40 protein-coding genes and 1 pseudogene are annotated in these 54,204 nt (G+C 44.0%); 24 read left to right on the plus strand and 17 right to left on the minus strand.

What is annotated here, in order from left to right; all coding sequences use genetic code 11:
• Positions 1-75 precede the first annotated feature (75 nt).
• The 3 genes and pseudogenes from NG792_RS19090 to NG792_RS19100 all read left to right on the plus strand — a co-directional run.
• Positions 76-276: pseudogene (locus NG792_RS19090) on the plus strand (zinc ribbon domain-containing protein); the annotation flags it as partial.
• 113 nt (positions 277-389) lie between these two features.
• Positions 390-806 carry a XisH family protein gene (locus tag NG792_RS19095; RefSeq protein WP_261236428.1) on the plus strand — a complete coding sequence of 139 codons (417 nt, stop codon included), beginning with the start codon at positions 390-392 and terminating at the stop codon, positions 804-806.
• A complete protein-coding gene (locus NG792_RS19100) occupies positions 794-1,129 on the plus strand; it encodes a XisI protein (RefSeq protein WP_261236429.1) in 336 nt (111 codons plus the stop codon). Before NG792_RS19095 ends, NG792_RS19100 begins: the two co-directional genes overlap by 13 nt.
• 310 nt (positions 1,130-1,439) lie before the next feature.
• On the opposite strand, the gene NG792_RS19105 is transcribed toward NG792_RS19100, so the two are convergent.
• Positions 1,440-1,727 (minus strand): hypothetical protein, encoded by a 288-nt coding sequence (locus tag NG792_RS19105; protein ID WP_261236430.1) that lies wholly within the window; start codon positions 1,725-1,727, stop codon positions 1,440-1,442.
• 850 nt (positions 1,728-2,577) lie between these two features.
• Here NG792_RS19105 and NG792_RS19110 point away from each other — a divergent pair.
• From NG792_RS19110 to NG792_RS19140, 7 genes are all read left to right on the plus strand, one after another.
• On the plus strand, positions 2,578-2,739 hold the full coding sequence (locus NG792_RS19110) for a hypothetical protein (RefSeq protein WP_261236431.1): 162 nt from the start codon (positions 2,578-2,580) through the stop codon (positions 2,737-2,739).
• Between the two features lie 252 nt (positions 2,740-2,991).
• Positions 2,992-7,026 carry a plasmid replication protein, CyRepA1 family gene (locus tag NG792_RS19115; protein ID WP_261236432.1) on the plus strand — a complete coding sequence of 1,345 codons (4,035 nt, stop codon included), beginning with the start codon at positions 2,992-2,994 and terminating at the stop codon, positions 7,024-7,026.
• 1,053 nt (positions 7,027-8,079) lie between these two features.
• On the plus strand, positions 8,080-8,931 hold the full coding sequence (locus NG792_RS19120; protein ID WP_261236433.1) for a CHAT domain-containing protein: 852 nt from the start codon (positions 8,080-8,082) through the stop codon (positions 8,929-8,931).
• A gap of 79 nt (positions 8,932-9,010) precedes the next feature.
• On the plus strand, positions 9,011-9,508 hold the full coding sequence (locus tag NG792_RS19125; protein ID WP_261236434.1) for a helix-turn-helix domain-containing protein: 498 nt from the start codon (positions 9,011-9,013) through the stop codon (positions 9,506-9,508).
• Positions 9,509-9,632: 124 nt separating this feature from the next.
• Positions 9,633-10,259 (plus strand): transposase, encoded by a 627-nt coding sequence (locus tag NG792_RS19130; RefSeq protein WP_261236435.1) that lies wholly within the window; start codon positions 9,633-9,635, stop codon positions 10,257-10,259.
• A 76-nt stretch (positions 10,260-10,335) separates the two neighbouring features.
• Complete coding sequence (locus NG792_RS19135) at positions 10,336-10,512, plus strand: hypothetical protein (RefSeq protein ID WP_261236436.1); 177 nt, start codon at positions 10,336-10,338, stop codon at positions 10,510-10,512.
• A 168-nt stretch (positions 10,513-10,680) separates the two neighbouring features.
• Positions 10,681-14,370 (plus strand): WD40 repeat domain-containing protein, encoded by a 3,690-nt coding sequence (locus tag NG792_RS19140; protein WP_261236437.1) that lies wholly within the window; start codon positions 10,681-10,683, stop codon positions 14,368-14,370.
• A gap of 187 nt (positions 14,371-14,557) precedes the next feature.
• On the opposite strand, the gene NG792_RS19145 is transcribed toward NG792_RS19140, so the two are convergent.
• On the minus strand, positions 14,558-15,235 hold the full coding sequence (locus NG792_RS19145; RefSeq protein WP_261236438.1) for a hypothetical protein: 678 nt from the start codon (positions 15,233-15,235) through the stop codon (positions 14,558-14,560).
• A 642-nt stretch (positions 15,236-15,877) separates the two neighbouring features.
• Here NG792_RS19145 and NG792_RS19150 point away from each other — a divergent pair.
• From NG792_RS19150 to NG792_RS19180, 7 genes are all read left to right on the plus strand, one after another.
• Positions 15,878-17,299: a lipase/acyltransferase domain-containing protein gene (locus NG792_RS19150; protein ID WP_261236439.1), complete on the plus strand. Its 1,422-nt coding sequence runs from the start codon at positions 15,878-15,880 to the stop codon at positions 17,297-17,299.
• Between the two features lie 47 nt (positions 17,300-17,346).
• Positions 17,347-19,104 (plus strand): hypothetical protein, encoded by a 1,758-nt coding sequence (locus NG792_RS19155; protein WP_261236440.1) that lies wholly within the window; start codon positions 17,347-17,349, stop codon positions 19,102-19,104.
• Positions 19,105-19,262: 158 nt separating this feature from the next.
• Positions 19,263-21,470 carry a caspase family protein gene (locus NG792_RS19160; RefSeq protein WP_261236441.1) on the plus strand — a complete coding sequence of 736 codons (2,208 nt, stop codon included), beginning with the start codon at positions 19,263-19,265 and terminating at the stop codon, positions 21,468-21,470.
• A 36-nt stretch (positions 21,471-21,506) separates the two neighbouring features.
• Positions 21,507-22,784: a glycosyltransferase gene (locus NG792_RS19165; RefSeq protein WP_261236442.1), complete on the plus strand. Its 1,278-nt coding sequence runs from the start codon at positions 21,507-21,509 to the stop codon at positions 22,782-22,784.
• A gap of 297 nt (positions 22,785-23,081) precedes the next feature.
• The gene (locus NG792_RS19170) at positions 23,082-29,471 is read left to right on the plus strand and encodes an AAA family ATPase (protein ID WP_261236443.1); all 6,390 of its coding nucleotides are present in this window, start codon (positions 23,082-23,084) and stop codon (positions 29,469-29,471) included.
• Positions 29,468-30,919: a hybrid sensor histidine kinase/response regulator gene (locus NG792_RS19175; RefSeq protein ID WP_261236444.1), complete on the plus strand. Its 1,452-nt coding sequence runs from the start codon at positions 29,468-29,470 to the stop codon at positions 30,917-30,919. Before NG792_RS19170 ends, NG792_RS19175 begins: the two co-directional genes overlap by 4 nt.
• Before the next feature lie 188 nt (positions 30,920-31,107).
• Complete coding sequence (locus NG792_RS19180) at positions 31,108-31,740, plus strand: response regulator (RefSeq protein WP_263012784.1); 633 nt, start codon at positions 31,108-31,110, stop codon at positions 31,738-31,740.
• Between the two features lie 384 nt (positions 31,741-32,124).
• Here the strand turns inward: NG792_RS19180 and NG792_RS19185 are convergent, their stop codons facing one another.
• Together NG792_RS19185 and NG792_RS19190 are read right to left on the minus strand one after the other, a co-directional pair.
• Entirely contained in the window at positions 32,125-33,492 is a 1,368-nt protein-coding gene (locus NG792_RS19185; protein WP_261236445.1) for a WD40 repeat domain-containing protein, read from the minus strand.
• 60 nt (positions 33,493-33,552) lie between these two features.
• Positions 33,553-34,062 carry a ferric reductase-like transmembrane domain-containing protein gene (locus tag NG792_RS19190; RefSeq protein WP_261236446.1) on the minus strand — a complete coding sequence of 170 codons (510 nt, stop codon included), beginning with the start codon at positions 34,060-34,062 and terminating at the stop codon, positions 33,553-33,555.
• Positions 34,063-34,761: 699 nt separating this feature from the next.
• Here NG792_RS19190 and NG792_RS19195 point away from each other — a divergent pair.
• Positions 34,762-35,010, plus strand: coding sequence for a hypothetical protein (locus NG792_RS19195; protein ID WP_261236448.1), 249 nt, complete (start codon positions 34,762-34,764; stop codon positions 35,008-35,010).
• Positions 35,011-35,924: 914 nt separating this feature from the next.
• On the opposite strand, the gene NG792_RS19200 is transcribed toward NG792_RS19195, so the two are convergent.
• A complete protein-coding gene (locus NG792_RS19200; protein WP_261236449.1) occupies positions 35,925-36,380 on the minus strand; it encodes a hypothetical protein in 456 nt (151 codons plus the stop codon).
• A 330-nt stretch (positions 36,381-36,710) separates the two neighbouring features.
• Between NG792_RS19200 and NG792_RS19205 the strand changes: the two genes are divergently transcribed.
• On the plus strand, positions 36,711-37,667 hold the full coding sequence (locus tag NG792_RS19205; RefSeq protein ID WP_261236450.1) for a tyrosine-type recombinase/integrase: 957 nt from the start codon (positions 36,711-36,713) through the stop codon (positions 37,665-37,667).
• Between the two features lie 137 nt (positions 37,668-37,804).
• A complete protein-coding gene (locus tag NG792_RS19210) occupies positions 37,805-38,770 on the plus strand; it encodes a hypothetical protein (protein ID WP_261236451.1) in 966 nt (321 codons plus the stop codon).
• Between the two features lie 66 nt (positions 38,771-38,836).
• On the opposite strand, the gene NG792_RS19215 is transcribed toward NG792_RS19210, so the two are convergent.
• The 4 genes from NG792_RS19215 to NG792_RS19230 form a co-directional block, all read right to left on the minus strand.
• Positions 38,837-39,961 (minus strand): hypothetical protein, encoded by a 1,125-nt coding sequence (locus tag NG792_RS19215; protein WP_261236452.1) that lies wholly within the window; start codon positions 39,959-39,961, stop codon positions 38,837-38,839.
• A 227-nt stretch (positions 39,962-40,188) separates the two neighbouring features.
• On the minus strand, positions 40,189-40,578 hold the full coding sequence (locus NG792_RS19220; protein WP_261236453.1) for a type II toxin-antitoxin system VapC family toxin: 390 nt from the start codon (positions 40,576-40,578) through the stop codon (positions 40,189-40,191).
• Positions 40,568-40,801, minus strand: a complete 234-nt coding sequence (locus NG792_RS19225) for a hypothetical protein (RefSeq protein ID WP_261236454.1) — start codon at positions 40,799-40,801, stop codon at positions 40,568-40,570. Before NG792_RS19225 ends, NG792_RS19220 begins: the two co-directional genes overlap by 11 nt.
• Before the next feature lie 712 nt (positions 40,802-41,513).
• Positions 41,514-41,867 carry a helix-turn-helix domain-containing protein gene (locus NG792_RS19230; protein ID WP_261236455.1) on the minus strand — a complete coding sequence of 118 codons (354 nt, stop codon included), beginning with the start codon at positions 41,865-41,867 and terminating at the stop codon, positions 41,514-41,516.
• 516 nt (positions 41,868-42,383) lie between these two features.
• Here NG792_RS19230 and NG792_RS19235 point away from each other — a divergent pair.
• The 3 genes from NG792_RS19235 (at position 42,384) to NG792_RS19245 (ending at position 45,617) form a co-directional block, all read left to right on the plus strand.
• The gene (locus NG792_RS19235) at positions 42,384-43,310 is read left to right on the plus strand and encodes a hypothetical protein (protein WP_261236456.1); all 927 of its coding nucleotides are present in this window, start codon (positions 42,384-42,386) and stop codon (positions 43,308-43,310) included.
• Positions 43,311-44,145: 835 nt separating this feature from the next.
• Positions 44,146-44,298, plus strand: a complete 153-nt coding sequence (locus NG792_RS19240; RefSeq protein WP_261236457.1) for a hypothetical protein — start codon at positions 44,146-44,148, stop codon at positions 44,296-44,298.
• 305 nt (positions 44,299-44,603) lie between these two features.
• Entirely contained in the window at positions 44,604-45,617 is a 1,014-nt protein-coding gene (locus tag NG792_RS19245) for a hypothetical protein (RefSeq protein WP_261236458.1), read from the plus strand.
• Positions 45,618-45,920: 303 nt separating this feature from the next.
• Here the strand turns inward: NG792_RS19245 and NG792_RS19250 are convergent, their stop codons facing one another.
• Positions 45,921-46,127, minus strand: coding sequence for a hypothetical protein (locus tag NG792_RS19250; protein WP_261236459.1), 207 nt, complete (start codon positions 46,125-46,127; stop codon positions 45,921-45,923).
• Between the two features lie 342 nt (positions 46,128-46,469).
• Entirely contained in the window at positions 46,470-47,552 is a 1,083-nt protein-coding gene (locus NG792_RS19255) for an IS630 family transposase (RefSeq protein ID WP_261236460.1), read from the minus strand.
• Between the two features lie 266 nt (positions 47,553-47,818).
• On the opposite strand from NG792_RS19255, the gene NG792_RS19260 reads away from it, so the two are divergent.
• Positions 47,819-48,304, plus strand: coding sequence for a hypothetical protein (locus NG792_RS19260; protein WP_261236461.1), 486 nt, complete (start codon positions 47,819-47,821; stop codon positions 48,302-48,304).
• A 647-nt stretch (positions 48,305-48,951) separates the two neighbouring features.
• On the opposite strand, the gene NG792_RS19265 is transcribed toward NG792_RS19260, so the two are convergent.
• The 6 genes from NG792_RS19265 to NG792_RS19290 form a co-directional block, all read right to left on the minus strand.
• Positions 48,952-49,185: a phage terminase large subunit family protein gene (locus NG792_RS19265; RefSeq protein WP_261236462.1), complete on the minus strand. Its 234-nt coding sequence runs from the start codon at positions 49,183-49,185 to the stop codon at positions 48,952-48,954.
• Between the two features lie 242 nt (positions 49,186-49,427).
• Entirely contained in the window at positions 49,428-50,069 is a 642-nt protein-coding gene (locus tag NG792_RS19270) for a DUF2589 domain-containing protein (protein ID WP_261236463.1), read from the minus strand.
• Positions 50,070-50,123: 54 nt separating this feature from the next.
• Positions 50,124-50,927, minus strand: a complete 804-nt coding sequence (locus NG792_RS19275; protein WP_261236464.1) for a hypothetical protein — start codon at positions 50,925-50,927, stop codon at positions 50,124-50,126.
• Positions 50,928-51,341: 414 nt separating this feature from the next.
• Positions 51,342-52,310, minus strand: a complete 969-nt coding sequence (locus NG792_RS19280; protein WP_261236465.1) for a DUF2589 domain-containing protein — start codon at positions 52,308-52,310, stop codon at positions 51,342-51,344.
• Positions 52,311-52,543: 233 nt separating this feature from the next.
• A complete protein-coding gene (locus tag NG792_RS19285; protein WP_261236466.1) occupies positions 52,544-53,659 on the minus strand; it encodes a patatin-like phospholipase family protein in 1,116 nt (371 codons plus the stop codon).
• Between the two features lie 179 nt (positions 53,660-53,838).
• The coding region (locus NG792_RS19290) for a hypothetical protein (RefSeq protein WP_261236467.1) at positions 53,839-54,204 on the minus strand (366 nt) is incomplete at its 5' end.

Below are 54,204 nucleotides of genomic sequence, written 5' to 3' on the forward strand. Positions count from 1 at the left end.
GGAGCCGTGTGAAGGGAAACTTTCACGCACGGTTCTGAAGACGAGTCGGGTGGGCGACTGCCCGGCTTAGTTTAATCCGATAGATTTTATCCATCCAGTCAACTCTGTTCTAATTGTAACCATCGAGAAAAAATGCCCCTAAACCAACGGACTTTTGAATGTCAGAACTGTGGTCTGAAGATTGATAGAGACTTGAATGCCAGCATAACGTTAGAAAAATCGCCGAGTTCCGACGATTACACTTGTGGACGGGGTGCTGCCGACAGTCCCGGATGAAGCAAGAAATAAACCTCAATATCCGGCTATGTCCGGGTTTGTGTAAGTTTTATAGAGCAGGTTTAGGATAATGGATAATCTATAATTTAGGGTCCATTCAATTCATACCCAACATGGCTAGAGATGTTTTTCATCAGCAGGTTAAAAATGCTTTGATTAAAGAGGGATGGAATATTACTCATGACCCCTTAACGATTCGGATTAGTGAAGCCGTAAAATTACAAATTGATTTGGCGGCAGAAATTGCGTTCGCAGCAGAACGGGGGGCGGATAAAATTGCTGTGGAAATCAAAAGCTTTATCGGTGATTCTGATATTAGTAGTTTTCACACCGCATTAGGACAATATCTTAATTATTGTCAAGCTCTCGAAGAACAAGAACCCGACCGATTGGTGTATTTAGCTATTCCCGTTGACACCTATTATGATTTTTTTCAACTTCCTTTCATCCAAAGAACCTTAAAACGTTATCAGGTTAAATTGGTGGTTTATGACCCTAAATTAGAGGAGATTCAGTCATGGATAAATTAGTACAATATCGACAAATTGTCAAGCAACTTTTGCAGGAACACGCCCAGCTTTCTGGAAAGGGGGACGCGGTAAAAACCCAGCTTATTTTTGATAATGAAAATGACCATTATCAGTTAAACTATGTAGGTTGGGATGGAGATAAACGGATATTTGGTCCGGTGATGCACTTTGATATTGAAGCGGGTAAAATTTGGATTCAGTATAACGGGACTGAAGACTCGGTGGCTGAACAATTAGTTAAAATGGGAGTACCCAACTCTGATATTGTCATTGGGTTTCACTCCCCCTTTAAACGGCAATTCACTGAATACTCAGTCGGATAATTATGCATTCCAAACATCTATGCAAAAACAGATGAACCCATGAGCTTCCGGCGTGGCAGGTGTATCGCAATCTCGAACAAGGTTGGCAGTGCCTCGCTCCGAACTGGAATAGATAACTTACACAAATGGCAGGATCTGACCGATTCACCGGCCCATCGCGGCTAACCGACTTACAACGGGTAAAGCGGGTAAGGGTCAAATAGTCTAATTGGGTTAACTCGGACTGACTCACGAAAATTTCTTTTAAATTCTGAAGGTTCATCGCCCACCCCCAGCTACTAAATACATGAGCAGCGGCCAGAGTTTGGGACTACCCGAGGAACTCTACCCATTGATCTAGGGTGAGGATATTCTCTCCTTGCTGATTGAGCAGCGCCCCTAGGAGGGATTGGGGGTCGGGGTTGATTCGGGCTAGGGCGAAGGCATATTTTAGGCTGCAATCTTCCTTGCCAAAGGGCTGGAGGCTGGCGTCGATTGCTTGACTGGTGATGGCGCAAAGCATTACTGTATCTCGGAAGCTCAGCTTTACGCCATTGCCCAAAATTGACTCGAACGCGGACGCTGCAAGGGGGGCGTAGTAGCCGATGGGTTTCGGCACTGATAAAATGGTCGTTAGTTTTCACTGAGGAGTGAAAACTAACGTAGCTGCGCGACTTTCGACGGGAGCGCAGCGATTGTTTTTGGGTATCAAACTCTTGTCTTTTAGTTTCGTGCATACTAAATTTAGTTTAGGCATAACAGGGGTCCAAGAGGTTTTTTTAACTTTTGTATCATTTTTAGTTGCAAGGGCTTAGATATGGCTATAAGTTTAAGGAAAGACAGAAAAAAAATATGAGTGACTAAATAAATGAGAAAGAACCCTGGGGGCAGACCGTCTTTGTATGATCGACCAAAGACTCGGACGACTATTTCTATTTCTATTGAAGGGTTAGAAGGCTTGGATGTGCTTGCTAACTCGCTAGATCTTAGCCGCTCAGAGCTCGTGGAGAGAATCGGTAGGGGTGAGTTAACCATTGTCTCACCCTCGGAGTCTGCACAAATAAAAAGCACTTGCCCTCCTCCTTAGCGGGGCGATCGCCAACCGCAAGCGAATCCTCGCTGCAATAGACGCAATCTCCGCCAAACTGCCAACCCTAAAGCACCCCACCGCTATTGAGCGCAATCAAGCCGAAGCCTCTGAACTCCGGCAGAGGCTAGACAAAATTGATGCTGAGGTGGGGGTAATGGAGTCTCTCTGTGCCAAATTTTCTTCCCAGGAGGAATGAAGACTCGACTTCCTCTCCCGACCCCACAAGGTTTCTGGCTTAGTTGATAAGTAACTCCAAAACGGTACTAATAAATGAATTAAATTGATGATAGCTTTAAACCCTGTAATTTTTACAGGACAAAGGTTCAAAAAGTTAAATTTCTATTTATTAGTCCTTTAAAGGGTCAGAAAGTTTAATTTCATGACCCAAAGTTTTCCCAAAAAATTTCCGGTTGTTCAACAAAAAAAAGAAGAGCTGTCCCCAAAATCTAATGCTCGTCTGGTAAACGAGCAAGGAAGCAGCCCCTCAACCCAATTTTTCTTTAAATTAAGTAAATTAAGTTTAACACAGGTTGAGGCATAGATAAAGGGGACAGCTCCAAAAAAGGAGCAGTCCAGTGTCTACCCTTGAGAAACGCCCACTCGTCCAGTGGCGGCATCTCCGTAGATGTCGCCAATGCCAAAGTCCCGTTTTCCGCGAAAAATTTACCCGTTTTCTTGCCCAGTTTCAGAGCTGCCGGTGTCAAAGGTGGCAATGGATCGGGCAAGTAAAACTCTCCCCGCCGTCGCCTCCGCTTCAGCCCACCTTAGACCGAGTAGGTGGAGGGGATGAGCTATGAGCACAGTCTACCCCTCGACTCTCTCCACTATCCGGCACTGGGCGATCGCAGATTGGCAAGCCTCCGGCATCGACCCCGTGATGATTGCCGCCAATCTCCAAATCTATGAAGGCATAGCAGCACTAGACCGCGTGCTCTATAGCCCAAAACTTCGCCGCACCCAATCCGGCGGCAACCCCGTCGCCCCCCCAGAACAGAAGCCTTACCGTTTCCTAGAAGATGGCATCTGGCGCTGCAAAAATCTGGCTCCCTCCTCCGGCTGGGAACAGGAGAGCTTATGGAGTCAAGTCAAACCCCTCCACCCCCGGCCATCCTGGAAAAAATTAGAGGATAATTCCTGGGTGGTCGTCCCTGGGAAATTCAACAAATACGAGTCCCCCAAGCACGAATCCTATGGGGTCTATTACTTCGATGTCCCCGGGGAAATTGCCGCTCAAGTCAGCGCTCGTTGTGGCGTTCCCTATCCAGGGGGGAATTTTTGGCAGTGGGTTCAAGAAAACATTTCTATCCCGTTAATCCTGGCGGAAGGGGCCAAGAAAGATGCCGCCTGTCTTTCCCGAGGTCACGCCGCGATTGGGTTGGGTGGGGTCTGGATGTTCCGGGACCCCAGCAATAAAGATAAACTGCACCCTGACCTTTTGGCCATCGGGCTGAAGGGGCGCAGGATTCATATTGGGTTTGACTTTGACCCCAAACTCACGACTCAAATAGCCGTTGGAAAAGCCTCGAACACCCTGGCTTATCTGCTCAGAAAGGAAGGGGCGCTCGTTGACTTCATCCGCATCCCTTCCCCCGACGGTGAAAAATGCGGTCTTGATGATTACTTTGTCCAGACTGGGGATGATGACCTAGAAGGGTGCAAATTCTCTAGTGAGTCCCTCTATCCTTACAATCCCTGGGAGTTCACCTACGAGCCAGACATCCTAGTAAATCGCCGCTATCTGGGCGATATCGAAGGACTTCCCTATTCAGGATTGAGAATCGTGAAGGCGACCACCGGCACCGGGAAAACGGACCACATCCGGGATCAGATGGTCCCCCTAATTGAACAGGGGTCACGGTGTCTGATTATCACCAACCGCAAATCCACCGGACGGGAGTTAGCTGCTCGCTTTGGGGTGCAATATATTGATGACGGCGAGGGGGTTAGAGATTCAGTCTATGGTTTCGCCTGCTGTGTTGAATCGGTAAAGCCCTTTGGTAAAGCCTCACCCCAGGTTACCCGGGTTCGCCAAACTGAACTGGGGCCTGAAAAACTGCCGTCTGAGTGGTTAGATGGGATTGTGATTCTTGACGAGTTTGACCAAACCTTGCAACAGATGTTAGGAGGGTCAACTTGTCGAGGAGATCGCGGTTGGATTATCACCACGTTTAAAAGCCTCATCCAAGATGTCTTAGTCCGGTCCAATGGGTTAGTAGTAGCCATAAGCGCCGACATCAGCAATTTAGATGTTGAGTTTTTGATGGCGATCGCCCGAGAAGCCTGTGACGACGAAGATGCGTTGCAATGCCCCATCAAGCCATTTGTGGTGGTCAATGAGTTCCAGCATGAGCATAAATACAATGCTTACCTTTACAACGGACCCGCCGACATCTACAACAAAGCAGTTGAAATCCTGAAATCTAAGCCCCAGGATAAGTGCCTCTGGTTCAGCGTAGAGGGGGCGCAAACTAAATCAAAATGGGGAACGAAGACGATTGAGCGGATGCTTAAGGAGGAGTTTCCTGGCATCCGCATCAAACGGTTTGACCAGCAAATTCTGGGGACTGACAACTCTGATGCAGACATCGAACACATTAATGAGTTAGCGCGTGACTGTGATGTGATGCTCAGTTCCACCTCAATCAGCAGCGCGGTTAGCTTACATGAGACTGAGCGATGGATTGCTGTTTGCGACATTTCCGCTGGACTCAACAGCGTCCGAGAATATCGGCAGCGACTTGACCGGGTGCGTGCGAGGGTAGACCGGCATTTGTTTATCCCCAAAATTGCGAAACCCATCGCCAATGGGTCGAGTGACTACCGGAAGATTAGAGCGGGCAAAAACCGACAAGTTTCGGCATTGATGAGAATTCTTCAGGAGGTAGATTTCAATATTGATAAAGCCCATGACCCGGTATGCTTCCGCACTTGGACCAAACAAGTAGCCCGCTTTAACCGGGATTGTTATCGCTACCGAGAGGCGGCTATCTCCTTGTTTGAATCGGAGGGGGTGCGGGTCATTCCGGTTGATTCCCTGGATAAAGAGGGGGCCAAAGCTATCTCCAACTCGGCGAAGATGGCTCGGGATAAAAATTGGGCGGACCACTGCATACAACGGGCTGATGCTTTGGAAATCGAGCCGGAAACGTTCAGGGAGTTGGATAAAAAGGCTCAGAAAACGGAGGCCGAGCAGCACCAGTGTGAGCGCTACCGCATCGCGCAAGACTTTGGCGGGATTGAGGAATTGACCCCCTCCCTAATTAAAAAGCATGATGAGGGCCGTCACAAACAATGGCGCTTGAATTTCTATCTCCTGTTCGCGAAGTTTGCTGAGTCTCAGGATAAGCGCGATTTGGACCATCTGCTGTCTCGCCCACTCCTTCATCTGCCGGATATTAAATGCCGTTCGGTGAAGGCGAGGATGTTGGAATTTCTGGGGGTGAAGCGGTTGCTAGACCCGGACAAGGAGTTTACTGCGGATTCGCCGGAGGTGCAAGGGATTGTGACTCTGGCGCGATCGGGTCGCCAGTCGATTAAGGATTGTTTGGGAGTCAAGATTAATTCCGGTGTGAGTGCGATGCAAACTTGTCAGCAGCTTCTGGGTTTGATGGACCTCAAGTTGACAAGTTCGCGTCGCCGCACTCCTGAAGGGGTCAAACGCTTCTACCGTTTTGTTCCTCCCCAGGATGAGCGCTGGACTGTTTTTGATCTTTGGGTTGACGGCGAGGTGTTGAAGTCTTCGGATTCTCCGGGGAGTGATCTAGCCGGTGGAACACGACCGGCGAGTGATGCTCCAGCCGGTGTAGATTCATTCTCAAGTGATCCAGCCCCGGATGAGCTAACCCCTGGTGAAGGGTGGAGCGGATCAGTCCCCCCTATAAATAGACCTATTTATGCAGGGGGTGGATCAGTGGGGGAGGATCAGTCCCTCATAAAAGAAGGGGAGGACACGGACTTTCCCGCTGGTGAAAAAACCGAGGAGGGTACACAGGATTCCTTCGCTGGTGAGCAACCCGATGCAGGTCAGGCGATCGCCTCCGATGTAGAAAACCTCGATGCACCCACTCTACCCGAGAGTGATCCAACCCCTGGTCAAGTGTGGGGCCGATCCACCCCGCCTATAAATAGATCTATTTATAGGTGGGGTGGATCAGTAGGGGGTGGATCAGTAGGGGGTGGATCAGTAGGGGGTGGATCAGGAAGCAGAGATCAGTCCCCCCGAAAAGAACGGGAGGGCATCAATTCCCCCGCCGGTGAACAAACCGAGGAGGGCAGAGCGATCGCCTCCGATGGAGAAAACCCCATCAATTCCCTCGCCGGTGAACGACCCAAGAAGGACATCGACTCATCCAGCGATTCCCCCGAAGGTGAACAACCCGAGGATGACATCAACTCCACCGCTAATTCCCCCGCCGGTGACCGAACCGATGCGGGTACTCTACCCCCTCGGTTTGTAACCGGCGATCGCATTCGCGGCATCTATCACACTGCTTATGGTGGCACGGAGCAGAGGGAGGGGATTGTGGCAGTTGACCCGCTGGATCGGCTTTATGTAACCTTTGATAAAAAGGCTAAATTTGATGCGACTCCACGGGTTCTTCTGGATTCTTTGCAGGATGTTCGCCCACTCCCTGACCCGGTGGTGACAAGGGAAACGACTGAGCTTATCGGGCAACTAATCCAACAGGGGACAGGCTTAGAAGCAATCCGGGAGTTAATTGTTGGCCGGTATGGTGTCTCGGATCGGCGGTTGATGTCTACGTCGCAATTGAGAGATTTGTGCGCTCGGCTTCTATCCCTTCTAGCCAAACGAACAAAACTGGACTAACTCCATCAAAAACCTAGAGGGCACTGTGGTCCTGACTGAAATTGATTCCCCGACACCGATGCGATCGCCGTTAGGAGTCATGTAAAAATAACCTGACTAATTTTTACTTGGAGGCATTATCCAGATAGGATTCCAGATAAAATTTACACAACTTATTTTTACACGATGCCTTGGCAGATAGGGGACTGGGTGCAGATAGCTTCAGAACCGCCCCCGGATTTGGCCGGAATAAGCGGCAATGCTGGGTACGCAGGAAAGGAGACTTGGGCCTCACCTTAGTTCGGTTGGATGAACTGGAGGAGGCTATTCCATCAAAATTTGAGCCAGTTCCCAGCGAAGAGTACCCCGGGGTTGAGGTCAAAATTAGTTAGTGGCAGTGCATTTAGTCCACATTCCGCATAAGCCTAAATACTTATCGGGAATGTCTACGCAAGTTTTTTTGGTGAAGTGATTATTTTTTAAAAATCGCTAAAAACCTTTCCCTCCATGATTCTCAACTGTTTTATGTAGAAGGTTTTCTATAACTTTCTCCATTGGAGCAAGCATTCAAAAAATGCGGTTTTTATTGAGAATATTCTCAATAAGCCCAAAAACTCCGGTTAAGGACCATTGTTCCCATAAATTTTCTATAAAATCGCTGGAACCCTTTATGGACAAAGGTTTTTAAAAATAAAAACTTAGCAATTAAACCTGCGGAATGTGGGTCTTAACCACAAATTACACAGATTTTACAGCCCCAATCTTTGTGAAAGTCCCTGAAATCTGTGGTTAATTTTTGGCCCCAGCCTTTTCCGAAGTCTTGCCTACCAATCATTGTGCGTGACACCTAGCCAAAAGTACAGGTTTTTCCCCATCCAGGGTCAGGTGAGGGCTGATCTTTCGGATAGGTTAGAAACTAACCGATTGGTTAGCCCTGTCTTGGGGTTGATCTGCGTACAGTGGGTGTAAGGAAAACCGCAGGGCCCACTTTTTTATCCCCTTTTTGGTGACTTTTCCCGTTGCCCAAATTCCAACAACCTATAAGTGAGGCGAAATTAAGCAGGGGCTTCAACCATGAAAACGATTCTGATTTTATCGGTTAATCCACCAGGGACAACCAGACTGAGACTTGATCGCGAAGTTAGAGAAATTCAAGCCACCTTGAAGCGGTCCAAATACCGCGACTGCTTTCAAATCGTCAGTGAAGGGGCCGTCCGAGTCGATGACTTGCGACGTACTTTATTAGAGTATCAACCGGCGATCGTTCACTTTTCCGGGCATGGAGTGGGAACCGAGGGACTGGTTTTAGAAAACGAATCCGGACAAACCCAGTTAGTGAGTAGCAAATCCTTAGCTTATCTGTTTAAACTCTTTCAAACCAAAATCGAGTGTGTTTTACTGAATGCTTGTTATAGCGAAATCCAAGCCGAAGTGATTCACCAATATATTGATTATCTAATAGGCATGAATCAACCCATTGGCGATGAAGCCGCCATCAAATTTGCCACTGGATTTTATGATGCTTTAGGGGCAGGGGAACCTTATGAACGCTGTTTTGAAATCGGTTGTGCCTCCATCGCTTTAGAAGGAATGGACGAAGCCGATACCCCCAAACTGAAAGCCAGACCCCGCCCCTATGCTTTTTCTGGGATAAAAGAGCTTGAAGAATCAGGAAAAATTGCACCCGCGCCCCCTCCGGTTCAACCCATCACCCAAACGGAAACAACAACAATTACTGATAATCGCCGAATTAAAATTGGCAAGGGTAATTTTACAGAGATAAAAGAGGGTAACTATACGGAAAAAATAGCAGGAAATTATAATATTTATAACAACAATTACAGCTCAGGCAACCCACAATCCAATCTTGCCGATGCTGCGACAGAACTGCAAAAATTGCTAGTGCAGATGTGCAAAAGAAGATAATCAGCTATAATGAGATGAAGAGGCAGAGGGACCCCTATCAGGGCCCTCGCCTCACGCTTCTATCTGGACGTAATCAATCATGCCTACTCCAAAAGCTAAAGTCTGTACAGTATCGGACAGGCAGCATCAGTTACTAGAACAAATATCGCGCAAGGCAACTAATCCCCATCGGTTAGTAGAAAGGGCCAAGTTAGTCTTGTGGGCCGCTGATGGAATCAATAATACCGAAATCTCCAATCGGTTGGAAATGAACCGGAATCAAGTGCGGATGTGGCGCGCACGATGGGCTGATGCCTCAGCTACTCTAGCGGAAGCCGAAACCTCCGCAACTAGCGATAAAAAATTAATTCAACTGATTGTAGATATTTTAAGTGATCAACCTCGTTCCGGTAAGCCCGCCACATTTACGGTAGATAATATTGTCCAAATTGTGGCAGTGGCCTGTGAACATCCCTCACAAAGTCAGCGGCCAATCAATGAATGGACTCACCAAGAATTGGCATCCGAAGTCGTTAAAAGAGGAATAGTCAAAGAAATTTCCCGCTATAGTGTGGGTCGTTTTTTAAAAGGAGGCTGATCTTCAACCTCACCGCTCTCGATACTGGCTAAATACAGCCCCTAAAGATAGGGAAGCATTTCAAAAACAGGTAAAAAATATTTGTGAATTACACAATAACGCATCAGAATTAGCCGAAAACGGTGTGCATTTGATTAGCACCGATGAAATGACGGGGATTCAAGCATTAGAAAGAGCTTACCCGACTCAATCCATGATTCCTGGAGAAGTAAAACGGATAGAGTTTGAATACATCCGACATGGAACTCTAAGTTTAATAGCCAATTGGGATATCCATAAGGGGCAAGTTATAGAACCCTCTATTGGTCCAACTCGTACTGAAATAGATTTTGCCAACCATATCACTAAAACAATTGATACGGATCCCAAAGCCGGGTGGATTTTTATGGTTGACCAACTGAATACTCATATGAGTGAATCTCTAGTTAAGTTAGTAGCCTCTCGTTGTCAGATAGATATCGACCTGGGTGTTAAAGGGAAAAAAGGAATTTTGAAATCGATGAAAACTCGTTCAGCTTTTTTAAGCGACCCAACCCATCGCATTCGTTTTGTGTATTTGCCCAAACACACCTCCTGGTTAAACCAGATTGAATGTTGGTTCAGTATCTTGACCCGTCGCCTTTTAAAACGAGGTGAATTCACTTCTATCTATGACCTATCTGAACAAATCTTTAAGTTTATCGATTACTTCAACCGAACGAGCGCCAAACCATTTTTATGGAAATTTCAAGGGTTCAAGGAGCTTGATTAGACTGGCTACTTATTTTTACACATCTGCACTAGACTATCTGGGGCAATCTTATTCAACAGAAACAACCCTAGGAAAAATGCAAATAGCAGCCGAAGCGGTTAAGCGGATGGAAAATAACCCCAGATTATCAGAGCAAATTAGGAGTGCGATCGCCCAGAGTGGCATCCAGGAGTTTCAGCAACGTCTTAAGCATCCAGCTGCCCATTTTGTCATCGGTGCTTTAGAAGATTGGCAGAAAACACAAAACATTTAAGCCAGTCATGTCAACTCATGCTGTTTAAGACAGAGAATCGATATTACATCCCCCTAAAACAGTTGGTAAAAACCAGATAGGGGATCAGAACCGACTTTAGGGACGGCGTTCTATTGCATCCGTTCCTTGAACTTAAAAATAAAAATAATTTAAAGGGTGGCATCAATCATGGAAAATAATACGGACAACCGAGAAGTTGATATAAAAACTGGAAATTATATTGAGCTAACGGAGGGAAACTATACGGAAGCAGTCGCAAGAGATTATATCCAAGGAGATTATTTAGTACATGGGAATATCCTCACCTTCAACCATACGGAAATTCTCCAATACTCCAGCGAGACTATCAAAAATCGGGAGTTTATCAAAACCTCACCCTACAAAGGGTTAAAGAAATTCGACTGTGAAGATAAAGACCTATTTTTTGGCCGAGACCAATTTTTAACCAGCTTAGTCAATGAACTCGAACAAAGTAACCTAATTTTACTCCTGGGAGCAAGTGGGAGTGGGAAATCCTCCTTAGTAAGAGCGGGTTTGATGCCTTGGTTAGGCCAGAAATGGGGTTCACAGTTTGTCAAAATCATCTTTACGCCGGACCGGGACCCTTTTGAGTCATTTTATGCTAGTTTACTCAGTAAATACAAACAAGCTGATGCCCAAATTGCCCGAGAAGCGAAAGCCGATACTCTGCATCGAGTGATTACCCAACTCAAACAATCGGATGAGTATTGGTTAATTGCGATCGACCAATTTGAGGAACTCTTTACCACGACTCAGAGTGATAAACAAGAAATATTTATCAACAGCTTAATCCACTTAAATAAAACAAAAAATAACTCTGTAAAAATCATCGGGACCATGCGGGCAGATTTTCTGGACAAACTGAGTCCGCACCCCAAATTGGTGAAAATTATCGATAAAAGTCGCCCCATGATTGCGGAAATGCAGCCTGATGAATTGCGGTTGGCGATCGAACAGCCAGCCGCTCATCATGGAGTCCTTATCAACCCCGAATTAGTCCAGGAAATTCTCAAAGATATTCAGGGACAAGCAGGTTATCTACCCTTATTGCAATACACCCTGAACCTCCTCTGGGAAACCGAACTTAAACAGAATTTAATTCAAGAACGCACCCTCAATCTCGACACCTATCGCCAGTTAGGAAGGGTTCAAGGAGCCTTACAACAGCACGTCAATACCCTCTATGAGACTCTATCTCCCGAAGAAAAACAAGCCACTCAAAGAATCTTTCTAAAATTGGTAGACATTGGGGAAGATGCAGCATCCGGCGGCGAATGGAAACCCGTCCGCAGAAGAGCCTCCAAATCCATTTTTACGAGTGAGCTAGAGCAACAGGTTCTCCTTAAACTCATTAATGAAAGTTTATTAGTTAGTGATTTTTCTCCCGAAACGAAAGAATCAACAATAGATATTACCCATGAAATTTTGTTGACTTCATGGCCTCAATTGAATGGCTGGATTAAGGAAAATAGAGAGGCCATTTCTATCCGCAACCGCCTCAACCACGACATGAACCTCTGGAAACGCAAAAAATCCGAGGATGAATTGTGGAGTGGATCTAAGTTAGAGCAGGTGTTAGAACTGCGAATAAACCCGAACTTTAATCAAGTTTTGGGCGGGTTTAGCCCAGAGGAAAATGAATTTATTGAAAGGAGTGTGACACGGCGCGATGGACAACGGCGCAAAACTATATTTGCACTCTCTACATTTTCTCTTTTTGCATTTTTAATAGCAGGATTTGCAGGGTTACAGTGGCACAATGCACAGTTAAATGAAATTAAAGCTCTTAGTTCATCCAGTCAATCTCTTTTAAGATCAAACCAAGAATTTGAAAGTATCTTAGAAAATTTAAGAGCATTAAAAAAAATGAGGAGTGTTTCCCCACTTTTAAGATTTTATCGACATCAAGAAAAAGAAAATATTCAAAATAAATTAGAAGAAATTCTCCAAGAAATAATGACTAAAGTCACAGAATACAACCGCCTAGAAAAACATATAGACGAAGTTTTAGATGTAAATTTCAGTCCTGATGGCAATATCATTGCTAGTGCAAGTAAGGACAAAACTGTTAAGTTATGGAATTTGTTTGGAACAGAAATTAATACCCTGATAGGACATAAATCTCAGGTAAATCAAGTACAATTTAATCCTACTGGAAACCGAATTGCAACCGCCAGTCAAGATGGAACTGTTAAAATTTGGACAAGAAAAGGTGAATACATCACTACCCTTAAGGAAACTAAAAAAAATCTTGAAAGTATAGTGAGTGTAAGATTTGCCCCTAATGGCCAAACAATTGCAACTGGTGATGTTGGTGGAAATGTAAAGCTGTGGACTTTAGAAGGTAAATTAATAAATTCTTTTAAGGGACATGAACTGCCTATATTAAACTTGAGTGTTAGTCCCGATGGTAAGTTTCTTGCCACAGCTAGCAAGGATAAAACAGTCAAACTTTGGAATCATAATGGGAAGCTACTACACACTTTGAAGGGATATCATACAGATTGGATTTGGAGTGTAGCTTTTAGCCCAGATAGTCAAACAGTTGCTACAGCTAGTAGGGATGAAACAGTTAATCTTTGGACAGTTGATGGGAAATGGTTAAAAACATTAAGAGGTCATTCTAATTCAATTAATAGCGTTAATTTTAGTCGAAATGGTGATAAAATTGTTACTGCCGGTAGTGATAAAACCATTATAATTTGGAACAAAGATGGTGAACAAATACATAGCTTTTTGAGTGGACATAAAGATTGGATATGGAAGGCTACTTTTAGCCCAAATGAAAACATGATTGCTACGGGCAGTAAGGATGGAACTGTAAAAATATGGAAATTAAATAATATACCAATAAAACAAGCTCATTTTCAGGAAATTTATAGCATTAAGTTTAATCTAAATGAAAGAGAAAAATTAGCTACGGCTAGTCATGATGGAACTGTTAAACTTTGGAATGGTTCAGGTAATTTAATTAAGGTGTTAAGGCATCAAAGTTTAAATTCTGCATTTACTTCCGTTGACTTTAGTCCGGATGAAAAACTAATAGCTGCTGCTACTAATGATGGTCATGTAATAATTTGGGATAGCAAAGGGAGTAATAAAGTTCAACATATTTTTTATAAACCTGAACAACAGTGGATTTGGCAGGTGAGTTTTAGTCCGGATAGTAAGAGTATTGCTACTGCTGGTGAAGATGGTACAATTATACTGTGGAAACTAGATAATAAGCAAAAACAAATTATTAACGCACATCAGGATGAAAAAAATGCAGGAGTCAATAGCGTTGTCTTTAGCCCTAATGGGGAAATTATTGCATCCAGTAGTTGGGGTAAACTAGCCAAAATTTGGACAATTGAAGGGGAACTTATCACCTGCCTTGAAGGGCATAATGATGCTATTCATAGCATTACTTTTAGTCCCGATGGTAAAATAATTGCAACTGCTAGCCACGATAAAACCGTCAAACTTTGGACAAATGAAGGTAAGCTAATTAGAACTATTAAGGCACATGATGCTGGTGTCTTTCGAGTTAGGTTTAGCCCAGATGGTCAAACAATTGCTACTGCTAGTTTAGATAAAAGTGTTAAACTCTGGAGCCTTGATGGTAAGAAACTAAAAACCTATAATGGACATGATAATGATGTTTTAAGTCTTGATTTTAACCCAGACGGCCATAGCTTAGCTTCCGGTGACAAAGGAGGAAAATTAATTTTGTGGAATTTGACCAGCAATCTACTTGTAGATGCTTGCGATTGGGTAAATGGTTACCTAACTAATAATCCTAACGTTAGTGAGGGCGATCGCGGCATTTGTGATAATGTTAAAACTTACGAATAATTAATTAAAATACTTTAAGATTTTGTAGTTAGTACAAACTTTAAAATTGGTTGAAAAATATTTTTCAACCACTTTTAAAGTGCAAGCATAAATTATTTTTCATGTTTGAAATAAAGTATAAATAATACAATTGTACTTTATTTGAAACTTTCTAATTAATTTAGACTTGCACTAGGGTTTTATCTACTTAAAATGGTACGTCATATCCAGCAAACTCATTTAAGTAAGCGAGAATAGACGTATTTTGTTCATCTCGAGAAATGTAATTTTCAAGAAGTAGCCGGGTCGTATTAACTTCACCTCGTAGATGACCAGCGGCAAGAATTCCAGATTTAGTAACAGCTATTCCTTCTATTGGCTGATTTATAAATTCATCGAGCGATTTTCCTTGTTCAATCAGCAGTGTGTTAATACGATTCCACCGGAGTTGCATAGCTTCCCGAATAGCTATTTCTTGGACATTATTCTTGTTTCCTAAAAATTCTTCTTTTGAGTTCACTCCTCCTTTTCCTGTCCATTCACCATGCCAGTAGTTCTTATCAATACCTGATTGACCGTAGTAAACGTCAGAGGTGTAATATCCTAGGTCGATAAGCAGAGCTTCTCCAAATTGATACTTGCCAATAAATCCCCATTGATTATTAGTGTTGCTGTAAGTGGGATTTCCTGCTCCTGTTTCCCTTTTTGCAAGAGCGCTCAAGAAATCATCATAAGTTCCTGCATTTTGAGCGTACAAGTTTGCCCAATCAATATAATCACTATGATTACCTATGCCGAGCGCATAACTATGTTTAGGGAGTGTTAAATCTGCTGTAATTATACTAGCAGAAACTACTAAACCCACACTTGAGAGGTATTGAGTCATCTTGCAAAACGATTTCAGTTCTTTGAGGAGTATCATAGCAATTTGTTAGTCCACAAAAATTAGCTGGGTCTATAGTAGGTCTCAAATTAGTGTGGTAGGGATCCTTCATCTGTCATCCCCTTGTCAAGAGGAAACCCAGAAAGATTCTGTACCTCCCCGAAATGAGAACCGCTATATACCCAGCTTAATTAAGATGCGCTAAAAAAGTAACTGACTTTTAGTTTAGTATTTATCCTATCAAATATCTAGGTAAAAAACTAACTAGAAGAGCGGGTGAAAACCTGTACTTTTGGCTAGGTATCAGATATTGCACATAGTTATAAACTGATAATATGTCGCTGGTTGCGATGACTAACTAAAGGCTATTAGCCCTGTCAAGGTGATTGCAACGCGCTCAAAATCCTTGAAAATCCAATAGGTTGTCTTAGGTTGCTCCATCGAAGGATCCATTTAATTCGGCTTGAATTCTCAAATATCAAAAATTATTGAGAATAGATGGGGATAAAAACACAAAAACTCCTTAGATAACATCTTTACGGGATTACTAAAGGCTATCTCCCAGATATGTAAGTTTCTCCAACAAGAGAGGTAAAGTAACCGTAGCTACAGGCTGGGAACCAACACAAAAATACTCATAGGACTATGTCACCGATCGATTTCAAAGATATGATTGTGCTGCTACCGGGGATTACGGGCAGTGTGTTGCAAAAAAATGGCCGGGATGTCTGGGCAATTTCTGGACAATCGTTCTGGAATGCGGTCAAATCCCCAGAATCTCTGGTCCTGGAACAGGATGACTTGGAGGATGGAATTATTGCCACCTCGGTTATGCAGGAGTTCTATCTGGTTCCGGGATTGGCAAAAGTGATTGACGGATACACGAAGTTACGAGAACTGCTTCTCAGTGGCAAATTCCGAATTTATCCCCAGTCTCCCGAGAACCCCGATTTAGTTAACTATTACGAATTCCCTTACGATTGGCGGCGCGATAACCGGATTTCGGCCCGGAAGTTGAAGCAGTTTATTGATGAAAAACTGCACAAGTGGCGGCAAGAATCGGGCTATGAAGATGCCCAAGTGATTCTGCTGGCCCATAGTATGGGGGGTTTAGTCAGTCGGTACTATCTGGAAGTTTTGGGGGGATGGCGAGATTGCAAGGCATTGTTTACCTTTGGCACTCCCTATCGAGGGTCGGTGAGTGCGATTCTCTCCCTTTTAGACGGATATAAAAAAGCCTTTGTAAACTTTACTGAAGCCTTGCGCTCTTTTACTTCCGTTTATCAATTATTACCCATTTATCCTATGCTGCAAACTGCCAACGGTTGTTGTCGGTTGGCGGAAGTGGATGCTCTGCCGAAGTTGGATTTAGCACGGGTTATTGCAGCCCGAGCTTTTCATGAAGAAATTCGCATCGCAGCGGAAGCGAATCGTCAAGATAAAGATTGGCAAACTCACGGATATGTCCTCGTTCCTTTTGTGGGAACGGGTCAGGTCACCTATCAGTCTGCCACCCTCATGAATGGCAAAATTGAGGTTAGCAATACCGTCCCCTCAACGATTCCTGATTATTTAGGAAATGGCGACGATACGGTGCCTCGGGTATCGGCAATTCCCCTGGAAATGGCGAATATAGGTTACTACAATACCTTTATTCCTGAACATCATGGGTCGTTACAAGCCAATAAAGCGGTTCTGGAACAAATTGAGCAGCGTCTGATACAAATGCAATTTGATTCCTCAGCTATCCGAGGCCCGGAACAGGTTCCCTCTGACTCAGAACCAGTTACTTTAAGCCTAGAAATTGACGATTTTTATTTACCCGGTGAACCCGTTAAAATTCGAGCTACTATCCGGAATGGGGGCGATTTTTGGGGAAAAATGGTGGCTAGAATCCACTCTAAAACTTCTAAGATACAACCCATTTCCGTCCCTTTAAAAGAAAATGGTTCTCACTGCACCGCCACTCTGGAAAATCTCCCGCCCGGTACTTATGAAATCGAGCTAAACACTGAATCCGGAGTGGAAACCCAGTCGGTGCGTGATGTCTTTGAAATTGCTCCTTAATCTGGGAACTTTACCTTGTTTTATAATCACATAGGAGACACATAATCATGGCTCAACATTTTGCTGGTGTATGGATTTGGGAACTTTCTTCTCTGCCCACAGACTATCTGGAAAAGCTCAAAGCTATCAACTGCCAGCGCGTCTATCTGAAAGTATTTGATGGTCAGAGTCGTTCCATGTTTTGGTCGGACCAATGTAGCACCAATATTATCAGCCAATTTCATCAATCCGGAATCGAAGTTTATGGCTGGGGCTATCACTATGGAACCCCGGATGTAGAAGTTCAAGTTGTAGCGGTTCGCGAGGCGATTAGTTGTCAGTTGGATGGCTATATTTTGGATGTTGAAGAAGAAGTAAAAAATGTCAACACCCATGAAAATGTCAAGCAACTGCTGCAAGCTTTGCGCCCTTATGTCAAACCCGGTACATTAGGCTACACCAGTTTTGGCAATCCCCAATATCATCCCGAAATTCCTTGGAAATTGCTGGATGACCTCTGTGATATTGCCATGCCGCAAATGTATTTTGAAAAGTGGACCTCGAAACCCGAAGAATATGAAACGGTGGTTCAGGAAGCGTTCACCGCTCACGAACAATTTAATTTGAAAAACCCCATTTTACCGATTTGGGGTTCAGAATCAGATACGCAAAATCCCACAACGGCTGATATTTTGCAAAAGTTTCTCAAGCGTTATCCCGGTTCCTCGATTTGGCGCTTGCCCAAAGCAGGAGAACCAGGGGAAGCGTTTAAATTAGAGTATTCCGGTGAAGAGTTGCCGATTCCCTCCGAATCTTTTGTTTACGAACAAGCTGCAAAAGCAGTTTTTAAGATGCAGCTTAAATATTCATCGGGGTTACTCTTAGGGAATATGTTCCTGTTCGATGCCGATGGCAATCAAATTTTTGATGCGGTAGCCACCACGGGGCGTCCAGGGTATCAAAGTCCAAATCATTTGTGGACAAGGGCGATGGGTCCAATCCCGGATATGCAGGATTTAGCCATCAGTACCGAAGATGTGATGCTGGAAACCGATGATAGCAATGGCTGGAGTTTTCCCATCTTGCCCCACGTTTTAGCCAGCGAGGATGGACATATGAAACGCGGGGGCTTCCAACTTTATAATGATGCGGGAACTCCAGGAACAGCGGGAGGAATTGGCATCATTAATTCTGAGTCTTTCACGCGGTTCCGTGCCTTATTACTTGCCCTGAAACAACAGGGAATTGATAGTATTCCCTTGGAAATTGAATATGAAAAACCTCCGCAAACCCTACCCGCCAGCCTTGTTTTCTCATTCCGTCGAGATAAAATTAATTGGTTGATTACCGGCTGTCTGTCTCTTCTGGATCAAAGCGGGACCTCCATTTTTGAAGCAGAGGCAACCAGTGGGGCAGCGGGATATCAAAGTGCAGATGACCACTGGCAACGGAGTGCTGGTCCGCTTCCCTCTGAGGAAATGATTGTTAATGGCCCCATCACAGTTTCGACTGTCGCTCACTATTCCGAATTAATCGGAATAGAAGGATATTTCTTTGATATTCTTCCCCTAGTTTTCCATCGGAGTGATGGATACACTCGTTCTCATTTTGGTATCCATTTTGATGCCAATGTTCCCGGTAGTGCTGGTTGTATTGTCTTAACTCAACGGCATAAATTTGATGCTTTTACCGATTTGATGGTTCAGGCAAATCGAGCAGGGATTGATGAGATTCCGCTGAAAATTCAATATTCTGATGCAGGAACACGCGGTTTCGCTGATGAATGGTGGCAAAAATTGTTAGAGTCTCGGCGAGTTTTTGTGTAATTCGATAGCCCGTCTGCGTGGGCTGATTTAAGCAAGCCTTTCAACAACCCAACTCGTTCTTAGCCCTCCCCTTGGCAAGGGGAGGGTTGGGTGGGGTAGAAATCTAGTCAAAAAAAAGATAAACGTAAAAATTTTTGTTCTTTAGTTAAATATTATCAATGACTGACTCAAACCTCTACGCTTTACTCATCGGAGTTAACTGTTATTTGCCCCATCGGTTATCTGATGGAAATTATTACGATAATTTACAAGGGGCTGTTAACGATGTCAATGCCGTTGAAAACTTTTTAACGATTAACTTAAATGTCCCTGAAAGTCACATTTTTAAATTGACGGCTTCTAATCCCAATCCGGTATTAAAAGAACCTGTGGAACCGCCGGAACAGCTTCCAACTTATGCCAATATGGTGGCTAAGTTTAAGGAGATAACGGAGATAGGACAACCAAGCGATCGCATTTATATTCACTACTCGGGTCACGGGGGCCGCACCATCACGGCTTATCCGGAAATCAAAGGTGAAGCGGGGGTTGATGAATCTTTAGTTCCCACCGATATCGGACAACTTGATGAGTCGGGTCAGCCAGTTAATTGTTATCTCCGGGATTTAGAGTTAGCTTTGCTGTTGAAACAAATGGAGAAAAAAGGACTCATAGTGACTGTTGTTTTTGACAGTTGCCATTCCGGAGGTGCAACTCGCGATAAAGCGAAAGTCCGGGGAACGGATACTCTGGATAAAATGCCTCAAAAAACTGAGAGTTTGGTGGCATCTCGGGAAGAAATATTGGACAATTGGCGCTCTTTACGACAAGTGACCCGAGGGGAATCTAGTCTGCATTTAGGCTCTCTTCCTCAATCAAAAGATTATGTCTTTTTAGCTGCTTGTTGCCCCAGTGAAAAAGCCTTTGAGGATGGGTTTCGTTGCGGTGAAGAGAAGCGAAGACATGGCGCACTCACTTACTGGTTACTAGATTCTTTGCGACAGGATTATGTGGGATTAACCTATAAAGATATTTACGATCGCATCCGAGCAAAAATCCAAAGTCAGTTTCCCTACCAGACACCGATGTTATTGGGAGAATTTGACCGGACGGTGTTTGGACGCGATCGCACCGCAGTCACCCAGTTCTTATCCGTTCAAAAAATCAACCCGGCCAAACAGCAAATTAGCATTAATGCAGGCATTGCCACCGGAATTCGCAAAGGCGCAACATTTGCAATTTATCCCACAGGCAGCCGAGATTTTAGCCAAACGGATACCCGACTTGCGATCGCTGAGGTGGTGGAATACGATGCAACCGTGGCAGTCTGCAAGTTGGAACCCATCGTAGGACAGCGAGAAGTTGCCCTCGGTGATCCAGTGATTTTTCTATCCCCACCACCGGCATTAGTTCGCCAAGTGTGCTTATTTCATCAAGAACAAGCAACAGCGGACGAGATAGCTTTAAGTCAACTGCCTCCTAATAAATTAACCCCGGAAATTTACGCCAAACAAACCCAGGCCCTGAAATCTCTTACAGTCGCTTTCCATGTCTTTGGACAAGGATGGATAGAATGGACTGACTCCCAATCTCATCAAGGCATTTCCTCCGATGATGAAGAAATTGATTATTTGCTCTGTATCAACAATCAAGAAGAATATGAGATTTGCGATACAGCCGGACTTCCTTATAAAAACATCAATCCAACGGTCAAAATAGATGAACACGAAGCCTCCAAAAAAATAACTCAGCGGTTAATCCATTTATCTAAATACAAAGCGGTTCAAGAACTTTATAATTCAGCCTCTACCTTACTCGACAATCTGCAAATTAAGTGGTTAGGGAAGCTGTATGATTACGCAGTAGAAGCCGATGGACCGCCTGAGAATTTGAGAAAATTTCAGCCCCTTGATGACCCTTTAAATCCCACAATTCAGGAAGGGGAAACGATTTTTTTAGAAATTATCAATTTGCATTCTCATCCATTGAGAGTGGCAATTTTAGAGTTGCAATCCGACTGGGCGATCGAGCAAGCTTGGCCGAAAGCTAAGAGCGAAGCGTATGTAGAAATTTCGCCAGGAGTAGCACATCGAGATGTCGCTGTCTTTTGTCCCTCTTTACCGGAAGGATATCAAGAGGGCGTCGATATTATTAAAGTCTTTGCCACACTGGGAGAAGCGGAACTACGCGGATTAGCTTTACCGGCACTTGATTCTCCGATTGTTGCGCCGCCCGGATATCGGGGGTATAGCGGGTCTGATCCGCTTTCTCTGTTAGCGGAGGCGATCGCCCAAGAAAAACCCCAGGACCGGAAATTAAATGCGGCCTATTCTTATCGAGAATGGGTGGTTAAACAATTCACCGTTCGGGTTAAACAAGGGGAATAAACCGCAAATTTTTTAAACTCAAAGGAGCATCTAACCATGACCCATTTTGGAATTATTTGTCCCTTATCTACAGGACACTTTAATACAATAATACCTTTAGGATTTGAGCTGATTCGCCGGGGTCATCGAGTTACTGTATTTAACTTTATTGATGCCAAGGATAAAGTCCTGGAAAGTGGCTTAGAATTTTGCCCCGTGGCTGAACAGGAAGTTCCGGCAGGCAAAATTCCAGAACAATTGAAGCAAATGGGACAGCTTAACGGATTAGCGGGGTTGCGATATACGATTGATGTACTCGCACAAAATGCCGCTGTCAACCTGACACAAGCCCCCCCTCTGATTAAGCAAGCTGGGGTAGAAGCATTACTGGTGGATCAAGTTTCTCTCTATGGTGGGACCATTGCAGATTTTTTAAATATTCCTTTTATCACCGTCTGTAGTGCTGTAGTGATGAATCGAGATCCGAATATCCCTCCTTTTTCTACTCCTTGGCAATATAATCCTACTTGGAGAGGACGTTTACGAAATAAATTTGGCTATCGTTTGCTTACTTATTTAACCAAGCCAGTTCGAGAAGTTATTGCTGATTATCGCCGGCAGTGGAATTTACCCGCCCATGTTGAAGCAAATGATATTTATTCTAACCTGGCTCAAATTAGTCAAGAACCTATAGAGTTTGAATTTCCCCGAACCGATTTACCGGCTCATTTTCATTTCACGGGTCCGTATCACTATACGTTCAGCCGACCAGTGGTACCATTTCCCTTTGAAAAACTGACGGGTCAGCCTTTAATTTACTCTTCCCTGGGAAGTATTCTCAATAATCAGTCAGATATTTTTCAAAAAATCGCTACAGCTTGCGAAGGATTAGATGCTCAATTGGTCATATCTCTGGGTGGAAATGCCTCTGTAGAATCTTTTCCTCAATTACCAGGAAATCCAATTATTGTTAGCTATGCACCGCAATTAGAACTGCTGAAAAAAGCAAGCCTTACTATCACTCCCGCAGGCTTAAACACTACATTAGAATCATTAACTCATGGAGTTCCAATGGTTGCCATTCCAATCATGAATGACCAACCTGGCGTCGCATCACGGATTGCTTGGACGGGGGTTGGTGAAGTTGTTCCGTTGAAGCAGTTGAGCGTTCCGAAGCTGCGAACGGCGATTCAGAAGGTGTTGGGGGAAGAATCCTATAAACAACGGGCGTTCGGCCTCCAAGAAGCAATTCAACGGGCGGGAGGCGTAAGCCGCGCGGCTGATATTATTGAACAGGTTGTATTGACTGCAAAACCTGTACTTGCATTACTATAGGTGGCTCTTGTGTGGAAGTGAGGTCTGTTAACATCTTTTATTTTATAAGATTGACTTATTGTCGTCTTCATAAAAGGGAATATTAGAGATAGATGGGTTGACCTTTCATTAAAGTTAAGAAATGAGGGGTAAAACCCCCTGGGCAAAATGTCCAGCTTATGTTATCTTTTTCCCTAAACACTAAAATACTTGCTCTAAGCATCTTGGACTACAGTTAAGATGCTTTAAAGTCATTGCCACAATTTAGCTTAAAGACGGATTCCCTCCGCTCTATCTTTTCAGGAGAATGATTTTGATATGCTGACTTTTCCTGGCTTTGAAGTTATTGCTCAAATCTACGAAAGTGCCAACTCCCTGGTCTATCGCGCCCTGAGAAAGGTGGATAATCGTCCAGTTATCCTGAAGGTACTGAAAGAAAATTATCCCACCCCACAAGAACTGGCTCGTTATCGCACGGAATACCAAATTACTAAGTCTTTAAACTTACCGGGTTGCATTCAGGCCGAAAGTTTGGAACCCTATAAAAATACTTTAGTGATGTCTGTTGAGGACTTTGGTGGGGAATCTTTGAAAATTTGGATGCAGGAGAAACCATTTTCTCTGGAAGAGTTCCTGGAAATTGCGATCGCCACAGCGGAAAGTCTCGGCCAAATTCATTCGGCTAACATTATTCATAAAGATATTAATCCGTCTAATATTGTTTATAATCCCACTACCGGGGAACTTAAAATTATTGATTTTGGGATTTCTACTGACTTAAAAGGAGAGCATACCCCCTTAAAAAATCCGAATATTTTAGAAGGAACTTTGTCCTATATGTCGCCGGAACAAACCGGCAGAATGAATCGCTCCCTGGATTATCGCACGGATTTTTATTCTTTGGGAATGACGTTTTATGAACTGCTTACCGGAAGGCTACCCTTTAATACCACTGATGCTTTAGAATTAGTCCACTGTCATATTGCCAAGCAACCGATATCGCCATATCAAGTAGATTCCAACATCCCAAAACCCCTTTCTGATATTGTGATGAAGCTGATTGCAAAAACAGCGGAGGACCGATATCAAAGTGCTTGGGGCATTCAAGCGGATTTAGTTTGCTGCCTAATGCAATTAGAAGCCAATGGGGCGATCGAAGAAATTGTACCGGGAGAGCGAGATATCTGTGAACGATTGCAAATTTCCCAAAAACTATATGGAAGAGAAGTAGAAATTGAAACCTTATTAGGGGCATTTGAGCGAGTTTCACGGCAGAGTGAACTCATGCTGATTTCCGGCTATTCGGGGATTGGTAAGACTGCTTTAGTCCAAGAGCTGTATAAGCCGCTTACTCTAAAACGGGGTTATTTTATTTCGGGAAAATTTGACCAGTATCAGCGGAATATTCCCTATAGCGCACTGGTTAATGCGTTTCAAGAATTAGTCAAACAACTGCTTTGTGAAAGCGAAGCACAGCTACAAGATTGGCGACTAAGACTTTTAGAAGCTCTGGGAAACAATGTCCAAGTGATTGTTGAAGTGATTCCTGAAATTGAATTAATCCTCGGACCCCAGCCTGCTGTGATAGAGTTGCAGTGGACTGAAGCTCAAAACCGATTTAATTTAGTCTTTCAAAATTTCATTAAAGTTTTTGCCAACTCAGATCATCCTTTGGTGATATTTTTAGATGATTTACAGTGGTCTGATAGTGCATCTTTGACTTTGCTGCAACACCTGATGAGTTATCGCTCTCCTGGGCTGTTTGTCATTGGTGCATATCGGGATGCTGAGGTTTCTCGCACCCATCCCTTAATGTTGACCGTGGAAAAAATCGCTAAATCTAACACAAGAATTACTCAAATTTATTTGTCTCCTTTGAACGTAGAAAGTGTCACGCAGCTAATGGCTGAAACTCTGCATTTTAGAACCAATCAAGTTCAATCTTTATCCGAGTTAATTTGTCTAAAAACAGGAAGCAATCCGTTTTTTATAAAAGAGTTTATCGGGTCATTATATGCAAATCAATTTTTGAGATTTGATAATAAGAGTTTAAGTTGGGAATGGAGCCTAGAGCAAATTCAAGCTCAAAAATTTACCAATAATGTGGTTGAACTGATGGCGATAAAAATTAAAAAATTGCCGGAGGAAACGCAGCAAATTTTAAAAATAGCGGCTTGTTTGGGTAATCATTTTGAATTAGAGATGCTATCTTTAATCTTAGAAAAATCAATTTCCGAAACGGCGGATGAGCTGTATTCAGCAATTAGAGAAAATTTAGTGGTCCCCCTCGGAAACTTAGGGGATATTGAATTGGCGATCGCCGGAACGTTATCCCTGAATCATTCCCTAGAATACCAATTTGTTCACGACCGAATTCAACAAGCTGCTTATTCTCTAATTGTAAAGCAAGAAAAACCTTACTTGCATCAATTTATTGGAAGAATTCTTCTTGAAAATACCCCTAAAAGCCAACAAAAAGAAAAAATATTTAATATCGTCAATAATTTGAATTTAGCTCAAAGCTTATTGTCCAATCAATCCCAAAAATATGAATTAGCTTCCTTAAACCTAATGGCTGCTCAAAAGGCTAAAACTGCTTTTGCTTATAAAGCTGCAGCAGAATACTTAAACGCAGGTATAAAATTATTAGGGTCGGATAGTTGGGAAGTTCAGTATGAATTGACTTTAACATTATATCAAGAAGCAGCCACAATTAGTTATTTATGTTTAAATTTTCAGCAAATGAACTATTTAATTAATATTTTGCTTGAAAAAGGCAAAAATATTCTCACTAACGTGATAGCTTATGAACTAAAAATTCAAGGTTGTATGGCTCAACATGATTTTATCCAAGCTGTTCAAGTTGGATTAAAAGGATTAAAACTATTAGGGGTAGATTTTCCCGATTCGCCGCCTCCCTCATATTTGAAGAAAAAGATAGAAGAAATAAAAAGAAGAGTGGGGAATAAAACAGCTAAATATTTTTTGAATTTACCGGAAATGACAGACCCTCACGATTTAGCGATAATGAAGATTTTATCCACAGTAGCTTCTTCGGCTTCTTTAGTTTCTTGGAATTTGTGGGGATTAGTTGTTTGTGAACAAATGAAGCGAGCAATTAACTATAGCCAAACTCCTTGGACCACTATTGCTTATACGGGTTACGGTTGTCTTTCAAATAAAATGTTCGATGATTTTGAAACGGCTTACAAATTTGGAATGATATCGTTAGATTTATTAAAAAAATTAAAAACTAGAGAATTATCTACCTATATATTAGTGGGTATTGGGTTATGCCTAGTTCATTGTAAATCCCATCTTAGAAAATCTATAGAACCTCTGCAAGAAGCCTATATTAGTGGAATAAAAACGGGGCATTTATATCTGGCAATTGCTATCGGTTATCATCAATGCCAGTATTTATATTTTAGTGGATTAGAACTGAATAAACTTCAACAAGAACTCGATATTTGCAGTCAGACTATGAGCGAGGGGGAAGCCAAAACTAGCTTAAATAATCATTTATTTTTCTGTCAGAACGTTCTGATGAGTTTGACGAATAAATTTAGTCCAATCAATAAAAAGATAGACAGTCAAAATATTTTCACTTTTTCTCAAACTCTTAATAAACTAGATGCTTTTGTTGTTCATTTAAATTGTTTGATTTTATATTATTTATTTGATGATTGCGCTAAATCGCACGAATATGCAAAACTCGCAAAGCAAGATTTAGATAAAATGCTGGGGATGATTTATGTTCCGGTGTTTTTGTTTTATGACTCTTTGGTTACTCTGAGTATATTTCCAAAAGAAGTGAACACGAATATTGATTATTTAATAGAGTCGGTTAATGCTAATCAAATTAAATTACAAAAATGGGTAAAAACTGCCCCGGTTAATTTTCAACATAAATATGATTTAGTAGAAGCTGAAAAAGCCCGCGTGTTAAAGCGGGTTGTTGAAGCGATGGACTACTATGATCGCGCTATTGCTGGGGCCAAAAAAAACGAATATATCCAAGAAGCGGCTTTAGCTTATGAACTCGCTGCTAAATTCTACTTATCTCAAGGGAAAGAATTAATTGCTAAAGCCTATATGCAAGAAGCCCTGTATTCCTATAAGTTATGGGGGGCTTTAGCAAAAGTCAAGGATTTACAAGCCAAATATCCGGAGTTATTGACGATTGCAAAACCCAGTAATCCGGATATCTCTAGCCCAATTTCCACCACGGGGAGTCATTCCAGTTCGGCGTTGGATATGGCGACGATTATGAAAGCTTCAGAAGCCATTTCAGGAGAGATGGTTTTCCATAAACTGGGTTCTAAGTTAATGAATATTCTCCGAGAAAATATTGGTGCACAAAAAGGGTACTTAATTTTAGAGCATCAAGGAGAATTAGTCATTGAAGCAGAAGGGGTGGAGGGGAATGAAGAGAACACAGCGATACAGTCTCACCCCATGCAAGGTTTTCAGAAACTGCCACAATCCATTGTCAGCTATGTGGCAAGAACGGGAGAAACCGTAGTCCTTAACGACGCCACCCAAGAGGGAAACTTTACCCAGGACCCTTATATCCAGACTCGTCAACCTAAGTCAATTTTGTGTGCAGCTTTGCTGCATCAAGGAAAACTTACCGCCATTGTTTATCTGGAAAATGGCATAACCGCTCACGCTTTTACCCCCGAGCGCCTGGAAGTGTTGCAGCTACTCTCGGGACAAGCGGCGATCGCGATCGCCAATGCCAAACTCTATGGTGAAGTCAAGGAACGGGAAAGTCGCCTGACTCAATTTATCGATGCCATGCCGATTGGGGTCACTGTCGTGGATACAAGCGGACAAGTCACTTATGCCAATCCTATCTCTAAGAAACTTAGTGGATTTGATACAATTTTTGACCTTAATTATCAACAATTTTCTGAAATTTCTCAGGTTTATGTGGCCGGAACCAAGCAATTATATCCCACAGAAAAAATGCCAATTGTGCGTTCCTTAGCCGGGGAAACGGTTACTGTTGATGATATGGAACTGCATCACTCCAATAAAGTTATTTCCATCGAAGTATCTAGTACCCCCATTGTAGATGATCTGGGAAAAATTAATTATGCTGTAGCTACCTTTCAGGATATTACTAAGCGCAAACAAGCGGAAAACCTGTTAGCGGATTACAATCGGACCTTAGAGCAACAAGTCAGCGATCGCACCCAAGAACTCCAACGAGAAATTATTGAACGACAACGAGCAGAGGAAGCCGCTCAAGCAGCGAATCGCGCTAAAAGCATCTTTTTATCCAATATGAGCCATGAATTGCGAACGCCCCTGAATGTTATCTTAGGCTTTTCTCAACTCCTCAATCGGTCCTCAACGCTCTCCTTAGAACATCAAGAATATCTGGGAATTATCACCCGGAGCGGCGAACATTTACTCAGCTTAATTAACCAAGTTCTAGACCTCTCTAAAATAGAAGCGGGACGCGCCACCCTCCATGAAACTAACTTTAACCTTCATCGCTTGCTAGATGACTTGGAAGAGATGTTTCAGTTTCAGGCAGAAAGTAAGCGATTACAGCTGTTAGTCGAACGTACAGCGGAAGTGCCGCAATATGTGTGGACCGATGAAGTCAAATTACGACAAGTTTTAATTAATCTGATTAATAATGCCCTTAAATTTACTCAAGAGGGCGGTGTTTCAGTCCGAGTGAGGATTGCTCCCTCAAGCCCATTCCGGGAGCAAAGTTCATATTTATCCTCTGGCTCAGAATCATTCTCAGAACCCTTAGTGATTGATTTTGAAATAGAAGACACGGGAGAGGGCATTGCCCCTGAAGAAGTTACCCTACTTTTTCAACCCTTTGTGCAAACTAGAACCGGACAAAATTCTCAACAAGGTACGGGATTAGGATTAACCATCGCCCATTCTTTTGTGCAGTTAATGGGGGGACAAATGACCGTCAGTTCACAGGTGGGTTGCGGAACCATTTTAAAATTTAATATCCCAGTTTATCCCGGGAAATCTACCGAATGCTCTCCTGAAACTTCAAGCCAAGAAGCTATTTCTCTTGAACCCAATCAGCCGATTTATCGACTCTTAATTGTAGATGACCGATGGGATAATCGGCAACTTCTGCGGCAACTCCTTTCCCCCTTGGGCTTTGAAATATACGAGGCAGAAAATGGCAAAAAAGCCCTAGAAATCTGGGAACGATACTCGCCTCATTTAATTTTTATGGATATGCGGATGCCGGTGATGGATGGTTATGAAACCACCCAACGGATCAAAGCCACCACCCAGGGTCAAGGAACCGCCATCATTGCCATCACCGCCAGTACCTTTGAGGAAGAAAAAGCAATGGTCCTTTCGACAGGCTGTGATGATTTTATTCGTAAACCCTTTCGCCAAAACCAAGTTTTTGATATGCTACAGAAACATATTGGAGTCAAATTTGTGTTTGAAACCCTCCATCCAGACCCCGGAACCCCGAAACTGGATCTGAATGCGCTGACCCCGGAAGCATTGTCCCAGTTGCCTTTCGGGTTAACCCGCCAACTGCAAACCGCGATTATCAATCTGGATGGGGACCAGATGCAAACCCTCACGGAACAAATCACTCAACAGAATCCGCCCCTAGGCAATGCGCTTGCCTTTCATCTGAAACAGTTTCAGTATGAGCTAGTATTAGATATATTATCAAATACTAACGATGAATTATGAATCTTGATTTAAGCTTGGATCCTAAACCCACCATTTTAATCATTGATGATAGTCCTGATAATCTGAATCTGTTAAGTGGTATTTTAGGCCAAGCCGGTTATAACCTTAATTTAGCCCCCAGTGGCAAATTAGCCTTAAAATTTATCGAATCCAATCTACCCGACTTGATTTTGCTCGATATTATGATGCCCCAGATGGATGGATATCAAGTCTGTAAACAACTCAAAGCCTCTGAACAGACTCAAGATATTCCCATTATATTTATTAGCGCCTTGCAGGAAATTTTCGATAAAATTAAAGCTTTTTCTCTGGGTGGAGTAGACTATATTACTAAACCTTTTAATGAGCAGGAAGTTTTAGTCAGAATCGAGACTCAGTTGCGAATGAGGCAACTGACGCAAGAACTGAATGCCCGGAATAAACAATTGGGTCAAGAACTGACGGAACGGCGGAAAGTGGAAGAAGCCTTGCGCCAACAAAACGAGCTTTTACAAACTATTTTTGACCGGATTCCGGTGATGGTGGTGCTTTACGATGAACATCACCTGGTGCAATTTGTCAATCGGAAATTTGAGTCTGTTTTGGGATGGTCTCAAGAAGAATTAAAAGGCGTTAATTTATTAGCAGAATGCTATCCGGATACACAAGATTGGAAACAACTCAGAGAACATTGGCAATTGGCGACGGGAAAATGGCAGGATTTTAAATTAACCACTCGCGGGGGAAGTCAAATTGATAACGCTTGGATGTTTATGACCCTGAGTGATGGAAAACGCTTAGGAATTGGACAGGATATTCGCGATCGCCTGCAAGCAGAAGAAGCCTCTCGCTTAGAAGAACGCAATCGCATGGCGCGGGAAATTCATGATACCTTAGCCCAATCTTTTACCGGCATTATCATCCATTTAGGCGCAGCAGAACGCGCCGTCACCCTCGCACCCCAGCAAGTTCCCGAACATCTCAGAACCGTGTGCGAACTCGCTCGTTCTGGACTCACAGAAGCAAGGCGATCAGTCCAAGCCTTACGTCCCCAACTATTAGAACAGGGGGATTTATATAGTGCCCTCTATAAACTGACCCGCCAAATGTCTGGAAATCCCGACATTAAAACCACCTTAGAAACCGTGGGTTCCCCCTATTCCCTTCCCTCAGAAGTCGAAAATCATTTCCTCCGAATCGCCCAAGAAGCCTTAACCAATGCCTTCAAATATGCTCAGGCGACTTTAATTGAAATTAAGCTCCTTTATCATCCCGGAGAGTTTTGTTTACGAGTGAAAGATAATGGTCAGGGATTTGTCTTACAACATTTGGCTTTAAAGAGTGGTTTTGGATTGATGGGAATGCGAGAAAGAGCCGATCGCCTCGGGGCAAAATTAGCCATCGACAGTCAGCTCGGACAAGGAACGGAAATCATCGTTTCCCTGCCCGTAGAATCCCCTCACCCTTAACGGCCATTTTAGGATTACACTATCTAGGGGCCTCCCTTCAGTCTTCAAAACGTAGGAAGACAAAAAACCGGGTTGCACCACCCAAATGGGTTGTCAAGTCAGCATGAATCTCTTAATCAACCCGGTTTGTTTCCCTCCGACTCTAGTGATGCTCTAGGGATAAGGTGTAACAATTCAGGGGTTAAATCATGATCAATCAATCCGATATCATTCACATTGTAATAGCTGACGATCATCCAATTGTCCGTCAGGGTTTAGTGGCATTACTCGAACAAGAACCCGATTTTAAAGTCGTGGCGCAAGCTGGCAACGGGGAAGAAGCGATCGCCTGCTTTCGCCTCCACCAACCCGATGTCATCCTGATGGATCTGCGAATGCCGCAAATGGATGGCGTCACAGCCATCACCCAGATTTGTGGAGAATGTCCCGAGGCGCGAATTATCGTGCTTACCACTTATGATGGGGATGAAGACATCTACCGAGGATTACAAGCCGGTGCCAAAGGCTATTTACTCAAAGATACAGAACCCGATGAACTGATCACCGCCATTCGCCGAGTCACCCTCGGCAAAAAGTATATTCCCTCGGCAGTCGGAGAAAAACTATCCGATCGCCTAGAATCTTCTCAACTCAGCGATCGCGAACTACAAGTCATCCGTCTGATAATTGCCGGAGAAACCAACCAGCAAATCAGTCACCAATTAAAAATTAGCGAAAGCACCGTCAAATTCCATGTTAACAATATCTTAGGAAAACTTGGCGTTCGCGATCGCACCCAAGCAGCGATCGTTGCTGTCAAACGAGGTATCGTCCCCATCTAATTCTTAAACCACAGATGACACAAATGATACAGAAAAAAATCTGTGAAAATCGGTGAAATCTGTGGTTAATTTACTGCTGTTCCCCGCCTACTTTATTGTCGAAATACACAGACCGGGTTTAGGGAACTCCAAAAAATAAAAGCCCAAAACGTTCTTTGTCACTCATAGGGTCCTAAAGCGTGAACTATCAGTGCCTTACTTATGCCTAATTTGTGTGTGACTTTTGAATTCCGGATTCCGTATCCAAGCCTGGAATTCCCCCACAAATCTGGGTTTCTCCAGAACGAATCGCACTCTATGTGAAATAGGATACGATGTCTAGTTTGCTAACAATCACTCGCTGACGAAAGGGATTGAAGGAAATCGAATCACAGCCCAAAGGGTTTAATTGTGCCATCCGAACCAGGGAGTAACTTCAATCGCACCTGTAGGAAGCAACACGAGATGGAAATGAGCGAAATCTGCTTTACTTTGCTCAGTGCGTAAATTTGTTAAAGGGGTGTAGGTGAGCAAATCGGCAGCCGATTGATCTAGCGGTTGATAGCTGGAAATCACGCCATCTTGATGTACCGTAACACGATAGGCTAAAATTTCTGTAAATTCCACCGATTGCCAAGCCCGATCAATCTGCTCGTAGAGAATTTGATTTAACTGTGCTAATCCCTTGCGATCGGTAATCTCTGTGGGAATTTTTGGAGGGACCGATGCCAGTGTAGACTCAGATTCGGGATCAGAATGGGTTGACATCCGCCACAATTTAATCGTTTCGTCACTACTGGCACTGGCAAACTGCTGTCCATCGGGACTAAATGCTACCGATCGCACAGATTTAGTATGAGCTTGCATAGTATCGAGAAGTTTACCCTCAGACGCATTCCACAGTTTCACCGTGCGATCGTGACTGCCACTGACTAAGGTCCTACCATCGGGACTCATGGTCACCGAGTGTACGGTATGAGAATGTCCTGTAAGAGTATGTAGGATGCTGCGCTCCCTGGCGTTCCAAAGTTTAATGGTGCGATCGTCGCTGCCACTGGCGAAAATATTCCCATCCGGACTTACGGAGATTGTTCGCACCACATCAGAATGTGCTTGGATGGTGAGGATTTTTTGACTGTCCTGAAGTTGCCAAATCCCAATAGTGCCATCTTCACAACCACTCAGGAGATACTTACCATCGGGAGTGAACGAGAGCGCTCTTACCCAGTCAGCATCCTGTAGAGTGGCAAGGGGATCGCCTTGCAAATTCCAAATTTTAATGGTTTTATCGGTACTGCCGCTGGCGATCGTTTTGCCATCCGGTGCGATCGCCACTGCCTTGACGTCATCAGTATGACCCTTAAACGTCTGAACCAGCTTGCCGGTTTGTAAATTCCACAGCTTCACTCGCTTATCCCAACTGCCACTGACAAGATGCTTACCATTGGGTGAAATACTTAAGGATTCCACTGCATTAGAATGTGCCGAAATGCTCTGCTGTAATTTGCCAGTTTCTAAATTCCAAATTTTAATTCTGCCGTCATAACTGCCACTCGCTAATATTTTGCCATCGGGTGCGATTGCCACTGCATGAATCCAGACGGAATGTCCTACCAATGTGCGGTTCGGATTAGTTAAAGCAGAATGCTCAGAAGCAGAAATCATCGGGTGCAATGTCCGGGGAAATTTTAAATGACTCATTCCCACCATAGCCGTTAAACTCGTTAATCCCAATACGGCTGCATATTTCCAGGAGTTTTTTTGTAAAATCATCCGTGCTTGCCTTTATATATAACTGGCCAACTTAGGAGTGACAGATTTATTCTTTTTCTGTTATTCTACCTGCCATTCTTTCCAGCGACGAACTAAAAATAAAATAGTGATGCCCGTAATCATAATTACACCAACCGGCGTTATATACGTCCAATGACCCGACATCTTATCCCAAATATGCCAAGTTAGTAGAAACATTGCCAGGTAAGTCAGTTGATGCAACCGCTTCCAATTCTTTTTCAGCTTTTTAACGCTCCAATCATTAGAAGTGATGGTTAATAATGTGAAAATTCCAAACGTAATAACTCCTTGAATATAAATCCATAAGGTTTTTAAATCAAAAAAATCAACATCTCTTTTTTTGACCAAAATATATCCGTGTCCTAAAGCAAAAATAAAAGCCAAAATGCCAATAGTGCGCCGATGCTTGAGCAAGAACTTGGGAATCCTATTTTTTTTTGTTTTGGGAAATACTACCCTCAGAATTGTAGGCAATAAACTGAGAACGTAGCAGATTAGGGATACAAACCCTAAAGTATTAGAAAGGGGTGGCAAATCAATTGTTATCATGGTATGGCATCCTAATTTTAGAAGAATTTTTGCTCTATATAGTGGGTTACAAATTTTTGTAGATTAGAGGGGTATCTCTTTGAGCTACTGGATAAGTGGAGCGATGATTTGGGTTTTTTGTAGTTAGAGTAAGAGTTTATTTGAATTGAGTGGGTCTCAATTTAGCAGGGATAACCAACAAAGCGAATTTTATCTTTAATATTTTAGGCTACTGCATCCAGTAGCCTTATGTTTTGCTGCGGATTAAAAAGAGCTAAATTAAAAAATAAAAGCATATTAATACCACTTTTAAAATAATTTTAAGCTCATTTAAATTTGCTCTCTATAGATTAGAAACTGATTAATTAAAATCGGGCATTTTAAAGCGCAAATAGATTTTTTTGCAAGCTGACTCAATCATAAACACAAAAATCTAAATCATATCTAGTCTGAAGTACAGTTTTACATTAGACTCGGGTTCAGGAAATAACCTGTACTTTTGGCTAGGTGCAACCCTATATCAATGATTTCAAGGAAAATAGCTGTCCGGACTATGATCCGGACCTGACCCACGAAGGTAAATCGTTCCGAGACTTTCTACCGTGGGGTGAATTTGCAAACGGGGAGCCGTTTTCGGGTCACCCCTAAATCAATACTGGGACAGAGGCATGAAAAATAGCCGGGGCATAAAGTAGAGGTAATAATGAGGAGTATCAAACAATGACGCGAGAAGTTACGGACGCTGATGGGATTACATGGACCTGTATTCAGGCTTATGCGGGTCTTTCGGATGAGCCTGAAAACCGCGAAGCCGCTCAAGTCAAGGGGGCCAGTAATGCTTATTGGGTGGTTTGCACTCCCGATGGTGGGGCAAAATCGGTACGAATTCAGCTAGAGGGCGAGTGGGAAAAATCCTACTCCGATGAAGAGTTGCTGGAGGCGCTCCAAGCCGAGCAACAGTCTGCTTGAAGTGCTGGTAAGCGTAGCTATGCCTACTTGCAATCGCCACCAAAACAAGACCCCTAAACTCCAGTCCCACCCAAATAAATCACCTACCAATCCCTCCAGCTTCTCAGTGCCGGTAAGCATCAGCTATGCCTACTTGCAATCGCCACCAAAACGAGACCCCTCCAGTTTCAGCATGGGGCTAGGTGGGATTGAGTAGAATCGTTCCGGTGCTTTCTGGTGATCGGTCAGTCCGCCGAAAACCAGTCGCCTGAACAGGGGGATAACCTTGACGCCTGTTGCATCTAGATCGCCCGTTCCGCTCGTCCTGCTCTAGCAAAATCGCTCCTTACCAGACTGGATAAGACTTGGCCTGGGTGAACAGAAGTCCTATCAAATCTGGTTTTCCTATAAAAATAGCGACTTGTGTTCACCTTGAATAAGGGACAGACTAGCTGATTTTTCCTGGATGCGTTAGGCGATAAGCCCGGGGGGCATAGCTACGCTGTGCGGCATCCCCCGTTGCTTCCCAACTTCATCCGCACCCATCCCCACAACCTGAAACCCATTGCACTTTCACGGCATCCGCACCAACTGGCCCCGACTCAAAACAGAACACCCCTATTTGCGAGTCCTTCTTTTGGGGCGATCGCAAGTAGGCATAGCTGCGCTTACCAGTCAATCCGTCGGTCAGGCAACCGACTCAATCACTGTTAGGAGCCTCGCCCCACTTGCAACACTGGCCTGAGAAACTGTAAACCATTTCACTTTGCCGCGATTAATCCAGAGGCGATTCTCCTCAAGCAGACACTTGGCGGTAAGCATCAGCTATCCCGTAGGGAATCGCAAAAAGCCTGACTCAACACTGGTATTGGAACCTGCAAGCCATTACAGTTTGGCTGGGTTCGTTCAGAGGCAGTTGCTTTGCTCCTACCGCCTCAGCGCTCCACCTGGTGGAACAACTCGCCCCGTTTCTCCCAGCGAATCAAAGCCGGGTCCCGACTACGACTCCATTTCTTGAATTCCTCGACACCTTGCAGCACTGCCTCGTCAATTTCCTTGCGTGCCACCTTCAATCGTTCCGCCAGTTCCGCTGTGGTCAGAGCTTTCGGTTTGATGGGTTCTCTCATCACTGGCATGGAGTTGCGCCCCCTGCTGCCTCTGCCCCCGGAACTCAGGACAGCTTCCACCACCGCCACCCGTTGCTGTAACTGAGTCAGTTGCCCTCGCAGCGATTCTATCTCAGGATTCTGCTGTCTGCCATCAAAAAACTCGCGCAAGATTTGGACCAGGGCCGCGCTTTCGCCCAGGTTTTCTTCGTCCATGTACTGCCTAAGCCGGTTGTGGTATTCCACCGGCAAATAACCCACAATCCGTTTCGTTGACGCTGCCATGCTTCGAGTGTGCTGTAAAAGTGCCGTAGTCTCCCATCATACCGCTCGTCCGGGGCATTCAGTCAGTGTTGTCTCAGTGCTACTGACAGCACAACCCCTCTGAGGGGCCTCTCTGGAGTTAGCGCTCAGGTTTCCGGGAAGACCGGACCCGTTGAAGAGTCTTTCGCCCCCAGCAGGCAAGGGATTGAGTTTAAACTTCCTCAAAACGATATGGTTAGCCAATGATAATTGAGAATGCCAGTTCCACAGAGTCTTGTTAAGTTTTATCCGCCACTTCACTCCTGACGTTCCCCCGTTGCTTACAATTTAGGAATCAGTTGGCGGTGAGTCATGGACGACCTGCAACAGTTTATTGAAGAGGGAGAGCCGTTGCGGTTGCTTGAGCCAGTCCCCCTCACGCAACAACCGGCGGCGGTTTATTTAGCCAGTCTGGGCAAAACTTCCCAAGTCACCATGCGGCAAGCACTTGACCATATTGCCGCACTGCTCACCAATGGCTCATGCGATGCCTTGACCCTAGACTGGTCCAAGTTGCGCTACCACCACACCGCTGCGGTTCGTTCGGCTTTGTTGGCTCGGTTGGCTCCCGCTACTGTCGCCAAGATGCTCTGTGCTCTGCGGCGAACTCTCCAAGAAGCGTGGCGGCTGGGGTTAATGTCCCATGAAGACTATGCCCGTGCTGCGGATTTGCCGCGCATTGATGTTCCTAAAAAAAACCTCAAAGGGCGGGCGATCGCCTCGGATGAACTCGCCGCGATGCTGCATGAGTGCCAAAAGTCTGACACCCCGCTGAATCTGCGCGATGCCGCCTTGATTGTTATCCTGCGCGGTACGGGCATTAGGCGGGAGGAGTTGGTTAATCTGCAATTGAAAGATTACCATCCTGATACGGGGATTATCGAAGTGATTGCGGGGAAGCGGGACAAGGATAGGATAGTTTACTTGGCGGGTAAGTTGGTCCCGGTTGTGGAGAGTTGGCTCCAAGTTAGAGGGCGCGAACCCGGGCCGTTGCTTTGTCCGGTCAACCGATTCGGGCGAGTCCAACTCAAGGCGCTGACTCCAGATACGGTGTACAAAGTCGTGCGGAAGTTGGCGGCCAACGCTCAAATTGAGCGCTGTTCCCCCCATGATTTTAGGCGCACGTTCTGCACCGACCTCCTCGCTGCCAATGTCGATCCCTTCACGGTGCAGCAACTCGCGGGACATTCCTCGCCTTCGACGACTACTCGGTATGACCGACGGGGGGAAGAGACCAAGCGGGCGGCGGTGCAGAAGTTGGAGTTTTGAAAGCTCGTTGCGGTGAAGTAGCCGTTGAGTTTTTTTGGTTGCTTTGCCCAGACATTCAACCCGAAAAACTTCGGTGATTCTGAAATAAATCTGGCAATTTTCGTTATCATACTAGCAAAGAAAAACCCGCCTAAACAATGAGCGCTAAACGTAAACTCAAACCCACTCCACCCAATTTAGAAGAGGCTGAAACAACTGAAGCGCCAGCCGATTTAGAAGAGGCCGAAACAACTGAAGCGTCAAGCGAATTAGAAACGGCTGAAACAACTGAACAGGAACCCGAACATAAGGGCGCATTTTTTCAAGCCGTCGGCATCCTCCCCGGTGAAGTTAGCTTTGAGGAGGGGAGTATTATGGCAAAAGTTACGGTGGGCGGTAAGGAATATCGACTCTTGTTCAAGCCCAGGTTGATGTCGGCGATGGTTGCCTTAAAACTAGAGATAAAACAGTCGGGAAGTACCACGCAACGGCTCATTGTTTATCCGAAGGTGATGCACTTCCCGAAGCAGGACCAACCCCATCAGCTTGCTTTTCAGTTGGTTGGTTTTGAGAAAGACCCGGCATCCTCCGCCATCTCCACGGAGCTAGAAGATTTTGAGTTTAAGCTGTCTGGGTTGTGGCAGTTCATCCCAGTTTGTCGGGTTCCGGTCATCTCGGTATTCCGCAATTTTGACGAAGCCATCCACCAGAATTTGAAAAAATTAGATGAAGCAGTTGCGGCTAAGAAAAAGGTCAATTTCATGAAAGCGACCCATGTGCCGTTGATATGGAAAGACGCGCCCTTTAAGCCATTCCGGTTTAACCCTAAACTCGAAAAAGAGGAGCAAGGTCGTCCACTGTTTCTGCAACTCAAAGCGAAGTTTATCCCGGCGAAAGACGGGTTTGAGTTTGTGGCCTTACTCGCGCCACCCCTAGAGAAAGCACCTAAGTTTTTTAAGGCATCTAACGACGATAAAGCCACCGTCCAAAAGGAGAAAAGAAAGAACGCCACCCCCTCTAAGTCAAAGGCCACCCCCTCTAAAACTAAGTCCAAGCAGGCAAAACCTCCCCAACCGAAGCCAAAACCACGCCCAGTTAAAGCAGAACAAGAATCGGAGGAGTAACGTGATGCAAGGAGTGGAAGCCGCCAACGGTTGGACCGCTACAGGTTCGAGGCGAGGGCATCCGATTCACTCGGGTTCTGGTGCTTCCACCTCGGGATAAAGTTCGCGATATTTCTGCCGGTTTTCCCGGTAGAATTTGCGTCCTTCTTCGGTGATTCCCAGATACACTTTCAAGTCTTTGTGGAACTCCCGAACTAGCCCATTCCTGCCGTAACGCATCTTGTCATCCCAAGCCCGCAGCCGCAGCCAACAATGTTGCCAACTGTGGCCGCCATAATCTCCCGAGCGTTCCCCGTCTGGCCTCAATCCTTCATCACCAGCTTGCCACGCTGCTACGAGCGCCTTCCACTGATAATCACGGAGTGTCCGAGGTGGCAGTTTTTTTGCCGACTGGATACCCAATCCAGCCCGCACGACAGCCCGTCCCAGGCGAGTCAGTTTGCACTTGAACCAGTCTTTCACTGGATAGCAGTAGTCAATTTCAATCAGATTGCGGGTGGCGAGTGCCTTGAACGTGCTGCCAGTCCCCGGGTCAACGACTCCCGCTGTTTTGAGTTTCTGCCTGAGTTGGGATGAGTTTCCGAATAGCTCCAGATACTCAATCCAGCGCCACTCATCAGCAGGACGAGGCCGATCTCCACGATTCCAAGCACCACGCTCGGACTCCTCCCGGTCCTGGTCAATCTCGAAAATCTGCTTGAGATAAGTCTGCTGTCGTTCGTTCAACTCGTCCCAGATTTGCTCATGTTTGGAGCGCGGTTTGGTTGGCTCGGGTTCGGGGACTGGCTCGGGTTGCGGTTCTGGTTGCGGCGCTGGCTCGGGGACTGGCTCGGGTTTGGGTTCGGTCTGCTGCTTGATGGTGGCGATCGCAATAGCTAATTCCTCCAGGAACTCGTTCAACTTAGCGGCCCAATCTTCCCCAGTCGTGCCAATCACCTCGAACGCCAGGGGTGCGACTTCCTCAATCAGTTGCGGTAAGCGCAGCGATACCCGCAGGTCTTTTCGCCCAGTTTTACCCGAGAGCAAACGAGACTCCAGCATCGGTGGCGGTTCTTGGGGATTCCCCCCACCTTCGATAAACTCACGGTAGCGATCGCACAGTTGCATCACCTGCAACTCCACCGGCACCGGCACCCTCATCAACTTGGTTTGGTAGGGCGCTATCTTGCCCCGCCCTCCTTTCGGTTTCATCGCTCAACTCAGTAACTCTGGCTCTATTCTAAAACTTGTTAACAGGTTTTATTACCCAGAAAACTCTCACGTTTTTTTTACCCGGGGTAGAGGTCGTTGCACCCCCATAGATTGCTTTTATATGGGGTCTAAAAATCTATTCAACAGTGCCGCTCAAAATTAAGGAGTTGTTTAGAATGAAATCCCCGGGGTTAAAACGGTCGCAAAAACCCGGTTTCTTGATGGCATCACTTATCGAAGGGATTCCATAGACTTAACCCATCAACGCGCTTAAAATCATCAACATTGCGAGTTACTAAAATACATCCGGTAACTAAAGCACAAGCGGCAATGATACCATCAGCCAGTTTTAAGCGATAAGTTCGTCTAATTATCGCCGCATTATCTAAAATAGATTCGGTCAATGATACGCAGTTAATTAGCCTTAAAAATACTCGCATTTCATTGGCTTGTTCTTCGGTTAGTCCAGGGTAACAAAGCAACTCGACCCAAGTAATTGGACAGTAATATCCCTCTGCTTTTCGGGTGTCAATTGCCTCAAATACATCCTGAACTTCGGGCTGATTATTAAAATAATAAATCAGGATATTAGTATCGAGAAGGTATTTAGTCGGCATCCCATTCTTGTCGAAGTTTTAATTGAAATTTCAGAGCATCGACGCGCTGGGGTAGAAAACCCCGCCATCGGTTTAAGTTGAGTCGCGGTGATTCGGTAGTGTTCTGGACCTCTTCAGAAGGTTCACCCTGAGAAACTAGGGTGGCTAGGTCTTTTAATAGAAGTTTTTGCTCATCTGAGGTTAGAGTTTGAGCTTGATGCAGAATTTCTTGGTAATTAGACATCGGTTTCTGATTCAGCTTTCAGGTGATGTTTTGATTATACTCGCCCCCAGCTCAACTGGATTTATTCGCTAGAACGTGGGGACTCAGAAACCGGGTTTCTTGGCGGATCAAATCTCCTCTCCCCCGGTTTCAATCGCTGATATCAGGTTAGGTTGATTGGGGGGAAAGCTTTCAACGGCGCTTCTAGGGGTTCGTCGGTGAGAAAGACGATCGCTATTACCCCGGTCAGTTTTTTGCAAAACGGTGATAAGTGCTCGGGTGGGTTTCGTAGGGGTGGAAAATGTTTCGCCAGTCATAAAGAATGGCCCTTTTGTTCGGGGCGAGCGGTCACTCAGCAGCAACTGAGCGGAAAAAATCGCCCCTTCGTTCCGGGATTAAGTCAGCCAATACCAAACCGAGATCCTGACAGAATCTCCCAGATAACTGGCCCCTAACTCAAAACTGAGTAGCCCTATTTTCCCCAAAAATGGCCCCTATCGTTGAGGCGATTGCCTGCGGCATAGCTGCGCTTACCGGTTTCGTAGTTGAGCGATCGCCGGCTCAAGAGAACCAACCTTGCTGCGATGGCATCATCTGGGCATGGACTCAGGACTCAGGCCCAGGAAAAGGAATGAACCCCTGAAATCGTTAATAGGCAAGACTTTTTGGGGCTGGAACGGACTGGGATAATTAACCAATCTCACACTCTAGCTGCCGGAGTAAGGATCCAATTTCATAAGGTGAGCAATTCGCCTGCCATTTTGCCGCCCTCCGTATTTTTCCATCGGTAGGCGATCGCCACCAGCAACTGGGGAATTTCTTCCTCAGATATTCCCTCAATGACTTGCTTTACTCCCAGGGAGCCTAAAGACTCTCCGGCAACTAACGAGCAAAAATAACTACGAGACCCCGGTGCAATCTGCTGCATTGCCAGCAGAAGGTTGTCAAGCATTTCATCGGTGACCCCTTTTTTCCCATGTCTAAACTGGGAAACCATGCTCTGACTGACATCAGCGGCTTCAGCTAAAGCGCGACCACTAATGCGGTAGCGCTTCAGAGTTTCATTAAAGGCTTCATGAATAAACATTAAGATTTGTGTATTTAATTCACTAGGGGTAAATATGTATTTACTATGGGTAAATAACCAGAGGAGTCTGGTGATTGTTTAATTTAGATAACCGGCTGAAAGTAGCAGACGGTTTTAGTTCGGGGTGGGGTTGGTCTTGTTTAACTTTAGCAAACGTGAACAAATCCTGGGAAGCACCGAATAGCTTAGTTTTCTTCTAACCCGTTTTTAGTAATCATCGTTTGAGTACAAGGGTATTTACATACATAAATGTACATCCATGAGAATGACCAAAACAAGCCCCAGCATTCCATCACTAGGGCCAAGGAAGCACTGGGAACGAACTTGCAGGTAACGAGAGCTCGGGTGTCCCCAGGAGATAGCCTTACTCTATCTACCTCTTTGATAGAAGGGCAGACTTCGCCGCCGATTATTCTAGATCCTGAATTGGCTATTTTAATTCCACCCCTATCAGTGCAGGAGTTGGAGGGGTTGCAGAGGAGTTTGCGTACAGAGGGTTGTAGGGATCCTCTGGTGGTGTGGAAGGAACACTTTATTCTAGTTGATGGATACCAGCGATATGCGATTTGTTCTTCATACCAGATCCTCTATCGAGTGGTTGAGCTTCCTTTTGGCGATCGCTCTGAAGTCAAAGCCTGGATCATTGCCAACCAGCTATCGAAACGGAACCTTACCCCAGAGGCAGTCAGCTACCTGCGAGGGACCTGGTATGAACTCAATAAGCGCTCTCATGGGGGCGCTCGTTTTTCAAGTGCTCATTTTGAGCACTTGAAAACCTCGGAGGAGTTGGCCAAACGATTCAAAACGTCCTCGGCAACGATTCGTCGGGATGCTCAGTTTGCTTCTTCAGTGGACGCGATCGCCCAGGCGGCAGGCGATTCTGCCCGGACCGCCATCTTGACGCGAACCAAAAGGCTCTCAAAAAAAGAGGTCATCTCCCTGGCTCATACGGCTCAAAGAAATCCCCAAGCCGTGCGAGATTTTTTCAAGTCTGGTCAGCCGGAACAAAATTTGTCTCCTTTCTGTGTTAAACCAGCTTTACATATACAGCTTAAGTCGGGGGGGTTGGTGGAAGTTTCTGCTCCTGAAGATGATAAAATTGATGGACGCACAGGTAGAGTTCATAAAGTGAGTGAAAAAACAGCAGAAGTTTGGCTGCGAGATATTCAGACAATGACTATGCAACTTCATACATTTAAGCATTCATCTTTAATTTCTATTCCAACTGATGAGCGCCCTGCGTTAGTGGAAATTAACGCTCGCATTAACCGCTTGTATGATTTAGCTGAACTAGACCCATTTGAACGGGAAATCTTGAATCTGCTAGAACGCCAAGTCTCTTACACTCCAACTGAACTCGAATATTTGAAATTGATTGAACAAAAATATAGCGACTCTTGCAAAAAGACCTCGTTCCATCGTTCTGAGCATGAACTAGACTGAGGCAACTAACTCAACAAAATCGGTGAAATTATTACGTGACCTCATATCCTACACCCGGGACGATTAGTGAGTCAAATTTCGAGGCGATCGCATTCCCGGAGCGGTGAGCGCTTCGGGATCATCCCGCTTTTGTAAATTATCCAATAGGTGATATAATATTACACATTTTCAACCGAAGTGCCTTCCCAAAAACTGCTATGGAATCAACTACTAATTTTTTCTGTAATTTAAGCGGTATTGAGCAAAAAACACGTACAATAGAGAAAATTGTTCTGCACCCCTGCGCATGAATCCTGAAGATAGCGAACGTTTAAAAGCCTGGTTTGATGAAATCGCCAAAATTTTATACAAAAACAGCCTCCCGGAGTCTTTAGAAAACTTAGAGAACAATGAATTATTATAGAGTCTAAGAAATTTTGTAGAAAATATTAGAGAATTACCCTAATTTTAGATATTTTGATAACCGAGCTTTATTACAGCTAGGCCAAATTTTCGCCTCCTATAAGTAAGGCGAATTGTAAAACCTAAAGGGTAACAGTATCATACTTTTCCCCTTTTACAAAATCGGGATGCTCCCGTTTTAATCGCTCCCATCGATTTTCACGTCGATTTATTTGAGAACATTCTTGGTGGCAGATGGAATAGAAGAGTCCTTTGGCTCGATTCTTTCTAAGCTTGGTTGCCTGCACAGCATGAGGGAGGGGGTTTGCACGGGATAATCGGAGCGGTGAAAGCGCGTTCCAGGCAAGTGAGAGCGAAGTGGAGGGTGGAAAATGCGAGAGGAGCGAAGTTGGCGGATTGAAGTGGTAGGAGTCAGCAGGGGAAGATACGGCGTGTGCGGAGGGGTAGAAGAGGCGGTGAAGCCGCTGCAAGTCAGGTGGCACAAGGGTTTTTTCAATGGAAAGTGGGTTCATGGGCTAGAGAAGGGGAAAAGCAGCAGACTCAAAAAATTCACAAACCCCTCTATGGAATCGTCATCTTGATGTAAACCCAAAAAAATAAGGTGAAAAAATATCAATCAACCCTCTCTATTTTTATCCGGGAGAGGATAAGGAGATACTCCCATCCTTGTCTTCTGTTGCCGATTGATAGGAGAGGTTAGAGCAAAAAATCTAACGCAAAGTTTCACAAATCCTAACCTGCCATCGTCTTGTAGATGTCGAAGGAAAGTAGAAATGAAATTTTCATCCTGTTGAACAAGTATTCGATGGGGTGGGACAACCGCAAAAAAATTCAAGCTCACCCCCCCCACCGTCTAATGAATTAGAGTAACCCCCAAAGGAGACAAGAAAAATGACGTTAGAAACAGAGTTACAGGTTTTCCTCTATAACCACAATCAGGTAAAGGAATACAAGAAAGAGTTAGCCCAAATCTTTAACAAAACAGCGGTAGAGGAGGTTGTCAAAAATAAGATAAACGAAAAAATCAATAAATTAGATCCGGAAAACCGAAAAAAGGCACGCCAAGTGACGACATTTTCCGCAGGCAGCACTTCAGCATTTTCACAAACAGACGACTGGACAATGCTGGCGCTGTTGTTCTTTGCTGACGATAACAACTTCGGAAGTAAGGTAAAGTTGTTCGGCGTCTCCGAAAACCCAAAAATAAACAATAAATTCAATTATGACCAACCCCAAAAAACTGATGTCATGCCCATTCTTGCCGGCTCATATGACATCATATCCCATATGGTGTTTGGAGAAGCAGTGAAGGGAACAGACGTCAATTCCGTATATCTCACATTTGAAATAGCGACTGCTGAAGAAACAAACAATAATCTATCCCAGGAGGAAATAGAAATTGCCAAAAAATGGTACAAAAAAGCCGTAAAATATCCGTTGTTTTGCGGTCCATCGACACGAGGAGCGAAAGCCTATTACGCTTCACATACGACGCCGGAACTGATAACAGAAGAAATCGCCGAAAAGAAATCCAATCTTCTCAATGTTAAAGAATTGGAAGACAGGAATATGTTCGAAAAACCGCTCAGCACATTGATCCCCAACGCCCACCCTTTGCTCCCTGTCTTTGCGATGCTTTCAGTGCTTACGGGAATCTACGGGCACCACACCCTATTCGAGGTCTTGTCAGGAGCAGTCTGTGTTCACGAAGGATTAACGCTGGACAATTGTGGGGCGCAATGGTTGAGGATACTAGGAACCTATCCGAAAGGGAAGGATGATAAGGAAATCATCGAAAATAAACTCAGTCTGAGCCCAAAATTAAATCAAGAAATAGAGCAGTTTGTCAACAGATATGAGAACTACGATCCGCACAACAAAAGTGAGAGTGGGAAAGCGCGGTAGAGATAAAAAAATTAACGAAATAGCCAATCTGGCACTCGAACCTTCAACCAGAAGCTGACTCCTGACACAAGCATCCAGAATAAAGGGATAACTAAAAACAACAAAACATGGTAACGAGTGGAAACGGGCAGAAGATGAAAGGACAACCATAGCCTAAATAACGTACCTAGATAAGCGGAAAAAAAGTTACTCTATTTGTAACTAATCGACTTTAAAAGGGCAACAGAAGGAATAAAAAGAGGAAAAAGTTATCATACCTTTCCTCCCCAAACTCAACCCTCGATACAGCACTTCTAACCCATCTCAACCACCGGCGAGCGCATCCCTAATGCGACTCGCCGCTGCACCTCGCTCGTCAAACCGGGAAATGCCCTCAATCATCCGTTCCACTGTCACCCGCACCATCCACAAATCCTTTGGTGCGAAACGATATTCCCAAAAATTGAACCCCCGCGATATCCGCCCGATAAAAGTCTTGTCCGGGTGGAAAACCACCTGCCAATCTGCCATCACCTAATTCACTGCCTTAATCGCCTTCCACAATTTCCAGCGCGTCGGTGCCAAAATCACTCAATCGTCCATGTAGCGGAGATTCGCGTAAAACACCATCGCGGTGTATCATGGTGAGTGAGTACCAGCGCATAGAAGACGTCAGGGTCTGGAAGCCGCCCACATCCCTTAAGCCCTTGTTGCCAATCGAAGCGAATGTTTTTTCTGAACTGGAGTCATTTAAGAGCCATTAATTAACTTCTTAATCTTCAAAGACAAAATGCGGTATGATCGCTTCTGGTTTTGATTGCCATCGCTGCGATAGCCCTCTTTTCCCCATCTTTTGATGGTAATATAGCGAGTCTAAATCAGTTTGGCAAAAGCATCGTACTTTTTCAAATTAGGACGATTAAAAAGTTGATATTTGAAGAAAATCTCCACCAATCGTTTTACTGAAGCAAAACTCTTGCATCGGTAATGGAAGCGCCTAATAAAGTTTTTAACCTGTAGCCAAATTCCCTCAACGGGATTTTCTTCCGGGGCATAAGTCGGAAGACGTTCGCAAATAATTGACCAATCTTGTCGCTCTTTTTCATGATTTTGCAATGTTAAAAACTTTTTCATTTCTTCTCCTCTATGATAGCTGGCCCCGTCCCAAATTAACAGAATTTTCTGTTCCGAATCTTCTTGAGTATGAACCGCTTTAAGTTCTGCCAAAAATTTCACGGTGTTTACCCCATTACCCGCTCCATAAGGACTAGCAATAAACTGATTAGTCAGTAAATTTAAAGCTCCATAGTAAGTTTGACGATCTCGTTCGTTATTTATAGCTATAACTTCTCTATCTTTTGAGTCACCCCATAGATAACTACAAACATCATCACCCTGGACATGACATTCGTCCAAAGCATACACAGATAGGGTTCCAGCTTCTATATCTGGCTTGAATTCTTCTAAGATTTCTACAATCTCTTGGGTTCTTTTTTTTATGGCTTCGGGGTTTTTTCTAGTATTTTGTTTATTCGATTTTTGCCACGTTAATTGACTATTTTTCAAGATATCATAGTAGCTTTGTGGTGATTTAAAGACTACATCATAGGTTTCGATAAGATGTCTTTCAATTTCAGAAATATTTCGTCTTTCAGGTTTTTCAAGTAGCCAAATTTTTACCTCATTCTTTTGAACTTCAGTTAAATAATTTTTTGAGCCTTTATATTTAAGTTTTAATCCCAGAACTCCTTGTTGCTTGTATTCTTTTTTGGCCCGAGCAATCGACCTATAGGACATCTTTAGTATGAGGCTAATTTCTGCATAAGACAAACCTTGTAGGTTCAATCTAACTGCTTGACCTTTTTTCCACTCTCTAATATTATTGGTCCTGTCAATGAACTCTGTTAAATCAATTAAATCCGTTGATATACTGTCTAATTGAGCAGTAACTTCCATGATTTTTAGCCTCTTTGTACATAAACTTTTATTTTATCCTACCTGGTCCCTGGTGTCAAACTGATTTAGACGCGCTATATAAGAGCGAACTTTGGAACCATCCTCACCTCCAAAAAATTCACAATTTCCGGAGTCCAACGTCTTATAGTCAGACAAGAAAAAGATACCTATCTAATCCTGTCACCCTTAGCACAGACTAATCCACACACTAGAGAAATTCTCTTTAGAGATGCTCTCAGTGAATGTACTACTATCGAGGACTAAAAATGACCGACATCGTTGAGAAAGGCGATTGGATTAAATTCAATCCGGAATCCAAGAAAGAAGAAACTATTAAATGGAAACAAAATTTAACTTCGCGCCAAGAACAGTATTTTGTCCTTCCATACTCTGTGATAGGCAAGCAGGCAAACGGGAGTTTGTTTATTCAAGCAAGTCTCGCAAATTCATTTTTTGAAAAAGGTCAAAAAGATGAATCCAGCGATAACCTCGTTAATGGAGGTTCCAAAATTCAGGTTGATGATGCTTTTCAGTATGGGCAAAATAACGAGAATACATTACGATTTTTAGTTTATCACAACAAAAAAAACAAGCCCTACCAACACCGATTTATTGAAACCACTGCTTTTTCCAACATCGGCAAAAAAATTGTAGAAGTTGGAGCGGGTGCGGCTCCAGCTTGGGGCGATCTTCTGAAAAAAGGGTCAGATCTAGCCAAAGGATTCATTGGTGACTACTTGAGAGATTTCTAATCTCATCCCAACTCTTTACTTAAACTCTAACTGAATGATGAGCGGTGTGCCTTATTGGTATGCCGCTCTTACATTTATCCAGATGCTAATAGAAATCTAGTATTGCCTATTTCATTTTTTTAGTGTTCAAGTTTGCGACAGCAATTTATCGGTAGAAATTTAATTTAAATACTACAAAAACTAATTTCGCTCCTTTATGTCTGGCTGTTCTGTTTGCAGCATAAACTCACCCTGTACCTCAATTTTATATTGGTTATGCCAGAGAACCCGAAGCGATTGCCTGCTCCTAATTTCGCATTTTTTGATTAGCATAATAGCTTCTATCGGTAACCAATTAAGACCCAATTCTTCGAGACAAAATTTCTAAATATCAGCATCATTCGCCGGTTCTAAAGGATGTATTAGCTTTCATTTAATTGATGTCTACCTACTTCATATGTTATTTAGCAGAGCGCTCGTTTCCCGAACTGTAGCCCCCGCTCTTGTGATACACTCCGTAGTAAATCTTATAAAAAAGAGTTAAAAAATATACTTAAATTTACAAAAAAAAAAGAATGGAGCGCATTCATAAAAGTAGCCATAAAAAATATAGCCCGCGTAGGCGGGCTTTACTTGTGTAGCGTCAGACTTCAGTCAGGCGGTATAGGCTATAAGTCAAAGCGTTTAGTTTTTTGCACCTTTTCCATAGAGGTTTGAACTTTTTGCAATAATTCAAGAGCGGGTTGAGAACTTGTCCGCTCCATTGTCAGTTCTAAAAGACAACCGGGACAGGTAAATCCTTGCTTATACAGCAGACTTTCTATAGACATTTCAATGAAAAAACCACATTCAGGGCATGGCATACCAGGAGAACGGTTGGTGGATTGAGAGTTAGCAAGCATCTTCTAATTTTCTCGATTGTTGATGAATTACAAGCGGATTGATTTTTCGCAATTCGAGCCAAATAAATAAGTTGAACGCATACATCTACCGAAGAACAGTACCCGTTTCCGGATTTTCCTACCAGTACCCGATCGGGGGTAAATTGCGGCATCCACTTCCTCAAAGGGAAGGGTTCTATTTTTACGGGCACTTGGGTTGCCTTATTGCATTATTGCACCCTATCAAATTGATATGAGCGGTTTCACTCAGCAGAAGAAGGCTTTAATTTTGCTTTGGGGGTGACAGAGGTACTTTCTTTAAACAACGTCATCATGCTGGCAATGCCCCCCGGCAGATCGGCTTGCCGCATCTGGATTTTTATTCTCATGTTAGCATCCATTGTCGGACTTTTATCATCGCTTTTTTGACCACTCGTGGGTGCTAACATGGCTTTAAATTCATAATTAGAATTGGCTGCTTTTCCCTCTTCTAGTTGTTTGCGCTCGGCTCCGGTCAGAGCGCCACTCTGGGCTTGTGGAGAAGGAGACACTACGGGTTCAGCAAAAATCCGGATATTAAAATCGAACTCCGCTTCGTTCACCTGTAACAACGGCAACGGAATCAGGGACAAAACCGGAATACTAATGTAGATCTCCTCATATTGTTTTTTTCTTGGATTGTAGCGATTGTACCAAAACTTGAGCATTCGCAGTTGTCCTAAACTACTTTTTGCTTCGTCTGGGATTTCATCGGGATCGTCGCCAGAAGGGGGTTCGCCTTTCTCAAACCCGTACTCGGTAATAAATTCCACAAATTTCTGGGCGGCTCCAAAGTCGGCTTGGATAGTAGCGATTAAAGGAGCCGCCAGCAGATCGCCAACGTTTATCGGATTGCTTGTTGCCATTATTGCAGTTGTTTTGTTTCCTAAAGTGAACGGCCAACTGTTGAGAAATGTTCTCTACTTAAGCGCTTCTAGTTTTGCAGAAGATTCTTTAAATAGCCATTGGTAGTTAGTTAAGTCGGCATTGATCGATATCGATGAAACTATATCTGCTGGAAAATCTTTCAGTCGATCTCCAGTGACAATCACATCCAGGTTGTGAAATCGGTTGGGGAGATCTTCAAAAGTTGAGTCTAAGTCATTGACGAATCGATCCACTTCGCGTTGATAGCTTTCATTGATTTGCTCGTTTGATTTAGCCTCAGTGACGATTGGTTTTAAGTCGGGATGCTCCAAAAGATATTTTTTCAAAGCTTCTATAATTACCGATTTTGTTTTTTCCTTGTTTAAAGTTCGTTCTGGCTCCATTAAAATATGTCGCTCTTGGAAAAGCTCACTGTATATTTTCCCCGCTAAGTAGTTGAGAAATGTTGAGGATTGAGCATTTTTTTGAACATTTCCCCACTGTTTCTTAGCTTGATCGTCCAACAAAGTTTTCTTGCTATCAATAAAATCGTTTAACAGCTTAACCGCTTTTTCAGCCACTCCTCTTGCATATTCAGTGAAAATAGCTGTAGTAAATAAATCTTCACTACCCGCTTGAGTATCAAGATCGTTGATGACAAACTTTAGATCGAGCTTAATCCCCTTAAGCAGTCCATTGGGAACCGGAAAGTCACTGAGAATATTGTGTTCGTCAGCATTAGATTCTCGACTATATTTTTTATATTTGCGGCTAAGCTGACTGGAATACTCGTTAGCCGCATCTTGTGCGGCAGCTAGATCGATGAGAATTGCACCGACAACTCTACTAAGTAACATTAGGCAACTTCCTTGTCAATTATAAATGAATTTGATGGGCAACTCATTGATTGCCAATTGTGAGCTTGCAAACGAATCAATTTTTTCGGGTATTCGTAGGAAAAAAATGACAGCTTAGATATCTGTACTTCGCTACTATTGAAAGCACTATAATCTCAAAGCCTGTGATTCCTTGATGTACAGATTGATATATGAACAGGATTTCGCTCCTCGTTCGACCCTAGTGTTGGGAATATCATTTTTCTATAACCCTGATAGAGCTTGCTCTCTTTAGCCCCCCTTTTAAAGGGAATTTGGGAGTATCCCAGACTATCATTATTTTTGAAAAAGGGTATAAAAAGCTTCCCTCCTGTTTGGCACTCGGCGAGTAATTGCCGAGTAACCTAAACATGAATTTGGGACGGCGCTGTAGCGCTATAGAGTAAACTCCGGAATAACGAGCTTTACGGTTTCCTCAGGAGTTTCGCCATCAATTTTATCGGTTACTTTAAAGCTCAGTTTTATAGTTTGCGAATCTATCTTACTGGGAGTGCTTGGGGGAGTGGGAGGACTTGGAGGTGTGACTTTGAAGGTCAACGTTGCGGTTCCATTCTTGTCAGTTCTGATAAGAGTAGCAGTCCCCGATTGTACTCCTCCCGTCACGGTGAGCCCACCAGCGGGTAGTGTGATTGGGTCAACAGTTATTTCTTGGTTTTTCACAAGTACACCTTTTTTATTAAAGACGGTGACCGTGATAGTATAATCCTGCTCCTTGGTGGGATCGATATTCACTATTGCCGGAGAAACTTGTAGGTTTGCTTCCGGTATAGTTGGGGTAATGCTGGACTGTAAAATGTTGAGAATAGTTGCTAGACCTGCTGGCATATCGGACTGTTTAGCATGGACGCTGATATCCATCGTGTACTCAACAGAGTATTTGGATTCTTGAGATGCCTTTGAGTCTTTTTTGCTGGAATAACTTGCCTGAAAATTAGCTTTGGCAGAAAAAGGCCCGTAGCCCACAGAAAATTCTCCCCCACCGCCTGCTTCAATATTTTGGCTGGAAGAGTCTTCTTGTACATTGGAGGCGGATGCAGAAATATTAGCCTTGAAATTAATTGACATTTCGTCAACAGCAATGTACGGAATCGGGACGATCGCTAGGATCGGGACGATCAGCTTAACCTCTTTGCCATTGCTAATATAGTTAAAATCTACGGTAACGGCTCTTTTATCGTCTGCTGGGCCGGTAAGTCCCACTTTATCGATAAATTCCCACGAGGTCATTGCCGCTTGAGATTGAGCTTCGATTGCTGCACCTAGCGGCCCACCAATTAATGAAGAAAATGGAATAGCTTGTAAAGCACTTGTCGCTACTGTTGATGGAGTTGTATCAATAGGCATGGAACTATTTTCCTTTGAGTTAAATCAAGAACGGCGAAAATAATGAAAAGCAATTAGATGTACTGAAAAGAGGCGCTGATTTTTTAGATTTAAGCCTTTAACATCTTTAGCGTTTTCTAAATATAAGACGCTATACGACAGCAAGTTGTGAATTAAGTTTAATTGCTTTTTACAAAGTAAGGTAGTGCAATGCACCGAATTTCGAGCGGGTTTACCTTCTTTCGCGGATTATTTTAGGCGTTATCTTGGATAAATTTAGAAATAGCCTCTTTGACGCTCAAATGTTTTCCGTCAACTTGCATATAATTTTCACTGCGGAGAAAGGATTCAGTAGCTTCAAGCAACTGGTCGATATTGCGCTCGCTGGCGTCGTCCATTTGTTCGCTAATTTTCTGCCCGTTATAAACGTTAACTTGTTGTTTTTTTGCCAAATACTTACTTGCAGAAAACTCCGTATTTCGTTTCACTGTTTCATTCAAAGGAAACTGAAGGCGTAAGTAGCCATTGGGATTAGCAGAGATTAGTATTTGCCGACAGATATCTGAAGAAATCTGAAACTGACTTCCCATAAATACATTGGCAATCTGTTCTCCCCATTTAACAGTTCCCCAGTTTTTTACTTCTTCGTATTGCAAAGGTTCGGTCGTTTTGCCGGTTCCCACAGACAGGATAGCAACATCTTTAAGTTCCTGCTTTTCCGCACCTACCACATGACTGAGCGCTGCCAGAGAAGGATTATTGGCTGCGACTCCGCCATCAACGTGCGGAAACTTCCACTCTTCTCCACGCTCTTCATCTTGCCATTTTAATTCATACGGTGGAAAAAAGGTGGGAGCAGATGCGGAACAGACACAGATTTCCCAAAGTTTTACATCATTAAACCACCGTTTTTGAGATTCGGGAAGGTGGCTGATAAAAAAAGTCGTATTTCTATAAAAAAGGTCATAAGCTAATATCAATAACTTTGCCCTAGAAATTTGAGGGATTTGCCCGAATTCAATTTCCCCGAACTGGTCATGCCGCAAGTATTCCTTCAAAACAGAAATCAAGCCTTCGTTGGAATACTTCGGTTGCTTGAGCCAGTGGGAAATATTTTTTTTAAACCAGGAAGAGTTAAAAATTCTTCTCCCCTCCTGGCGATAAATTTGGATAATTGTTGCAGGCGAGAGTCCAATGGCTAGTCCGGCAGCTAAAATCGAGCCAGTAGAAGTCCCTACAATCATGTCAAAATATTGGTTGAACGGTTGGTGTATTTCTTTTTCAATTTCTTGAATGATTCGGGCAGCGATCACGCCCCGAATACCACCGCCGTCTAATGCCAGAATTCGGTATTTTCTCTGAGAGGACATAAGCTATAAAGTAAAACAAACTTGAGTGACTGATACTTGGCCAGCCGGAATAGGTAGAGTTTACTGTTGGGATAGACTTGGCTGGCTCTAAATCGGGCGATCGTAATTTGGTTAAAGGGGTTGCCATTTTCCCTTTGGGCAATGATCGCAACCCCTATTGAGTGGAAGTGGCAACAAGGTTAGTTGATGCCAGTTAACTTTCCGTATAGTGCTGGTGCAGTAAAACTGGTTTCAGGGAGGGTAAATTTTCCCTCAAATTTCACTTCATCGCTAGTAAAACTCACATTGAGAGAGTGACTTTCATCTGTACCCGTCCAAGCAATATAAAGGCGATCGCCATATACCGTCAGAGCCGGTGCAGCACAGCTGGTTGCTGTCGCACTAACTTCGATATCGGTTTCGTCGAAGGGCGGTGGAGTATCTCCCCCCGGTGAAACGCCGAATCCCCCCGGTGAAACGCCGAATCCTCCCGGTGAAACGCCGAATCCTCCCGGTGAAACGCCGAATCCTCCCGGTGAAACGCCGAATCCTCCCGGTGAAACGCC

This window comes from Laspinema olomoucense D3b (assembly GCF_025370785.1).
In the GTDB taxonomy this organism is placed as follows: Bacteria; Cyanobacteriota; Cyanobacteriia; order Cyanobacteriales; family Laspinemataceae; genus Laspinema; species Laspinema olomoucense.

Coding starts and splice junctions, on each gene's coding strand:
- NG792_RS19205 (WP_261236450.1), top strand. CDS start 36,711: ATGGACGACCTGCAACAGTTTATTGAAGAGGGAGAGCCGTTGCGGTTG.
- NG792_RS19115 (WP_261236432.1), top strand. CDS start 2,992: ATGAGCACAGTCTACCCCTCGACTCTCTCCACTATCCGGCACTGGGCG.
- NG792_RS19170 (WP_261236443.1), top strand. CDS start 23,082: ATGCTGACTTTTCCTGGCTTTGAAGTTATTGCTCAAATCTACGAAAGT.
- NG792_RS19210 (WP_261236451.1), top strand. CDS start 37,805: ATGAGCGCTAAACGTAAACTCAAACCCACTCCACCCAATTTAGAAGAG.
- NG792_RS19160 (WP_261236441.1), top strand. CDS start 19,263: ATGACTGACTCAAACCTCTACGCTTTACTCATCGGAGTTAACTGTTAT.
- NG792_RS19245 (WP_261236458.1), top strand. CDS start 44,604: ATGACGTTAGAAACAGAGTTACAGGTTTTCCTCTATAACCACAATCAG.
- NG792_RS19095 (WP_261236428.1), top strand. CDS start 390: ATGGCTAGAGATGTTTTTCATCAGCAGGTTAAAAATGCTTTGATTAAA.
- NG792_RS19175 (WP_261236444.1), top strand. CDS start 29,468: ATGAATCTTGATTTAAGCTTGGATCCTAAACCCACCATTTTAATCATT.
- NG792_RS19230 (WP_261236455.1), bottom strand. CDS start 41,867: ATGTTTATTCATGAAGCCTTTAATGAAACTCTGAAGCGCTACCGCATT.
- NG792_RS19110 (WP_261236431.1), top strand. CDS start 2,578: ATGACCCAAAGTTTTCCCAAAAAATTTCCGGTTGTTCAACAAAAAAAA.
- NG792_RS19180 (WP_263012784.1), top strand. CDS start 31,108: ATGATCAATCAATCCGATATCATTCACATTGTAATAGCTGACGATCAT.
- NG792_RS19140 (WP_261236437.1), top strand. CDS start 10,681: ATGGAAAATAATACGGACAACCGAGAAGTTGATATAAAAACTGGAAAT.
- NG792_RS19155 (WP_261236440.1), top strand. CDS start 17,347: ATGGCTCAACATTTTGCTGGTGTATGGATTTGGGAACTTTCTTCTCTG.
- NG792_RS19275 (WP_261236464.1), bottom strand. CDS start 50,927: ATGTTACTTAGTAGAGTTGTCGGTGCAATTCTCATCGATCTAGCTGCC.
- NG792_RS19135 (WP_261236436.1), top strand. CDS start 10,336: ATGCAAATAGCAGCCGAAGCGGTTAAGCGGATGGAAAATAACCCCAGA.
- NG792_RS19250 (WP_261236459.1), bottom strand. CDS start 46,127: ATGGCAGATTGGCAGGTGGTTTTCCACCCGGACAAGACTTTTATCGGG.
- NG792_RS19285 (WP_261236466.1), bottom strand. CDS start 53,659: ATGTCCTCTCAGAGAAAATACCGAATTCTGGCATTAGACGGCGGTGGT.
- NG792_RS19280 (WP_261236465.1), bottom strand. CDS start 52,310: ATGCCTATTGATACAACTCCATCAACAGTAGCGACAAGTGCTTTACAA.
- NG792_RS19215 (WP_261236452.1), bottom strand. CDS start 39,961: ATGAAACCGAAAGGAGGGCGGGGCAAGATAGCGCCCTACCAAACCAAG.
- NG792_RS19150 (WP_261236439.1), top strand. CDS start 15,878: ATGTCACCGATCGATTTCAAAGATATGATTGTGCTGCTACCGGGGATT.
- NG792_RS19270 (WP_261236463.1), bottom strand. CDS start 50,069: ATGGCAACAAGCAATCCGATAAACGTTGGCGATCTGCTGGCGGCTCCT.
- NG792_RS19165 (WP_261236442.1), top strand. CDS start 21,507: ATGACCCATTTTGGAATTATTTGTCCCTTATCTACAGGACACTTTAAT.
- NG792_RS19100 (WP_261236429.1), top strand. CDS start 794: ATGGATAAATTAGTACAATATCGACAAATTGTCAAGCAACTTTTGCAG.
- NG792_RS19265 (WP_261236462.1), bottom strand. CDS start 49,185: ATGCTTGCTAACTCTCAATCCACCAACCGTTCTCCTGGTATGCCATGC.
- NG792_RS19125 (WP_261236434.1), top strand. CDS start 9,011: ATGCCTACTCCAAAAGCTAAAGTCTGTACAGTATCGGACAGGCAGCAT.
- NG792_RS19190 (WP_261236446.1), bottom strand. CDS start 34,062: ATGATAACAATTGATTTGCCACCCCTTTCTAATACTTTAGGGTTTGTA.
- NG792_RS19200 (WP_261236449.1), bottom strand. CDS start 36,380: ATGGCAGCGTCAACGAAACGGATTGTGGGTTATTTGCCGGTGGAATAC.
- NG792_RS19260 (WP_261236461.1), top strand. CDS start 47,819: ATGACCGACATCGTTGAGAAAGGCGATTGGATTAAATTCAATCCGGAA.
- NG792_RS19220 (WP_261236453.1), bottom strand. CDS start 40,578: ATGCCGACTAAATACCTTCTCGATACTAATATCCTGATTTATTATTTT.
- NG792_RS19195 (WP_261236448.1), top strand. CDS start 34,762: ATGACGCGAGAAGTTACGGACGCTGATGGGATTACATGGACCTGTATT.
- NG792_RS19225 (WP_261236454.1), bottom strand. CDS start 40,801: ATGTCTAATTACCAAGAAATTCTGCATCAAGCTCAAACTCTAACCTCA.
- NG792_RS19145 (WP_261236438.1), bottom strand. CDS start 15,235: ATGACTCAATACCTCTCAAGTGTGGGTTTAGTAGTTTCTGCTAGTATA.
- NG792_RS19185 (WP_261236445.1), bottom strand. CDS start 33,492: ATGATTTTACAAAAAAACTCCTGGAAATATGCAGCCGTATTGGGATTA.
- NG792_RS19255 (WP_261236460.1), bottom strand. CDS start 47,552: ATGGAAGTTACTGCTCAATTAGACAGTATATCAACGGATTTAATTGAT.
- NG792_RS19120 (WP_261236433.1), top strand. CDS start 8,080: ATGAAAACGATTCTGATTTTATCGGTTAATCCACCAGGGACAACCAGA.